General features: G+C 70.3%; 47 protein-coding genes. 20 read left to right on the top strand and 27 right to left on the bottom strand.

Annotated features, from left to right (window positions below; genetic code table 11):
* Positions 1-348: 348 nt before the first annotated feature.
* Positions 349-990, bottom strand: coding sequence for a DNA-3-methyladenine glycosylase (locus tag CU044_RS18010; protein ID WP_129769723.1), 642 nt, complete (start codon positions 988-990; stop codon positions 349-351).
* Between the two features lie 74 nt (positions 991-1,064).
* On the opposite strand from CU044_RS18010, the gene CU044_RS18005 reads away from it, so the two are divergent.
* From CU044_RS18005 to CU044_RS17995, 3 genes are all read left to right on the top strand, one after another.
* Positions 1,065-1,847 carry a sporulation protein gene (locus CU044_RS18005; RefSeq protein ID WP_129769722.1) on the top strand — a complete coding sequence of 261 codons (783 nt, stop codon included), beginning with the start codon at positions 1,065-1,067 and terminating at the stop codon, positions 1,845-1,847.
* Between the two features lie 103 nt (positions 1,848-1,950).
* Positions 1,951-2,490: a YbhB/YbcL family Raf kinase inhibitor-like protein gene (locus CU044_RS18000; RefSeq protein ID WP_129769721.1), complete on the top strand. Its 540-nt coding sequence runs from the start codon at positions 1,951-1,953 to the stop codon at positions 2,488-2,490.
* A gap of 152 nt (positions 2,491-2,642) precedes the next feature.
* Positions 2,643-3,155: an HNH endonuclease gene (locus CU044_RS17995; RefSeq protein WP_129769720.1), complete on the top strand. Its 513-nt coding sequence runs from the start codon at positions 2,643-2,645 to the stop codon at positions 3,153-3,155.
* 102 nt (positions 3,156-3,257) lie between these two features.
* Here CU044_RS17995 and CU044_RS17990 read toward each other — a convergent pair whose 3' ends face one another.
* The 4 genes from CU044_RS17990 to CU044_RS17975 all read right to left on the bottom strand — a co-directional run bounded on the left by CU044_RS17990 (position 3,258) and on the right by CU044_RS17975 (position 6,416).
* Complete coding sequence (locus CU044_RS17990; RefSeq protein WP_129769719.1) at positions 3,258-4,034, bottom strand: sulfite exporter TauE/SafE family protein; 777 nt, start codon at positions 4,032-4,034, stop codon at positions 3,258-3,260.
* A 62-nt stretch (positions 4,035-4,096) separates the two neighbouring features.
* A complete protein-coding gene (locus CU044_RS17985; RefSeq protein ID WP_129769718.1) occupies positions 4,097-5,026 on the bottom strand; it encodes an SPFH domain-containing protein in 930 nt (309 codons plus the stop codon).
* Between the two features lie 90 nt (positions 5,027-5,116).
* Positions 5,117-5,545, bottom strand: coding sequence for an NfeD family protein (locus CU044_RS17980; RefSeq protein WP_129769717.1), 429 nt, complete (start codon positions 5,543-5,545; stop codon positions 5,117-5,119).
* Positions 5,546-5,624: 79 nt separating this feature from the next.
* Positions 5,625-6,416, bottom strand: coding sequence for an ABC transporter ATP-binding protein (locus CU044_RS17975; RefSeq protein ID WP_129769716.1), 792 nt, complete (start codon positions 6,414-6,416; stop codon positions 5,625-5,627).
* A 126-nt stretch (positions 6,417-6,542) separates the two neighbouring features.
* On the opposite strand from CU044_RS17975, the gene CU044_RS17970 reads away from it, so the two are divergent.
* Complete coding sequence (locus tag CU044_RS17970; protein WP_129769715.1) at positions 6,543-7,340, top strand: hypothetical protein; 798 nt, start codon at positions 6,543-6,545, stop codon at positions 7,338-7,340.
* A 91-nt stretch (positions 7,341-7,431) separates the two neighbouring features.
* Here CU044_RS17970 and CU044_RS17965 read toward each other — a convergent pair whose 3' ends face one another.
* The 3 genes from CU044_RS17965 to CU044_RS17955 form a co-directional block, all read right to left on the bottom strand.
* Positions 7,432-7,680, bottom strand: a complete 249-nt coding sequence (locus tag CU044_RS17965) for a chaplin (RefSeq protein ID WP_129769714.1) — start codon at positions 7,678-7,680, stop codon at positions 7,432-7,434.
* A 165-nt stretch (positions 7,681-7,845) separates the two neighbouring features.
* Positions 7,846-8,496, bottom strand: a complete 651-nt coding sequence (locus CU044_RS17960; protein ID WP_129769744.1) for a response regulator transcription factor — start codon at positions 8,494-8,496, stop codon at positions 7,846-7,848.
* Between the two features lie 40 nt (positions 8,497-8,536).
* Complete coding sequence (locus tag CU044_RS17955; protein WP_129769713.1) at positions 8,537-9,682, bottom strand: GAF domain-containing sensor histidine kinase; 1,146 nt, start codon at positions 9,680-9,682, stop codon at positions 8,537-8,539.
* 205 nt (positions 9,683-9,887) lie between these two features.
* Here CU044_RS17955 and CU044_RS17950 point away from each other — a divergent pair, with 205 nt between their 5' ends.
* From CU044_RS17950 to CU044_RS17940, 3 genes are all read left to right on the top strand, one after another.
* Positions 9,888-10,583 carry an SDR family oxidoreductase gene (locus CU044_RS17950; protein WP_129769712.1) on the top strand — a complete coding sequence of 232 codons (696 nt, stop codon included), beginning with the start codon at positions 9,888-9,890 and terminating at the stop codon, positions 10,581-10,583.
* Complete coding sequence (locus CU044_RS17945; RefSeq protein ID WP_129769711.1) at positions 10,580-11,698, top strand: S-adenosylmethionine:tRNA ribosyltransferase-isomerase; 1,119 nt, start codon at positions 10,580-10,582, stop codon at positions 11,696-11,698. Before CU044_RS17950 ends, CU044_RS17945 begins: the two co-directional genes overlap by 4 nt.
* A 273-nt stretch (positions 11,699-11,971) precedes the next feature.
* Positions 11,972-12,694: a transglycosylase SLT domain-containing protein gene (locus CU044_RS17940; protein WP_129769710.1), complete on the top strand. Its 723-nt coding sequence runs from the start codon at positions 11,972-11,974 to the stop codon at positions 12,692-12,694.
* A gap of 143 nt (positions 12,695-12,837) precedes the next feature.
* On the opposite strand, the gene CU044_RS17935 is transcribed toward CU044_RS17940, so the two are convergent.
* Positions 12,838-15,504, bottom strand: coding sequence for an FHA domain-containing protein (locus CU044_RS17935; RefSeq protein WP_129769709.1), 2,667 nt, complete (start codon positions 15,502-15,504; stop codon positions 12,838-12,840).
* Between the two features lie 460 nt (positions 15,505-15,964).
* On the opposite strand from CU044_RS17935, the gene serB reads away from it, so the two are divergent.
* Positions 15,965-17,185: a phosphoserine phosphatase SerB gene (serB, locus tag CU044_RS17930; RefSeq protein WP_129769708.1), complete on the top strand. Its 1,221-nt coding sequence runs from the start codon at positions 15,965-15,967 to the stop codon at positions 17,183-17,185.
* A 140-nt stretch (positions 17,186-17,325) separates the two neighbouring features.
* Here serB and CU044_RS17925 read toward each other — a convergent pair whose 3' ends face one another.
* From CU044_RS17925 to CU044_RS17910, 4 genes are all read right to left on the bottom strand, one after another.
* Complete coding sequence (locus CU044_RS17925; RefSeq protein WP_129769707.1) at positions 17,326-17,844, bottom strand: histidine phosphatase family protein; 519 nt, start codon at positions 17,842-17,844, stop codon at positions 17,326-17,328.
* 91 nt (positions 17,845-17,935) lie between these two features.
* Positions 17,936-18,145, bottom strand: coding sequence for a hypothetical protein (locus tag CU044_RS17920; protein ID WP_129769706.1), 210 nt, complete (start codon positions 18,143-18,145; stop codon positions 17,936-17,938).
* 195 nt (positions 18,146-18,340) lie between these two features.
* The gene (locus CU044_RS40030; protein WP_129769705.1) at positions 18,341-18,457 is read right to left on the bottom strand and encodes an SGM_5486 family transporter-associated protein; all 117 of its coding nucleotides are present in this window, start codon (positions 18,455-18,457) and stop codon (positions 18,341-18,343) included.
* A gap of 4 nt (positions 18,458-18,461) precedes the next feature.
* Positions 18,462-19,847, bottom strand: coding sequence for an MFS transporter (locus CU044_RS17910; RefSeq protein ID WP_129769704.1), 1,386 nt, complete (start codon positions 19,845-19,847; stop codon positions 18,462-18,464).
* A 52-nt stretch (positions 19,848-19,899) separates the two neighbouring features.
* Here CU044_RS17910 and CU044_RS17905 point away from each other — a divergent pair, with 52 nt between their 5' ends.
* Complete coding sequence (locus CU044_RS17905; protein WP_129769703.1) at positions 19,900-20,574, top strand: FadR/GntR family transcriptional regulator; 675 nt, start codon at positions 19,900-19,902, stop codon at positions 20,572-20,574.
* 27 nt (positions 20,575-20,601) lie between these two features.
* Here the strand turns inward: CU044_RS17905 and CU044_RS17900 are convergent, their stop codons facing one another.
* The 3 genes from CU044_RS17900 to fabG all read right to left on the bottom strand — a co-directional run bounded on the left by CU044_RS17900 (position 20,602) and on the right by fabG (position 22,695).
* On the bottom strand, positions 20,602-20,967 hold the full coding sequence (locus CU044_RS17900) for a hypothetical protein (RefSeq protein WP_129769702.1): 366 nt from the start codon (positions 20,965-20,967) through the stop codon (positions 20,602-20,604).
* Between the two features lie 230 nt (positions 20,968-21,197).
* On the bottom strand, positions 21,198-21,971 hold the full coding sequence (gene fabI / locus CU044_RS17895) for an enoyl-ACP reductase FabI (protein WP_129769701.1): 774 nt from the start codon (positions 21,969-21,971) through the stop codon (positions 21,198-21,200).
* 4 nt (positions 21,972-21,975) lie between these two features.
* Complete coding sequence (gene fabG / locus CU044_RS17890; RefSeq protein WP_129769700.1) at positions 21,976-22,695, bottom strand: 3-oxoacyl-[acyl-carrier-protein] reductase; 720 nt, start codon at positions 22,693-22,695, stop codon at positions 21,976-21,978.
* 194 nt (positions 22,696-22,889) lie between these two features.
* On the opposite strand from fabG, the gene CU044_RS17885 reads away from it, so the two are divergent.
* From CU044_RS17885 to tyrS, 3 genes are all read left to right on the top strand, one after another.
* Positions 22,890-24,413, top strand: a complete 1,524-nt coding sequence (locus tag CU044_RS17885; RefSeq protein WP_129769699.1) for a TldD/PmbA family protein — start codon at positions 22,890-22,892, stop codon at positions 24,411-24,413.
* 82 nt (positions 24,414-24,495) lie between these two features.
* A complete protein-coding gene (locus CU044_RS17880; protein ID WP_129769698.1) occupies positions 24,496-25,893 on the top strand; it encodes a TldD/PmbA family protein in 1,398 nt (465 codons plus the stop codon).
* 57 nt (positions 25,894-25,950) lie between these two features.
* Positions 25,951-27,219 (top strand): tyrosine--tRNA ligase, encoded by a 1,269-nt coding sequence (tyrS, locus tag CU044_RS17875; protein WP_129769697.1) that lies wholly within the window; start codon positions 25,951-25,953, stop codon positions 27,217-27,219.
* Between the two features lie 240 nt (positions 27,220-27,459).
* On the opposite strand, the gene CU044_RS17870 is transcribed toward tyrS, so the two are convergent.
* On the bottom strand, positions 27,460-27,747 hold the full coding sequence (locus CU044_RS17870) for a GlsB/YeaQ/YmgE family stress response membrane protein (RefSeq protein WP_129769696.1): 288 nt from the start codon (positions 27,745-27,747) through the stop codon (positions 27,460-27,462).
* Positions 27,748-27,970: 223 nt separating this feature from the next.
* Here CU044_RS17870 and CU044_RS17865 point away from each other — a divergent pair, with 223 nt between their 5' ends.
* Positions 27,971-28,336 (top strand): DUF3099 domain-containing protein, encoded by a 366-nt coding sequence (locus tag CU044_RS17865; RefSeq protein ID WP_129769695.1) that lies wholly within the window; start codon positions 27,971-27,973, stop codon positions 28,334-28,336.
* 309 nt (positions 28,337-28,645) lie between these two features.
* The gene (locus CU044_RS17860) at positions 28,646-28,852 is read left to right on the top strand and encodes a hypothetical protein (RefSeq protein WP_051746168.1); all 207 of its coding nucleotides are present in this window, start codon (positions 28,646-28,648) and stop codon (positions 28,850-28,852) included.
* On the opposite strand, the gene moaA is transcribed toward CU044_RS17860, so the two are convergent.
* The 3 genes from moaA to CU044_RS17845 all read right to left on the bottom strand — a co-directional run bounded on the left by moaA (position 28,835) and on the right by CU044_RS17845 (position 32,047).
* On the bottom strand, positions 28,835-29,827 hold the full coding sequence (moaA, locus tag CU044_RS17855; RefSeq protein WP_129769694.1) for a GTP 3',8-cyclase MoaA: 993 nt from the start codon (positions 29,825-29,827) through the stop codon (positions 28,835-28,837). The genes CU044_RS17860 and moaA overlap by 18 nt on opposite strands.
* A 175-nt stretch (positions 29,828-30,002) precedes the next feature.
* The gene (locus tag CU044_RS17850; RefSeq protein WP_129769743.1) at positions 30,003-31,634 is read right to left on the bottom strand and encodes a cation acetate symporter; all 1,632 of its coding nucleotides are present in this window, start codon (positions 31,632-31,634) and stop codon (positions 30,003-30,005) included.
* A gap of 17 nt (positions 31,635-31,651) precedes the next feature.
* Positions 31,652-32,047 (bottom strand): DUF485 domain-containing protein, encoded by a 396-nt coding sequence (locus tag CU044_RS17845; RefSeq protein WP_129769693.1) that lies wholly within the window; start codon positions 32,045-32,047, stop codon positions 31,652-31,654.
* A gap of 264 nt (positions 32,048-32,311) precedes the next feature.
* Here CU044_RS17845 and CU044_RS17840 point away from each other — a divergent pair, with 264 nt between their 5' ends.
* The 5 genes from CU044_RS17840 to CU044_RS17820 all read left to right on the top strand — a co-directional run bounded on the left by CU044_RS17840 (position 32,312) and on the right by CU044_RS17820 (position 38,794).
* A complete protein-coding gene (locus tag CU044_RS17840) occupies positions 32,312-33,862 on the top strand; it encodes a S8 family serine peptidase (protein ID WP_129769692.1) in 1,551 nt (516 codons plus the stop codon).
* Positions 33,863-34,258: 396 nt separating this feature from the next.
* Positions 34,259-35,335, top strand: coding sequence for a DEDDh family exonuclease (locus tag CU044_RS17835; protein WP_129769691.1), 1,077 nt, complete (start codon positions 34,259-34,261; stop codon positions 35,333-35,335).
* 68 nt (positions 35,336-35,403) lie between these two features.
* Complete coding sequence (locus CU044_RS17830) at positions 35,404-36,207, top strand: SURF1 family protein (RefSeq protein WP_129769690.1); 804 nt, start codon at positions 35,404-35,406, stop codon at positions 36,205-36,207.
* A 42-nt stretch (positions 36,208-36,249) separates the two neighbouring features.
* Positions 36,250-38,034, top strand: a complete 1,785-nt coding sequence (locus tag CU044_RS17825; RefSeq protein ID WP_129769689.1) for a glycoside hydrolase family 15 protein — start codon at positions 36,250-36,252, stop codon at positions 38,032-38,034.
* A gap of 4 nt (positions 38,035-38,038) precedes the next feature.
* Positions 38,039-38,794 carry an SDR family oxidoreductase gene (locus tag CU044_RS17820; RefSeq protein ID WP_129769688.1) on the top strand — a complete coding sequence of 252 codons (756 nt, stop codon included), beginning with the start codon at positions 38,039-38,041 and terminating at the stop codon, positions 38,792-38,794.
* 129 nt (positions 38,795-38,923) lie between these two features.
* On the opposite strand, the gene amaP is transcribed toward CU044_RS17820, so the two are convergent.
* The 5 genes from amaP to CU044_RS17795 all read right to left on the bottom strand — a co-directional run bounded on the left by amaP (position 38,924) and on the right by CU044_RS17795 (position 41,257).
* Positions 38,924-39,502 (bottom strand): alkaline shock response membrane anchor protein AmaP, encoded by a 579-nt coding sequence (gene amaP, locus CU044_RS17815; RefSeq protein WP_129769742.1) that lies wholly within the window; start codon positions 39,500-39,502, stop codon positions 38,924-38,926.
* Between the two features lie 10 nt (positions 39,503-39,512).
* Positions 39,513-40,163, bottom strand: coding sequence for a DUF6286 domain-containing protein (locus tag CU044_RS17810; RefSeq protein WP_193563994.1), 651 nt, complete (start codon positions 40,161-40,163; stop codon positions 39,513-39,515).
* Entirely contained in the window at positions 40,160-40,516 is a 357-nt protein-coding gene (locus CU044_RS17805; RefSeq protein ID WP_129769687.1) for an Asp23/Gls24 family envelope stress response protein, read from the bottom strand. The genes CU044_RS17810 and CU044_RS17805 overlap by 4 nt, the downstream gene beginning before the upstream one ends.
* Positions 40,513-40,704 (bottom strand): hypothetical protein, encoded by a 192-nt coding sequence (locus CU044_RS17800; protein ID WP_129769686.1) that lies wholly within the window; start codon positions 40,702-40,704, stop codon positions 40,513-40,515. Before CU044_RS17800 ends, CU044_RS17805 begins: the two co-directional genes overlap by 4 nt.
* A 61-nt stretch (positions 40,705-40,765) precedes the next feature.
* Positions 40,766-41,257 (bottom strand): Asp23/Gls24 family envelope stress response protein, encoded by a 492-nt coding sequence (locus CU044_RS17795; protein WP_129769685.1) that lies wholly within the window; start codon positions 41,255-41,257, stop codon positions 40,766-40,768.
* 94 nt (positions 41,258-41,351) lie between these two features.
* On the opposite strand from CU044_RS17795, the gene CU044_RS17790 reads away from it, so the two are divergent.
* Positions 41,352-42,104: a hypothetical protein gene (locus CU044_RS17790; protein ID WP_129769684.1), complete on the top strand. Its 753-nt coding sequence runs from the start codon at positions 41,352-41,354 to the stop codon at positions 42,102-42,104.
* 111 nt (positions 42,105-42,215) lie between these two features.
* Here CU044_RS17790 and CU044_RS17785 read toward each other — a convergent pair whose 3' ends face one another.
* Together CU044_RS17785 and CU044_RS17780 are read right to left on the bottom strand one after the other, a co-directional pair.
* Entirely contained in the window at positions 42,216-43,007 is a 792-nt protein-coding gene (locus CU044_RS17785) for an enoyl-CoA hydratase/isomerase family protein (protein WP_129769683.1), read from the bottom strand.
* A gap of 131 nt (positions 43,008-43,138) precedes the next feature.
* On the bottom strand, positions 43,139-43,360 hold the full coding sequence (locus CU044_RS17780; RefSeq protein ID WP_030753304.1) for a helix-turn-helix domain-containing protein: 222 nt from the start codon (positions 43,358-43,360) through the stop codon (positions 43,139-43,141).
* Positions 43,361-43,521: the final 161 nt, after the last annotated feature.

Genomic DNA, 43,521 nt, shown 5'->3' with positions numbered 1-43,521 from the left:
TGTTGAGTTCTCAAGGAACGGACGCTTCCTTTGTACTCACCCTCTCGGGCTTTCCTCCGGGCTTTTCCCTTCGGTCTTGCGTTTCCGACTCTATCAGATTCATTCGGCGTGTTCCGCCTCAAGAATTCCGATGACCTTTGGATTGGCCTTTTGCCTTTCGGCTGTTCACTACTTTAACCGAATCCCTGCCCGGCTCATAATCGAGCCATTGAGCCCGGAATTCGGCATGCCGAAATCCCAACCCGTCAGGGTGTGATCGAAAGTAGTGGATGGCCACTTCGGGGACTGCTGAGCAGCAGGACCCGTTGAAAGCGGCTCGGGCTACGTTAGGCGGATGAACGGAACGAGTCAAGTTCGACGTTTACGTGGCGCGTGGGCGCGATAGGGGCTCACCGAGGGGTCGTCGCCGATCCAGAAGCGCCAGGGGTGAACCGCGCCGTCGCCGCCCACTCCGGTGCGCGGGCCGCTGCGGACCTGGTCAGGGGGGACCGGGGTACCGGCGAGTATCGACAGTGGCGCCTCGGGGCCGGCGCAGACGTCCGTTCCGTTCAGGGCGCGGTCGACATCGAGGGCGGTGGCCAGGCGGGCCGGGCCTTTGGCCAGTTCTCTGTCATGACGGGCCGAGAGTCGACGTTTGCGGGCCAGTTCGACGCCCACGCCGATCTCGCCGGCCCGCAGCAGGACCCCGCTCGCCATGCCCTCCGGGCCGCACACCAGGTTGAGGCAGTGCCACATCCCGTAGGTGAAGTAGACATACGCGTGACCGGGCGGGCCGAACATCACCGCGTTGCGGTCCGTACGGCCGCGGAAGGCGTGCGAGCCCGGGTCGATCGCTCCCGCGTACGCCTCCACTTCAGTCAGCCGGAGTTCAATGGGACCGTCGTCCGTGTCGCGTATCAGCGTTCGGCCCAGGAGGTCCGGCGCGACCTCGAGGACCGGCCGGTCGAAGAAGTCGCGGGGCAGCGGCCTGCGGTCGGGGCTCTCGGTCATGGCGTACGAGCCTACCGGGGAACCGATTACGGTCGAGGCGCGTATGTAGAGGTCAGGATCTAGAAGGAGTGAACATGGGGTTCAAGAAGCTGCTCGCGAGCATGGGCGCCGGTGGCGCGTCGGTCGAGACGGAGCTGACCGAGCTGAACGTCGTCCCCGGCGGGGTCGTCCAGGGCGAGGTGCGGCTCCAGGGCGGGTCCGTGAACCAGCGGATCGAAGGGCTCAACGTCGGGCTCCAGGCGCGCGTCGAGGTCGAGGGCGGCGACCAGGAGACCAAGCAGGACATCGAGTTCACCAAGCAGAACATCGGCGGTGCCTTCGAGGTGCAGGCCGGGGCCGTGCATGTGGTGCCGTTCGGTCTGGAGATCCCCTGGGAGACCCCGATCACGACGATCGACGGCCAGTCGCTGCGCGGCATGAACATCGGTGTGACCACGGAGCTGGAGATCGCGCGGGCCCTGGACTCCGGCGATCTGGACCCGATCAACGTCCACCCGCTGCCGGCGCAGCAGGCGATCCTGGACGCCTTCATCCGGCTGGGCTTCCGTTTCAAGGCCGCGGACATGGAGCGCGGCCACATCCGCGGGACGCGTCAGCGGCTGCCGTTCTACCAGGAGATCGAGTTCTTCGCGCCGGAGCAGTACCGCGGGCTGAACCAGGTCGAGCTGTCCTTCGTCGCGGACGACCGCGAGATGGACGTCATCCTGGAGATGGACAAGAAGCCGGGGCTGTTCACCGAGGGCAGCGACTCGTTCCGGGCCTTCCAGGTGGGGCTCAACGACTTCCAGGGCACCGACTGGTCCGCCTATCTCAACCAGTGGCTCTCCGAGGTCGGTGGCCGTCGTAACTGGTTCTGAGCACAGGCTCTAGGCTCGGACCCGCAGGCGGCCGAGCTGCCGAGCAGTCAGGCGGCCGAGCTGCTGAGCAGCAAGGCAGGACAGCCGATTCGGAGGTTCAGACGTGACCGAGGGCAAGAGGGCTCCGCTCCCTCATGACTTCCATCCGCAGGTGCCGTCGTTCACCGTGGTGAGCGAGGACATCGCGCCCGGGGCGACTCTCAAGGACGCCCAGGTCCATGCCGCCGGGAACACCTCACCGCAGTTGCGGTGGGAGGGCTTCCCGGCGGAGACCCGGAGCTTCGCCGTGACGTGCTTCGATCCGGACGCGCCGACGGGCAGCGGGTTCTGGCACTGGGTGGTCTTCGATATCCCGGCGTCGGTCACGGAGCTTCCCGTGGGTGCGGGCACCGGTGCGTTCGAGGGGCTTCCCCAGGGCGCGGTGCAGGCGCGCAACGACTACGGGACGCGGGACTTCGGCGGCGCGGCGCCGCCGCCCGGGGATCCGGCGCACCGGTACGTGTTCACGGTGTACGCGGTGGACAGTGAGCGGCTGGGGCCCGACGCCGACGCGTCGCCCGCGGTCGTCGGCTTCAATCTGCGGTTCCATACGCTGGCTCGTGCGCAGCTCATCGGCGAATACGCCGCTCCTGCCGCCCTTTGACCGTTTTCCTTTTGTTTACCCTGCCCTGGTCTTGGAGAGATCAGGGCAGGGCATTTTTTATTGTGTTGTCCCTCTCGGCGTGCCCGGCCAGAGTTGATCCAGGCCCGACGCCTCCCGATGGGGCTCGGGTCGGCACACGGGAGGTGGGCGGGATGCGGGACACGCTGGTACTGAATGCGAGCTTCGAGCCGCTGTCGACGGTGACGCTCAACCGTGCGGTGGTGCTGGTGCTGCAGGACAAGGCCGTTGTCGAACACGCTCATCCCGATCTCCGTGTGCGTGCCGCCGCGGTGGAGCTGCCGGTCCCCCGGGTGATCAGGCTCTGCCGGTACGTACGGGTGCCGTTCCGAAGACAGGCTCCGTGGTCGAGGCGGGGGGTGCTGGTCCGGGACCAGCATCGTTGCGCGTACTGCGGCAGGCGCGCGACGACGGTGGATCATGTGGTGCCGCGGTCCCGGGGTGGTTCGGACAGCTGGCTGAATACGGTCGCTTCCTGCGCCGAGGACAATCACCGCAAGGCCGACCGTACGCCGGAGCAGGCGGGGATGCCGTTGCTGTACCAGCCGTTCGTACCGTCCCCGGCGGACGCGATGCTGCTGTCCCTGCGGGCCGGCGAGCGTTCGGAGCTGCCGCACTGGCTGGCCGCGGTCCAGTCCGCCGCGTAACGCGTGACGCGTCAGACGTCGTACGAATACGAGCACGAGCACACGTAGGAAGCCCGTTCCCGGTCCGGGAGCGGGCTTCGTCTCGTAGGCCCGTACCGCCCGTCACCCGTACCGGCGGACCAGCAGCTGGACGATGGCGACGACCCCGACCGCGACGACCAGGGCGCGCAGCGCCACCGGGGGCAGTCTGCGGCCGACCTTGGCGCCGAGCTGGCCGCCGATGGCGGAGCCGACGGCGATGAGGACGACCGCTGTCCAGTCGAACTCGGCGACGAAGAGGAAGAAGAGCGCGGCGACGGTGTTGACGACGGCGGCGAGGACGTTCTTCACCGCGTTCAGCCGCTGCATGGTGTCGTCGAGCAGCATGCCCATCAGGGAGAGATAGATGATGCCCTGGGCCGCCGTGAAGTAGCCGCCGTAGACGCTGGCGAGCAGGATCCCGGTGTACAGGAGCGGGCCGCCGTCGGGGCTCGCGCTGGTGCCCTTCCTGGCACGGCGGGCCTGGACGGACCGGGCCAGCCGGGGCTGGAGGATGATCAGGACGAGGGCGAGGGTGACCAGGACGGGCACGATCGTCTCGAAGGCCGTCGAGGGCAGTGCGAGCAGCAGTGCGGCCCCTGCCAGCCCGCCGACGAGCGCGGCGGCGCTCAGGCGCAGTATGCGGCGCCGCTGGCCGGTGAGTTCGGCACGGTAGCCGATGGCTCCGCTGATGCAGCCGGGTATCAGGCCAAGGGCGTTGGAGACCGTGGCGGTGACCGGTGGGAGGCCCGTCGCGAGCAGGACGGGGAAGGTGATCAGCGTGCCGGAACCGACAATGGTGTTGATGGTTCCGGCGCTGACGCCCGCGACGAATACGGCGAGCATCTCCCAAGTGGTCACGGTGCGCTGCCCTCCGGCGATCGGTGCTGGATGCACCGATCATGCACGAAGGGGCCGGGCGGTCAGTCCAGCGGGGGGTCCTGCCTGCGCTCCTTGCCGGTGTCGAAGCCCGGCATGCCGCCGCCCAGGTTGCCGAAGGCGCCGCTGAGTCCCTTGAGGGCGTCGCCGATCTCGCTGGGCACGATCCAGAGCTTGTTGGCGTCGCCCTCGGCGATCTTGGGGAGCATCTGGAGGTACTGGTACGAGAGCAGCTTCTGGTCGGGGTCGCCCGCGTGGATCGACTCGAAGACCGTACGGATCGCCTGGGCCTCGCCCTCGGCGCGCAGGGCGGCGGCCTTGGCCTCACCCTCGGCGCGGAGGATCGCGGACTGCTTCTCGCCCTCGGCGGTGAGGATCTGCGACTGGCGGATGCCCTCCGCGGTGAGGATCGCGGCGCGCTTGTCACGGTCGGCGCGCATCTGCTTCTCCATCGAGTCCTGGATGGAGGTCGGCGGTTCGATCGCCTTCAGCTCGACGCGGTTGACGCGGATGCCCCACTTGCCGGTGGCCTCGTCGAGGACGCCGCGCAGGGCCGCGTTGATCTCCTCGCGGGAGGTGAGGGTCCGCTCCAGGTCCATGCCACCGATGATGTTGCGCAGGGTGGTGACGGTGAGCTGCTCGATCGCCTGGATATAGCTGGCGACTTCGTAGGTCGCGGCGCGGGCGTCGGTCACCTGGTAGTAGATGACGGTGTCGATGTTGACGACCAGGTTGTCCTGGGTGATCACCGGTTGGGGCGGGAAGGGGACGACCTGTTCACGGAGGTCGATCCGGTTGCGGATCGAGTCGATGAACGGGACGACGATGTTCAGGCCCGCGTTGAGAGTTCGCGTGTAGCGGCCGAACCGCTCCACGATGGCGGCGCTTGCCTGCGGGATGACCTGGATCGTCTTGATCAGGGCGATGAATACAAGCACCACCAGGATGACCAGGACGATGATGATTGATGGCATCGCGTTCCTCGGGCCCTTCGCTGCCGGATGTTCTGATGATCGAGTTTCTCAGACCGCGGGCGTACTTGCTTACCGTTCGGCCGGGTTGGCTCACATCACCACGGCTGTGGCTCCGTCGATCTCGACCACATCGACCTGTTGACCGGGTTCGAACGCGGCTCGCTCGTCGTAGGCGCGGGCCGACCAGACCTCACCGGCCAGCTTGATCCGGCCACCTCTGCCGTCGACCCGTTCCAGTACTTCGGCCTGACGGCCTCTCAGCGCGTCGATGCCGGTGGCCGAGCCGGGGCTCGCGCCACGCTGCCGGGCCGCGTAGGGGCGTACGACGGCGACGAGCGCGACGGACACCACGACGAATACGAGGACTTGGGCCACGACTCCGCCACCGAGCGCCGCCGTGACGGCTCCGGCGACCGCTCCGGCCGAGAACATGCCGAATTCGGGCATCGCCGTTATGACGAGCGGAATGCCCAGTCCGACGGCACCGATCAGCCACCACACCCATGCGTCGATTTCCACATGGTCATGGTAGGGGCGGGGGTCCCTGTCCCGACAGGGGTGATATCCGGTCAGCTGAGAGTAGTTGACCGGCCGGACGTCAGCCGAGGGGAAGGCCCTGGGCGGTCCAGCGGTCGCCGTTGCGCTCGACGACGAGCGGGAGGCCGAAGCAGAGCGAGAGGTTGCGCGAGGTGAGTTCGGTCTCCACGGGACCGGCGGCGAGCACCTTGCCCTGACGGATCATGAGGACATGGGTGAAGCCCGGCGCGATCTCCTCGACATGGTGGGTGACCATGATCATGGAAGGGGCGTACGGATCGCGCGCGAGGCGGCCGAGTCTGCGCACCAGGTCCTCGCGGCCACCGAGGTCCAGGCCGGCCGCGGGCTCGTCCAGGAGCAGCAGTTCGGGGTCGGTCATCATCGCGCGGGCGATCAGCGTGCGCTTGCGCTCGCCCTCGGAGAGCGTGCCGAACCTGCGGTCCAGGTACTCGGTCATGCCGAGGCGGTCGAGGAAGGCGCGGGCGCGCTGTTCGTCGACCTCGTCGTAGTCCTCGTGCCAGGTCGCGGTCATGCCGTACGCGGCGGTGAGGACGGTCTCCAGGACCGTCTGGCGCTTGGGCAGCTTCTCGGCCATGGCGATGCCGGCCATGCCGATACGGGGGCGGAGGTCGAAGACGTCGACCTTGCCGAGCCGCTCGCCGAGGATCCGTACCTTGCCCGAGGTCGGGAAGAGATAGCTGGAGGCGAGATTGAGCAGGGTGGTCTTGCCGGCGCCGTTGGGGCCGAGGATCACCCAGCGCTCCCCCTCCTTGACCGACCAGGAGACATCGTCCACCAGAGCGCGTCCGTCGCGGACCACGGATACGTCCACCAGCTCCAGTACATCGCTCATGAGCGCGTTGTCTCCCCATGCAATCGTCTTGAGGTTTCGGTTGCGCCTGTAGGCGCGGCCCCCAAGGAAAACCTACGCCACCCGTCGGGGGGTCCGGCCGTGAGGTCCGTTCCCTACGCTGGTGCCATGCTTTCGCAACCACGCTCAGGACTGCTGGCCGCATGGGGAAATGCCCTTTTGGCCGGGTTTGTATCGCCGGACGACGCCGTGATCGCCGTGGTCGGCGACGACGCCGTACACCGGGTGGAAGGGCTGCCCGGTGAGGCCGGTCCTGTCGGGCTCACGCTGGCGCTGGGCCGGCTGCGGGCGCTCGGGGTGACCGGGTACCGCATCGCGCTTCCGGCGCCCGGCCATCCGCTGGGGCTCAGCGGCCCGCCGGAGTTCAACGCCCGTGCGCTGGAGGCCGAGGAGGCGGTGATCGCGGCCGGGGCGCCGTACGGACTGGTCCCCGAGGTCTCCGCTGCGGGCCCGGACGGGGACCAGCATGTCGAGGTCCTCTGGCACTGTCTGCCGGTACGGGAGGCACCGCCGGCGGACGTGCCCTCGCTGGGCGAGGCGGAACGCGAGCTGGCGGAGGCGCTGCGCGAGGCGACCGAGGTGCTCTCGCGGCTGGATGTGGCGGCGTCCGGGCCGGTGGCGGAGGCGGCGCTCGACGCGTACCGGGCACGGTCGGAGCGGGGACGCGAGGTGCTGGCGCCCGGCTATCCGCCGCGGGCGGTACGGGTGCTCGAACTGGCGCAGCGGATCGGGCTGCTGGTCTCGCTGGCGTACGAGCACGGGCACGGCGGCGCGGTGAGCGCGTCGGAGATGGCGGCGCGGGGTGAGGCGCTGCGGCCGGTGGAGCGGTGCGCGCGGCGGGCGCTGGTGGCGTCCTACAACGCGTATGTGGAGGAGCGGGAGCGGGGTATGCCGCCCGTTTCCTGAATCCCGGGGTGCTGCGCGAAAAAGGCCGCCGAGGCCCCGGAACCCACCCGCCAGGGGGTCACCGGGCCTCGGCGGCACGTGACGCGACGCGTCAGTGGTTGACCGAGGCGTTGCCGAGCGCCGGGTTCAGCAGACCGATCACGTTCACCGTGTTGCCGGTGAGGTTCACCGGGACGTGCACCGGGACCTGGACCGCGTTGCCGGAGCCGACACCCGGGGAGTGCTGCGCCACGCCGGTGGCGTGGGCGCCGCCCTCGGTGGCGGACGCGGCTCCGGCGGAGGCACCCGCCGCGAGACCGGCGGTGACGATGACCAGGGCGGCCTTCTTGGCAACCTTCATGGGATGTTCCTTAATCGTGTGATCAACAACAGCGGCGGTAGCCGCCGCACGCCATGAAGAACGCGCGAAAGACGATCAGGATGCGCCGTGTGGGTGACATACACCCGACGGTATGAATACTCAGACCGGAGTACGATCGTCCGATTCGCCGGGCCGTGTGTGCTCTCAGCCCGCGACCCCGTGTCGCACGGCCCAGAGGGCCGCCTGCGTACGGTCCGAGAGGTCCAGCTTCATCAGAATGTTCGAGACATGTGTCTTGACGGTCTTCTCCGAGAGCACCAGCGCACGGGCGATCTCCCGGTTGGAGCGCCCGTCGGCGATCAGACCCAGCACCTCGCGCTCGCGCTCGGTGAGGGACGTCCCCCTGCCCTGGCCACCGCCCGGCTCGTCCTGGGCCAGCAGCGCGCCCGCGACCTCCGGCTGGAGCAGCACGTGCCCGGCGTGTACGGAGCGGATCGCGCCGGCCAGCGCCTCGGGATCGATGTCCTTGTATACGTAACCGGAGGCACCGGCGCGCAGCGCGGGGACCACCGTGCGCTGTTCGGTGAAGCTGGTGACGATCAGGACCCTGGCCGGATTGTCGAGTTCACGAAGCTTGCGAAGTGCCTCGATGCCGTCGGTGCCCGGCATCTTGATGTCCATCAGCACGACATCGGGGCGGAGTTCCTCGGCGCGGGCGATGCCCTCGGCGCCGTCGGACGCCTCGCCCACGACCCGGATGTCGTCCTGGATCTCCAGGAACGTCCGCAGTCCGCGCCTGACCACCTGGTGGTCGTCCACCAGCAGCACGCGGATGGCCCGCCCGTCATCCGCCACCGCCCTTCCGGCGAAGCGCTCCGCGCCGCCCTTCTCCTGTTCAGCCACCGGGCACCTCCATCTCGATCGTGGTGCCCTGGCCGGGCGCCGATATCACCCTGAGTCTGCCGCCCACACCGCTCGCCCGGTCGCGCATCGAGACCAGCCCCAGATGACGGCCGGCCCGGCGCACCGCACGGGGTTCGAAGCCCGTGCCGTTGTCGGTGATGCCGAGGACCGCGCCCTGGCCGCGGCGGGCGAGGGTGACCTCGACGCGGTCGCCGCCGGAGTGGCGCAGCGCGTTGTGCAGCGCCTCCTGAGCCACCCGCAGCAGCGCCTCCTCCTGGGCGGCGGGCAGCGCCCGTATCCCGCGGGTGTCGAAGCTGACCCGCGCGGAGTGGGCCCGGTCGAGGACCTGGATCTGGGTACGGAGCGTATTGACCAGACCGTCCTCGTCAAGGGCTGCCGGGCGCAGCTCGACGACCGCGGCGCGCAGTTCGTCCGCGGCCTCGGCGGCGAGCGCGGCGACCTGCTGGAGCTCGCCCTTGGCCCGGTCCGGATCACGGTCCACCAGGGCCGTCGCGGCCTGGGCCGTCAGCCGCAGCGAGAAGAGTTTCTGGCTGACGGCGTCGTGGAGCTCGTGCGCGAGGCGCGAGCGCTCCTCGGCGATGGTGAGTTCGCGGCTGCGCTCGTACAGGCGGGCGTTGGTGAGGGCGATCGCGGCGTGCTGGGCGAGGATCGAGAGGAGTTCCTCGTCCTCCTCGGTGAATCCGCAGCCGCCGCCCTGCCGGGGGCAGCGCTTGTTGGCGAGGAAGAGCGCGGCGATGGTCTCGTCGCCGTCCTTGACCGGCAGCCCCAGGAAGTCCGACAGGTCGGGGTGGGCGGAGGGCCAGCCCTCGAAGCGCGGGTCCTCGCGTACGTCGGCGAGCCGCTCGGCCTTCTCCTCGTGGAGCATCGCGGCGAGGATCCCGTGCTGGCGCGGCAGCGGGCCGATCGCCTTCCACTGCTCGTCGCTGACGCCGTCCACGACGAACTGGGCGAAGCCGCCGTGATCGTCCGGCACACCGAGCGCCGCGTACTCGGCGTCGAGCAGTTCGCGGGCCGAGGCGACGATCGTCTTCAGGACGTCGCGGACCTCCAGATGCCTGCTCATCGCGAGGAGTGCGGTGCTCACGGCGGCGAGGCCGGAGCGGGGTCGGTGGCTCATGGCTTCACCGTACCGGCGGGCGGGGCGGACCGTATCGGCCCCGGGATCGGCTCCGACCAGGGCTGATGGCCTAGGTCCTGTGGTGCCGGGCGTAGGACGAAGTGCCCTTGTGGGACGGTCCCGGCGCACGAGGCGCCGGGGCCGTCCCCTTTCCTACGTTGGGCTCGTCAGGCGGGAACGGGCGTCGGGAGAAGGAGCGGACATCATGCCGGTAGCGATCATCACCGGGGCTTCCAGGGGACTGGGGCGCGCGCTGGCCGACGCGCTGGCCCGGCGCGGCTGGGATCTGGTGCTCGACGCCAGGACCGCGCGCGTACTGGACGAGACGGCCACCGAGGTCAGGGCGCACGGGACGCGGGTGGCGGCGTTCGCCGGGGATGTCACGGACGCCGGGCACCGCGAGGATCTGGTGGCCGCGGCGGCGGAGCTGGGGGCGCTCGATCTGGTGGTGAGCAACGCCAGCGCGCTGGGTGCCGAGCCGCTGGTACGGCTGGACGCCCTGCCGCTCGACGGGCTGCGGTCGGCGCTGGAGACCAATGTGGTGGCGGCGCTGGGGCTGGTCCAGTTGGCGCTGCCACTGCTGCGGACCGGTACGGCGGGCGCGGTGATCACGGTGAGTTCCGACGCGGCGGCGGAAGCGTACGAGACCTGGGGCGGGTACGGCGCGTCCAAGGCGGCGCTGGACCATCTCGCCGCCGTGCTCGCGGTCGAGGAACCGGAGCTGCGGGTGTGGACGGTGGACCCGGGCGACATGGGCACGGATCTGTACGCGGCGGCCGTACCGGACGACCGGGACCCGCGCCCCGAGCCGGCGTCGGTGGTGCCCGGCTTCCTGCGGCTGCTGGAGCGGCGCCCGGCCAGCGGCCGGTACGCGGCCCCCTCACTGCTGGAGACGAGGTGAGCGTCCTGCCGGCGCTGCGGGTGCCCGAGGAGCTGTCGGCGCGGGTCCCGGCGGAGCAGCGCGGGTCGGGCAGGGACGACGTACGGCTGCTGGTCTCCCGGGGGACGAGCGTCACGCACCACACCTTCCGGGAGCTGCCGGGGCAGCTGCGGGCCGGGGACGTGCTGGTCGTCAATACGTCGGCGACGCTGCCGGCGGCCGTCAGCGGGCGGCTGGGTCCCGATCCTGGCGGGGAACGGATCGTCGTGCACTTCTCGACGCGGGGTGACGACGGCCGGTGGGCGGTCGAGCTGCGCACGCCACGGCGGGACGACGGCGCGGGGACCACGCTGCCGCGCGCCGGGGGCCCGGCGGGGGCGGTGGTCCGGCTGCCGGGCGGCGTCCACCTCGTACTGGACGAGCCGCTGGCCCCCGGGGGGTCCCGGCTGTGGTGGGCGCGGGTCTCCACCGACCACCACGGGGCGTGGGTCTCCCCCGCGGACGTGCCGGGACTGCTGCGCCGCTACGGCCGGCCGATCCGGTACGGGTACACGGAGCGGGACCAGCCGCTCTCCGCGTACCAGACGGTCTTCGCGCGCCCCTCGCCCGACGGAGCGGGCTCCGCGGAGATGCCGAGCGCGGGGCGGCCCTTCACCGCGCGGCTGGTGGCGGAGCTGAGGAGCCGGGGTGTGCGGTTCGCGCCGCTCACGCTCCATACGGGGGTGGCGTCGGCGGAGGCGCACGAGCCGCCGTACCCGGAGCGCTTCGAGGTGCCGCGGAGCACGGCCCGGCTGGTGAACGCCGCGGCGGCGGACGGGCGCCGGATCATCGCGGTCGGGACGACGGCCGTGCGGGCCCTGGAGTCCGCGGCGGGACCGGACGGGGTGGTGCGGGCGGCCTCCGGCTGGACGGATCTGGTGATCACGCCCCGGCGCGGGGTGCGGGTGGTGGACGGGCTGCTGACCGGGCTGCACGAACCGGAGGCCTCACATCTGCTGATGCTGGCGGCGATCGCCGGGCGGGCGGCTCTGACCAGGGGATACGAGGAGGCGCTGCGCGGGCTCTACCTCTGGCACGAGTTCGGGGACGTCCATCTCCTCCTGCCGGCGGAGACTGTTCACGATTCTCATTGCTGAAGCAACAATCGGTCACATCGCCGGGTGCCCGATGTGAGCCCCGGCATAGGACGCACATCACTTACGAACGTCACTAGTCGACCAAAAAGGGGCGTGTGAGCTCGACATAAACCGGACACGGGGCGCCTTTACGGCGCCCCGTTCCACTATGCCGGGTCGTACGTCACACCTTTGCCAGAGCATTTTGCGACCGCTAAGAATTGCCGACGTCGCCGCCGAGCAGGCTGGCCATCCGGCCTCCGCGACTTCCGCTACTCGAAGAGGTACGTCTCTATGTTCTCGTCACGCACCCCTGGTCTCAGTCGCCTGAACAAGACCCAGAAGGCTTCCATGGCCGGCGTCGCCGCCGCCGGAGTCGCCGCGGTCACGTTCTCACTGGTTCCCGGCACGGCTGTCGCCGCCGAGTCCCAGGCTCCCGTCCAGTCCCCCGCCACCTCCCAGGTGACGACGTCGGCGACGGACAGCATCGAGACCTCCGCCGTGAGCGCGATCATCGCCAAGCAGTTCAGCAGCCCCGACACCGCGGCCAAGGTCCAGTCCGTGGTCCAGAAGACGGCGTCGGAGAAGAAGGCCGAAGAGGCCGCGAAGAAGAAGGCCGCCGCGAAGGCCAAGGCCGACGCGGAAAAGCGCGGCGAGGAAGCCGCCAACCGCTCCACCGTCCGTAAGCCCGTCTACAAGAACAACCTGGACGGCTGGATCAAGGAGTCGCTGGCCATCATGAAGAAGCACAAGATCCCCGGCTCGTACGAGGGTCTGCACCGCAACATCATCCGTGAGTCGAGCGGTAACCCGAAGGCGATCAACCTCTGGGACATCAACGCCCGGAACGGCATCCCGTCGAAGGGCCTGCTCCAGGTCATCCCGCCGACGTTCAAGACCTACCACGTCAAGGGCACCCCGTTCGACATCTACGACCCGGTCGCCAACATCGTGGCCGCGGCCAACTACGCCGCGGACAGGTACGGCTCGATGGACAACGTCAACAGCGCCTACTGAGCCCGGACCGGGCCCGGCGCGCCGAGGCGCTCCACACCGCAGAACGCCGGAGGGCGGCACCCCGCGACAAGGGTGCCGCCCTTCGGCGTGCGCGTCCGCGGTCCGTGGCGACCGCCGGGCCCTGTCCGACAGGGCCCGGGCGGCTACTCGCGCATGACCTCCGGCTCGTGGCGGCGCAGCAGACGCGACACCGCGACACCGCAGAGGACACCGATGAGCAGCAGGACCGAGATGTCCAGGACCCACTGGCCCGCCGCGTGCTCCCACAGCGGGTCCACGTTGGTGGGGTCGTCCGTGTCCCAGGGCGCCATCAGCGTGGAAAGGCTGAGCGTGGTGCCCACGCCCGCGACGGCCCAGCGCGACGGCATCAGCCAGGCGAACTGCTCCAGGCCGGGTGAGTCGTAGACCTGGAAGAGGACGCCGGTGAAGACGATCTGGACGATCGCGAACATGACCAGCAGCGGCATCGTCTTCTCGGCGGTCTTCACCAGCGAGGAGATGACCAGGCCGAACATCATCGAGGTGAGGCCGAGGGCGATCACCACGAGGCACATCTCGACGGCGGGCGGCAGGATCAGGCCCTCGGCGGGCAGCACACGGGGCGCGAATCCGATACCGCAGATGATCACGCCCTGGAGGGCGGTGATCAGCCCGAGTGTGATGACCTTGGACATCAGGTAGGCGGAGCGGGAGAGGCCGGTGGCCCGTTCCCGTTCGTAGATCACCCGTTCCTTGATCAGCTCACGTACGGAGTTGGCCGCACCCGAGAAGCACATGCCGACCGTGAGGACCAGCATGATCGTGCCCGCCCCGCCGTTGAACCGGGCGGGCGCCTCGGGCGGGCCGAGGCCGAACTTCGCCGGGATGACGACGCTGACCACACCGAGCACGGCGGGCAGGACCACCATCAGCCCCATGAAGCCCTTGTCGGACGCGATCACCGAGACATAGCGGCGGATCAGCGTCCCCAGCTGCGATCCCCAGCTCTGCGGCTTCGGCGGGCGCATCTGCTGGGCCGTGGGCATGGGCACGGACTGCGCGGCGACGGCGTCGATGTCGGCGGCGTACATCTGGTAGTGCTGCGAGCCGCGCCAGCGGCCCGCCCAGTCGTAGTCGCGGTAGTTCTCGAACGCGGAGAACACATCGGCCCAGGTCTCGTAGCCGAAGAAGTTGAGCGCTTCCTCGGGCGGCCCGAAGTACGCCACCGAGCCGCCCGGCGCCATCACGAGCAGTTTGTCGCAGCTCGCCAGCTCGGCCACGGAGTGGGTGACGACCAGGACCGTACGGCCGTCGTCGGCGAGGCCGCGCAGCAGCTGCATGACATCGCGGTCCATCCCCGGGTCGAGGCCGGAGGTCGGCTCGTCGAGGAAGATCAGCGACGGCTTGGTGAGCAGCTCCAGGGCGACGGAGACGCGCTTGCGCTGGCCGCCGGAGAGCGAGGTGATCTTCTTGTCCTTGTGGATGTCGAGCTTCAGCTCGCCGAGGACCTCACCGATCCTGGCCTCGCGCTCGGCCTCGGCGGTGTCACCGGGGAAGCGGAGCTTGGCGGCGTACTTGAGCGCCTTCTTCACGGTCAGTTCCTTGTGCAGGATGTCGTCCTGCGGGACCAGACCGATGCGCTGGCGCAGCTCGGCGAACTGCTTGTACAGGTTGCGGTTGTCGTAGAGGACCTCGCCCTGGTCGGCGGGGCGGTAGCCGGTGAGCGCCTTGAGCAGCGTGGACTTGCCGGAGCCCGACGGGCCGATGACCGCGATCAGCGACTTCTCGGGGACGCCGAAGGAGACGTCCTTGAGGATCTGCTTGCCGCCGTCGACCGTCACCGTGAGATGACGGGCGGAGAAGGAGACCTCACCGGTGTCGACGAACTCCTCAAGGCGGTCGCCGACGAGGCGGAAGGTGGAGTGGCCGACGCCGACGATGTCGTTCGGGCCGAGCAGTACGGTGCCGGACTTGGCGATCGGCTGGCCGTTGACGAAGGTGCCGTTGTGGGATCCGAGGTCATGGATCTCGAAGCGGCCGTCGGGCGTCGCCGTGAACTCGGCGTGCAGACGGGAGACCTGGAGGTCGGAGACGACCAACTCGTTCTCCAGCGCGCGGCCGATGCGCATGACCCGGCCGAGGGAGAACTGGTGGAAGGTGGTCGGGCTGCGGTCGCCGTGCGCCGACGGGGCCCCCGCGCCCCGCTGGTGCGGTACTTGACCGTGCTGCTGGGGAGGTATGTGCCCCTGCCGCGGTGCCTGCGCCTGATGCTGATGCTGTGCGTTGTGGTGTCCCTGCTGCTGCTCCTGCTGCCGTCCTTGCGGCTGTGCCTGGTGCTGCTCCTGCTGCCGTCCTTGCGGCTGTGCCTGGTGCTGTGCCTGGTGGTGTCCTTGGTGCTGTGCCTGGTGGTGGACTTGGCCCTGGTCCTGGGGCTGTCCCTGGTACGGGGCCTGCTGCCAGGCCTGTTGCTGCCACCCCTGCTGCTGCGGCGCCTGCTGCGCCGGGACCTGCTGTTGCGCCGGGGCCTGCTGCTGCGCCGCCGCGCCGGTGAGGCTCAGCCGGGGCCCGTCGGTGGCGTTGCCGAGATGGACGGCGGAGCCGGGACCGATCTCCGTCTGCTGAATGCGATGGCCCTGCACGTACGTGCCGTTGGTACTGCCGTGGTCCTCGATGACCCAACCGCGGCTCCCCCAACTGATGGTGGCGTGCCGCCACGAGACCCTGGCGTCGTCGACAGCCAGGTCACCCTGGGGATCACGTCCGAGGGTGTATGTCCTGGACGGGTCGAGCGTCCAGGTCCTTCCGTTCAATTCCAGTACGAGTTCCGGCACTCCATGCCCCACTTGTTGTCCCCCGATTTCCCCCGTCGCAGGGAGTCTAGGGATGGCGAACATCGGGTGGAACTATTTCAGGCGCGCAGCCAGGTTTGAAAGCCGGGCCTTGTCGATACCGGCACAAGCTCGTAACAGCGCGCGAGGGGGCGCGGGAAAATCCCCCAACAGGGACAAAGCCAGTGGGACGGCCTGCCCGCGGCCGGGGCGGAGGGGCCGACAGGGCGGAGGGGAGAGAGGGGGCCGGCAAGGCGGAGGCGGGGTCGCGGCGAGGGCCGGCGGCCGGGTGGTACCGCTCCGTGACAGGTCCGGCTTCAGCCCGCGTACGTCCCGCGGCCACCGGCCGTACGTCGACTTCACGCCACCGTCACAGCCCCTCGGGCGGCCCCGTTCCGCGCGCTGTCCGGTACGCGGGACAGGCAGCGCGCATCGGCGGTCGGCCCGATACGGTGGAAGCACCATGAGCGCATCGCAGCCCCCTCGGACCGCAGACGTCCCCACCCTTCTCGTCAAGATCTTCGGGAAGGACCGCCCCGGGATCACCGCCGGGCTCTTCGACACCCTCGCCGCCTACTCCGTCGATGTGATCGACATCGAGCAGGTCGTCACCCGTGGCCGGATCGTGCTGTGCGCGCTGATCACCGCGCCGACCGCGGGCGGCACCAGCGAGGGCGCACTGCGCGCGACCGTGCACAGCTGGACGGAATCGCTCAAGCTCCAGGCCGAGATCATCTCGGGCACCGGTGACAACCGGCCGCGCGGCAGCGGCCGTTCCCATGTCACCGTGCTCGGCAACCCGCTGACCGCGGAGTCGACGGCGGTCATAGCGGCCAGCATCACCGGGACCGGCGGCAATATCGACCGGATCTTCCGGCTGGCGAAATACCCGGTCACCGCCGTGGAGTTCGCGGTGTCCGGGGTGGAGACCGAACCGCTGCGCACCGCGCTGGCCACCACCGGATCCGAGATCGGCGTCGATGTCGCCGTCGTCTCGGCCGGACTGCACCGCCGGGCCCAGCGGCTGGTGGTGATGGATGTCGACTCGACCCTGATCCAGGACGAGGTCATCGAACTCTTCGCGGCCCACGCCGGCTGCGAGGCCGAGGTCGCCGAGGTCACCTCCAGGGCGATGCTCGGGGAACTGGACTTCGAACAGTCCCTGCACGCCAGGGTGGCGCTGCTGGCCGGGCTGGACGCGTCGGTGGTGGAGAAGGTACGGGCCGAGGTCAGGCTCACCCCGGGCGCCCGCACCCTGATCCGTACGCTCAAGCGGCTCGGCTACCAAGTCGGGGTCGTCTCCGGTGGATTCACCCAGGTCACCGACGCCCTCCAGGAACAGCTCGGGCTGGATTTCGCCGCCGCCAACACACTGGAGATCGTGGACGGCAAGCTCACCGGACGCGTGGTGGGCGAGATAGTGGACCGCGCGGGCAAGGCCCGGCTGCTGCGCCGGTTCGCCGCCGAGGCGGGGGTGCCGCTGGCACAGACCGTCGCGATCGGCGACGGCGCGAACGATCTCGACATGCTGAACGCGGCGGGGCTCGGCGTGGCCTTCAACGCCAAGCCCGTCGTCCGCGAGGCCGCCCACACGGCGGTGAACGTGCCGTTCCTGGACACCGTGCTCTATCTGCTGGGCATCACCAGGGAAGAGGTCGAGGCGGCGGACGGCGAGGACGGCTGACCACGGCCGCCCCGCCCGTACATGGGAAGGCCCCGGCACGCGTACCGAGCGCGTGACCGGGGCCTTCTCCATGAACGTAACTCCATGAACGTGAACGGATGGACGTACGGCCCGGCCCGGCCGGGCCGGGCCTGGCCGGGTCAGTCGTGCGGGCTCCAGAAATCGACGAGCTTGCCCACGCCGTGCTCCACCGACTTCCAGCTGCCGTCGAAGACGATCACGGCGAAGGCCGAGGTCGCGAAGCCGGTCCGGGTCATCCGGGCGAGGGTGTCGCCCTCCCCCGCGCCCGAGAGCGCGTCGGCCAGGGCGTGCATACCCGGGTTGTGACCGACGAGTAGCAGATCGTTCACCTCGTCGGGCGTCTCGTTCAGCAGCGCGAGAAGATCACCGAGGGTGGCGTCGTAGAGCCGCTCCTCGTAACTGGTCCTGGGGCGCTGCGGCAGCTCCTGCACGGCCAGCTTCCAGGTCTCGCGGGTCCTGAGCGCGGTCGAACAGAGAGCCAGGTCGATGGCGATACCGGTCTCGGCCAGCCGACGGCCGGCCACAGCGGCATCCGCGCGGCCACGCTCGGCAAGCGGTCGTTCATGGTCGGCCACATCCGGCCAGTCGGCCTTCGCGTGCCTGAGTAGGACGATCCTGCGGGCTGTATCGACGCTCATGCATCCCAGCTTCGCATGAAACGCGCCATAGGGCGCAGGGTGTTGACGCACGGCCCCGGCACGGGTGAACACGCCCGCCGGCGGTCCCGTACTACCGGCCCAAGGTCAGATGGATGTGCTCCAGAATCCGGCTCATCGTGGGGCCGTCCGTCGCGGCATGCGCCTGGCCGGGGCCCGCCATCAGCAGGAACAGCGCGACGAAGGCGACGACGGGCAGCGCCATGGACCACCACGGCAGCCGGATCTCGACACTGTCGGAGGAGGCGGGTGAGTGGGACCGGGAGCGGGTTCGGGCCGGCATGGCCGCCTCCGTAGGTCTGCGGTTGTCGAGGTACCTCGAACCTACGGATCATGTCCCCCGGATCCCATCCGGTGACCCACCCACTCGACCCTGACCCTGACCCCCTAGGGGACGGTGGTGCTAGCCCCACCCCCATTTTTTGAGGGCTCGGTTCGCCTCCGGAAGGACCGCACCCGGAACGTCAAGCGCACCCCGTCAGGGGCTCGCGATGGAGGCGATGATTCCGATGATCACCATGATGCCGATGATCGCGCCGAAGACGAGGAGCAGCTTCCGCTGGCCGTTCTGGGGATTCGGGTCAAGGACTGGCATACGGTCAGTCTCGCATCCGCGTCTCGTCCTCTATCGTCCGGTCCCTGCCCGCCACGATGCCCGCCACCATCTGCGGCAGCAGGAACGTCGCCATCAGCGCGATCGGCAGCCCGGGGCCACCGGTGTGCTGGTACAGCACTCCCACCAGCAGCGGGCCAGGGATCGAGATCAGGTAGCCGGTGCTCTGGGCGAAGGCGGAGAGCCGTACGACGCCCGCGCCGGTCCTGGAGCGCATGCCGATCATGGTGAGGGCCAGCGGGAAGGAGCAGTTCGAGATTCCCAGCAGTACGGCCCAGACCCAGGCGCCCTCGGCCGGGGCGAAGTACAGGCCCGCGTAGGCGCTCAGTCCGCAGAGCCCCAGGGCGATGACGATCGGGCCCTGGTTCTTCATACGCGCGGCCGTCCGTGGGATCACGAAGGCCAGTGGCACCCCCATCACCATGATCACGGCGAGCAGCAGCCCGGCCGTGCCCGCCGAGATCCCCGCGTCGCGGAAGATCTGCGGCATCCAGCCCATGGTGATGTACGCGCCGGTGGCCTGGAGGCCGAAGAAACAGGCGAGCGCCCAGGCGGTACGGCTGCGCCCGAGGCTCAGCCCCGAAGCCGAAGCCGAAGTCTGGGCCTGCGCCTGGGCCGGGACAGTGGCCGCGTGCGACGGCGAAGACGACGGCGACGGCGACGCGAAGGCGCCCCGCTCGCGTACGAGACCGAGCCAGGGCAGCACCGCGAGGGCCGCGAGCACGGCCCACACGCCGAGCCCCGTCCGCCAACTACCGCCCAGCGCCTCGGTCATGGGGACGGTCACGGCCGCCGCGAGCGCGGTGCCGAGCGCGAGCGCCATCGAGTACAGCCCGGTCATCGTGCCGACACGGTCGGGGAAGTAGCGCTTGACGATCACGGGCATCAGGACGTTGCTGACGGCGATCCCCATGAGCGCGACCGCGCTCGCCGCGAGGAAGCCGGCCGTACCGTCTGCGAAGGGGCGGATCAGCAGCCCCGCCGTGATCGCCACCATGCCCGCGCAGACGACCGTGCCGGGGCCGAAGCGCCGGGCCAGCCGGGGCGCCGCGAAACCGAAGACCGCGAAGCAGAACGGTGGTACGGAGGTGAGGACACCCGCGACGCTGCCGCTCATGTGCAGCCCGTCCCGTACCTCTTCGAGCAGCGCGCCGAGGCTGGTGATGGCGGGGCGGAGATTGAGGGCGGCGAGGACGAGCCCGGCGACGAGAAGCCGCGTGAACCAGACCCCGGTCCGTGGACCTGGGGCGTCGGCGGACGCGGTCACGGACGGGGTCGGGCTCAGGGACTTCGTGAGCGCCGGTGACCCGGGTGTCTGTGGTGGCGGTGGCGGCTGTATCCGCTGTATCTGTGTCTGCGGCTCGTCGGACATGGAGCCATCATAGAATCATGGGATGATTGGTTGTCCACAGACGAGGAGCACCATGCCGCTGAACTCCCCCCGCCGCTCCGCGCTCTCCGACCAAGTGATCACCGAGCTGCGGAATCAGATCACCTCGGGCGAATGGCCGGTGGGCTCGCGTATCCCTACCGAACCGGAGCTGGTCGAGCTGCTCGGTGTGGCCCGTAACACCGTCCGCGAGGCGGTGCGCGCGCTCGCCCACAACGGGCTGCTGGACATCCGGCAGGGTTCGGGCACGTATGTCGTCGCGACCAGCGAGCTGGCGGGGGTGATGCACCGCAGGTTCGCGACCGCCGATCCGCGGCATGTCGTCGAGCTGCGCTCCACGCTGGAGTCGTCGGCCGCGCGGATGGCGGCCGAGCGGCGTACGGAACGGGATCTGCGCCAGCTGGACACCCTGCTCGCCCGGCGCGAGGAGGCATGGGCCTCGGGCGACGCGGAGGTCTTCGTCATGGCCGACGCGAGCCTGCACATGGCGGTCGTCGCGGCCTCGCACAACGATGTGCTGACCGCGGTCTACGCGGATCTGGGCCATCTGCTGCGCGACCAGCTCCGCGACAACGTGGGGCGGGAGCTGCGGCCGGAGAACCATATGGACCACGCGCGGCTGGTGGCGGCGATCCGGGCGGGCGACGTGGAGACGGCGGGGACGGAGGCAGCCAGCCATGGCCTCGGCTGCCTGGGGGAACGGGTCTGAGCCACCGCGCCCGGTGCTCGCGGCCCCTCAGGGCCGCTCATGGGTGATCCATACCTCGCGTATCTCCTTCCAGCACCGGTCCGTCAGCTCGGCGTATCCGGCCGGTCCGACCTCCACGGGCGCACTGTCGGCGTCGATGTCCCACCAGCGCGCGCACTCCACGTGCAGCCGGATCCGGTCGGCCTCGGGATACGGGTTGTGGCAGGACGCGGTGGCCCGCGAGCCCTCTATCGTCGTACGGCAGGAGGCGTGGAAGCGGTCGGAGTCACCGCGCTTCGCGACGGCCCCGGCGCTCGGCGCGCCGGTCAGGGAGACCGCGAGTCCCGTCGTGAGCAGAGCGGCTGTCGTGAGCGCTGTCGTGAGCGCTGTCGTACGGCGACGCTGCGGGCGCATGCGCACACACCTCCTCGCCCCCTCCCCCACGGTGACCGGATGACCCCGGTCCGCTCAGTGTGCGGTGCATCGCCGGTCTTTTCGACTCGGGCGGACGCGGCGGGCACATCCCGGCTTGTCACACACGGAGCCGCGCCCGTCACGCACTGGCCGCACCCGTCACACACGGAAGCCGCGCGCCGTCTCCTGGACGGTCACGCGGCTTCCGGGGTACGCGAACGGTACGGGCGTCAGGCGCCCATCATGTGCACGCCACCGTCGACATGGACGATCTCGCCCGTGGTCTTCGGGAAGAAGTCCGACAGCAGACCGACGACCCCGCGTCCGGCCGGCTCCGGGTCCGAGAGGTCCCAGCCGATCGGGGCCCGGTGGTTCCACACGTCCGCGAGCTCCTCGAAGCCCGGGATGGACTTGGCGGCCATCGACTTGATGGGACCGGCCGAGATCAGGTTGCAGCGGACGTTCCGCGCGCCGAGATCACGGGCGAGGTAGCGGTTGGTGGATTCGAGCGCCGCCTTGGCGACCCCCATCCAGTCGTACTTGGGCCAGGCCACCTGCGCGTCGAAGGTCAGCCCGACGACCGAGCCGCCGCGCCCCATCAGCGGCAGACAGGCCATCGTCAGCGACTTCAGCGAGTACGCCGAGACCTGCACCGCGGTGCCGACGTCCTCCCAGGTGCCCTCCAGGAAGTTGAAGGCGCCCTGCGGACCGAAGGCGATCGAGTGCACGATGCCGTCGAGCCCGGCGCCGCCCTCGCCCTGGATCTCCCGGACCCGGTCCGCCAGCCCGTCCAGGTGCTCCTGGTTGGTGACGTCCAGCTCGATGACCGGGGCGGGCTTGGGCAGCCGCTTCGCGATGCGCTCGACGAGCGTGAGCCTGCCGAAGCCGGTGAGGATGACCTCCGCGCCCTCCTCCTGCGCCACCTTGGCGGCGTGGAAGGCGATGGAGGACTCGGTGAGAACACCCGTGACGAGAATGCGCTTGCCGGCGAGGATTCCACTCATGTGATCAGTGACCCATGCCCAATCCGCCGTCAACGGGAATGACGGCTCCAGTGATGTACGAGGCGTCGTCGGAGGCGAGAAACCGCACCGTGGCGGCGATCTCCTCCGGCTGCGCATAGCGGCCGAGCGGTACCTGCGAGACGATGCCCGCGCGCTGCTCGTCGGTGAGCACCTTCGTCATATCGGTGTCGACGAAGCCGGGCGCGACGACATTGAAGGTGATGTTCCGCGAGCCCAGTTCGCGGGCGAGGGAGCGGGCGAAACCGACCAGACCGGCCTTGGAGGCCGCGTAGTTGGCCTGCCCCGCCGAGCCGAGCAGCCCGACCACCGAGGAGATCAGGACGACCCGGCCCTTCTTGGCGCGCAGCATGGCGCGGTTGGCGCGCTTGACGACCCGGAAGGTGCCGGTGAGGTTGGTGTCGAGCACGGAGGCGAAGTCCTCCTCGGACATCCGCATCAGCAACTGGTCTTTGGTGATACCGGCGTTGGCCACCAGCACCTCCACGGGACCGTGCTTCTCCTCGATCTCCTTGTAGGCCTGCTCCACCTGCTCGCTGTCGGTGATGTCGCAGCGGACCGCCAGGCAGCCCAGCTCCGTCAGGGCCCGCGGCGGCTCGCCGGACCGGTATGTGATGGCGACCTTGTCACCGTTTTCCGTGAAGGCGCGGGCGATGGCGAGGCCGATGCCCCGGTTTCCTCCGGTAACGAGAACCGAGCGGCTCAACGGATCAGCCTTTCCCTAGCGGTCTTCCAGCTGTCTGGTACGTCGAAAACCTATCGGTACCGTGCCTCTCGCGGAGAATCGACCCCTGACAGCGCCTCGGTGACGACCCTGTTGGATCCCTACAGAAAGTGGTGGGCAAGGGCCCGCCGACGCGACATGATCAGGTCGACCAGTCTCGACGACAGGAGACATCAGTGCCTCATTCCATCGACGAAGCCTTCACGGCGCTGCCACTGCGGGCGCTCGCCGACGCCGCGCTCGCCAGGGCCCGTGCGCTCGGCGCCGATCATGCCGACTTCCGCTTCGAGCGGGTGCGCGGCGCGGCCCTGCGGCTGCGGGACGGCAAGCCCGCCGGCTCGTCGGACACCACCGATCTCGGCTACGCGGTCCGGGTGGTGCACGGAGGCGCCTGGGGCTTCGCGTCCGGGGTCGATCTCTCCATGGACGCGGCGGCGCGGGTCGCGGGACAGGCCGTGGCGATGGCGAAGCTGTCCGCGAAAGTGATCGCCGCGGCGGGGTCCGACGAGCGGGTCGAGCTGGCCGAGGAGCCGGTGCACGCCGAGAAGACATGGGTGTCGGCGTACGAGATCGACCCGTTCGAGGTGCCCGACGAGGAGAAGACCGGGCTCCTCGCGGAGTGGAGCGGGCGGCTGCTGCGGGCCGACGGCGTCGCGCATGTGGACGCCTCGCTGCTCACCGTCCATGAGAACAAGTTCTACGCGGACACCGCGGGCACGGTCACCACCCAGCAGCGCGTCAGGCTCCATCCGCAGCTCACCGCGGTGGCGGTGGACGGCGAGAGCGGCGAGTTCGACTCGATGCGCACGATCGCCCCTCCCGTCGGCCGGGGCTGGGAGTACCTCACCGGGACCGGCTGGGACTGGGACGCCGAGCTGGAGAGCATCCCCGGCCTGCTCGCCGAGAAGATGCGGGCGCCGAGCGTCGAGGCGGGCACGTACGACCTGGTCGTCGACCCGTCCAACCTGTGGCTGACGATTCACGAGTCGATCGGCCACGCCACCGAGCTGGACCGGGCGCTGGGCTACGAGGCGGCGTACGCCGGGACCTCGTTCGCCACGTTCGACCAGCTGGGGAAGTTGGCGTACGGCTCCTCGGTGATGAACGTGACGGGCGACAGGACCGCGGAGCACGGTCTCGCCACCATCGGGTACGACGACGAGGGCGTCGAGGCGCAGTCGTGGGACCTGGTCAAGGACGGCACGCTCGTCGGCTACCAGCTGGACCGCAGGATCGCGAAGCTCACCGGCCTCGGCCGCTCCAACGGCTGCGCGTACGCGGACTCGCCGGGCCATGTGCCCGTCCAGCGCATGGCGAACGTGTCACTGCGGCCGGATCCGGGCGGGCTGAGCACGGAGGATCTGATCGGCGGGGTGGAGCGCGGGATCTATGTGGTCGGCGACCGGTCGTGGTCGATCGACATGCAGCGCTACAACTTCCAGTTCACGGCGCAGCGCTTCTTCCGTATCGAGAACGGCAAGCTGGCGGGCCAGCTGCGCGATGTCGCGTACCAGGCGACGACCACGGACTTCTGGGGCTCGATGGAGGCGGTCGGCGGACCGCGGACCTATGTGCTGGGCGGCGCCTTCAACTGCGGCAAGGCCCAGCCGGGGCAGGTGGCGGCGGTCTCCCACGGCTGCCCCTCCGCCCTGTTCCGCGGCGTCAACGTTCTCAACACCACGCAGGAGGCCGGACGATGAGCGCCACGACCGTTGTCGGCCGGGGGTCCGGGGGTCGCCTCCCGGGACAGCACAGTCTCAACACCACGCAGGAGGCCGGACGATGACCACCAGCTCTGTCAGCAAGCCGCACGAGATCGTCGAGCGTGCCCTCGAACTGTCCACCGCCGACGGCTGCGTGGTCATCGCCGACGAGCAGTCCTCGGCCAATCTGCGCTGGGCGGGCAACGCGCTGACGACCAACGGGGTCACCCGGGGCCGGACGCTCACCGTCATCGCGACCGTCGACGGCTCGCAGGGCACCGCGTCCGGTGTCGTGTCGCGCTCCGCCGTCACCGCCGCTGATCTGGAGCCGCTCGTACGGGCCGCCGAGGCCGCCGCGCGCGCGGCCGGGCCCGCCGAGGACGCGCGGCCCCTGGTCGACGGGGGTCAGGTGTCCGGGGACTTCACCGACGCGCCCGCCGAGACCACCTCCGCCGTCTTCGCGGACTTCGCGCCCGCGCTCGGTGAGTCGTTCGCCCGTGCCCGGGCCGGCGGCCGTGAGCTGTACGGGTTCGCCAACCATGAGCTGACCTCGACCTATCTCGGTACGTCCACGGGCGTACGACTGCGCCACGACCAGCCGAGCGGGACGCTGGAGCTGAACGCCAAGTCGCCCGACCGCACCCGCTCGGCCTGGGCCGGCCGGTCCACCCGCGACTTCAAGGACGTGGACCCGGCCTCCCTCGACACCGAGCTGGCGCGGCGGCTGGCCTGGGCGGAGCGGAAGATCGAGCTGCCCGCGGGCCGGTACGAGACGCTGCTGCCGCCGACCGCCGTGGCCGATCTGGTGATCTACCAGCTGTGGTCCTCGTCCGCCCGTGACGCGGCGGAGGGCCGTACGGTCTTCTCCCGTCCCGGCGGCGGCACCCGCGTCGGCGAGAAGCTCTCCGAGCTGCCGCTGACCCTGCGCAGCGATCCGCACGAGCCGGGCCTGGAGTCCGCGCCGTTCGTGATCGCGCACTCCTCCGGGGACGACGCCTCCGTCTTCGACAACGGTCTGCCGCTGACGGCGACGGACTGGGTGCGGGACGGCGAGCTGGCGCATCTGATCACCACCCGGCACAGCGCCGGGCTGACCGGCCTGCCGGTCGCACCCGGCATCGGCAATCTGGTGCTGGAGGGCGGGGGCGAGCGTTCGCTGGAGGAGATGGTCGCGGACACCGGGCGCGGGCTGCTGCTGACCTGTCTCTGGTACATCCGCGAGGTGGATCCGGCGACACTGCTGCTCACCGGGCTGACCAGGGACGGCGTCTATCTCGTCGAGAACGGCGAGGTCGTCGGCGAGGTGAACAACTTCCGGTTCAACGAGTCGCCGGTCGATCTGCTGTCGCGGGCGTCGGAGGCCGGGCGTACGGAGAAGACGCTGCCGCGCGAATGGAGCGACTGGTTCACCCGGGCCGCGACGCCCGCCCTGCGTATCCCCGATTTCAATATGAGCTCGGTCAGCCGGGGTGTATGACCCCCATACACTGGCCGGTGATACCTACCAGTGAACCGTTCGAGGAGAGAGACGACCGTGACGGACATCGTCGACGAGCTGAAGTGGCGCGGGCTGTTCGCCCAGTCCACTGACGAGGACGCTTTGCGCAAGGCGCTCGCGGACGGTCCCGTCACGTTCTATTGCGGCTTCGATCCCACAGCGCCCAGTCTGCATGTCGGACACCTCGTGCAGGTGCTGACCGTACGCAGGCTCCAGCGGGCGGGGCACCGGCCGCTGGCGCTGGTGGGCGGGGCCACCGGTCAGATCGGTGATCCCCGGCCGACCGCCGAGCGGACGCTGAACGACCCGGAGACGGTCGCCGGCTGGGTGCGGCGGCTGCGGTCCCAGATCGAGCCGTTCCTGGACTTCGAGGGTCCGAACGCGGCGACCATGGTCAACAACCTGGACTGGACCGCGTCGCTGTCCGCGATCGAGTTCCTGCGGGACATCGGCAAGCACTTCCGGGTGAACAAGATGCTCACGAAGGACTCCATCGCCCGTCGGCTGGAGTCCGACGAGGGCATCAGTTACACCGAGTTCAGCTACCAGCTGCTCCAGAGCATGGACTTCCTGGAGCTGTACCGCCGCTACGGCTGTGTCCTCCAGCAGGGCGGCAGCGACCAGTGGGGCAATCTGACCGCCGGTCTCGATCTGATCCACCGCCTGGAGCCGGGCGCCACCGTGCACGCGCTGGCGACGCCGCTGATGACGAAGGCGGACGGAACCAAGTTCGGCAAGACCGAGGGCGGGGCGGTCTGGCTCGACCCGGAGATGACCACGCCGTACGCGTTCTACCAGTTCTGGCTCAACGTGGACGACCGTGACATCTCCGCGTACAGCCGCATCCTGAGCTTCAGGAGCCAGGCGGAGCTGGAGGAGCTGGAGCGGGCGACCGCGGAGCGTCCGCAGGCCCGTGCGGCCCAGCGGGCGCTGGCGGAGGAGCTGACGACGCTCGTCCACGGCGCCGACCAGTGCGCGGCGGTCGTCGCGGCGTCCCGGGCGCTGTTCGGGCAGGGTGAGCTGGCGGAGCTCGACGAGGCGACGCTGAGCGCGGCGCTCTCCGAGCTGCCGCGCGCCGAGGTCGCCGAGCCGGCGTCGGTGGTCGATCTGTTCGCCGAGACGGGTCTGGCGCCGAGCAAGTCGGCGGCTCGCCGTACGGTCAAGGAGGGCGGGGCCTACGTGAACAACGTCAAGGTCTCCGACGCGGATGCCGTACCCGACCGTGCGGAGCTGCTGCACGGCCGCTGGCTGGTGCTCCGCAGGGGCAAGAGGAATCTGGCGGCGGTGGAGGTCACCGCCGGCTGACCCCGGGTCCCGGCCGGCTGCCCCAGGGTCTCGCCGTACGGCCCCGGGTCCGTACGGCCCTGACCCGGGTCCCGGCCGGCTGGCCCCGGTTCCGTACGGCTCGCTCGTGGAGCGTGTACGGCTGTGGCGTACGGCTCTCCTCGTCCACGGCCGACGGCTGCGGCCGGGCATGCGCACGCGTGCCCGGCCGTGACCGTCCCGCCCTGTCCCCGTCCCGCCCGGCCCGGGGCGGCGCCCGGTTCAGACTCTCTGCCGGCTGCCCCGCTTGTTGCCGCGGATCGCGTTCCAGAGCATGTTGCCGAAGAAGACGACGACGATGGCCCCGATCAGCTGGAGCACATGGCGGGTCCAGTCCACTCCCTTGGTGTGCGCGACACCGATCCAGCCCGCGACCGCGTTGCCGAGGAAGCTGCCCAGGATGCCGCACAGGATCGTCAGCCACAGGGGGATGTGCTGCTTGCCCGGGATGATGGCCCGCGCGAGCAGGCCGAGCACCAGGCCCACGATGATGACCCACAGCCAGTTCATGGTCGCCTCCTCACACGGCGCGGTATGCGCGTGATCGCCAGTCTGGGGCGGTCCGCCATTTGGCGCATGTCGGACACCGCCGTACGTGGCGGGAAGGCGGCGTCGCGGACAGGATGGGACTGCCCCCGCTCTCGTGGCCGCCGGGGTCCCGGCGTACCGTTGTCCACGTCCGGTCCGGGGAGAGTTCCGGCGAACGTCCGGCACAGAATCGGGTGGTGGGAACGTGGTGCGGAAGCAGGGCGGCACGGAGGTCTTCCGGATCACGGGAGCCCGGCAGGGACTCGCCGAGGACGTACGCGGCCGGCAGCGCCGGTATGTGATCTCGATGTCCGTACGGACGCTCGCGGTCATCGCGACCGTGGCGCTGTGGAACGTGGAACGGCCGGTCGCGATCGTGACGCTCGCTCTGGGGGTGCTGCTGCCCTACGTGGCCGTGGTGATCGCCAACGGGGGCCGGGAGAACGTCACTTCACTGCCCTCGGCCCATATCGCCCCGCCGGCCCATAGAATGATCGCGCCCCCTGTGGAACCTGCCGTGGCGGAAACCGGCCCCACGGCCGCCGAAGGGGACCGGCCAAGCGGTCCGTAACACTCCGCAAAGCTCAAGAAAAGCTCAGATCAATCGTGAAGTTCCGGTGCACGGCACCCCGTTGCCCGTGACATACTTTAAAGGCGCTCCGCATCCCCCGTCGGAGCGACGGACCGACGCCGGGCAGCTCCCCCCGTGGCTGCCCGGCGTCGCCATTTCCGGTGACGGACTGTGTCTTAGGGTGGTCAGGTGAACTTCCCCGGCTCCCCCGATTCGCCTGGCTCCCCCGATTCGCCCAGCCTCCCCGGCGCTCCCGGCTTTCCCGGTCTCCCCGGCTCTCCGGAGAGCTCCGCCGGTGACACGGCCCCGATCTGTTCCGCCAAGGGCTGCCGCGCGCCCGCCGTCTGGGTCCTCGCCTGGAACAATCCCAAGCTGCACACGCCCGAGCGCCGCAAGACCTGGCTGGCCTGCGACGAACACCGCGAGCACCTCTCCTCGTTCCTGGGGATGCGCGGTTTTCTGAAGGACGTGGTGGAACTGACCGAGTGGGAGCGGAACTCAGCCACCGATCGCTGACATCGGCCGGTCGGGCTGGAGGAACGCCGCCGGGTCATCCAGACCGGAGCCGGCCTTCTTGCCCCACATCGCCGTCTTCCAGAGCGCGGCGATCTCCTCGTCGGGCGCGTCGGAGCGCAGCGCGCCCCGCAGGTCCGTCTCCTCCTGGGCGAACAGGCAGGTACGGATCTGTCCGTCGGCGGTCAGCCGCGTGCGGTCGCAGGACTGGCAGAACGGGCGGGTGACGGACGCGATCACGCCCACGCGGTGCGTGCCGCCGTCCACCACCCAGCGCTCGGCGGGCGCCGTGCCCCGCAGGGAGTCGTCCTCCTCGGTGAGCGCGAAGCGTGTGCGCAGCGATGCGAGGATGTCACTGGCCGTTATCATGCCGTCGCGCTTCCAGCCGTGCTGGGCGTCGAGCGGCATCTGCTCGATGAAGCGCAGCTCGTAGCCGTGCTCCACGGCCCAGGCCAGCAGATCGGGGGCCTCGTCGCCGTTCAGCCCCGGCATCAGGACGGTGTTGACCTTGACCGGGGTCAGCCCCGCATCGTGGGCCGCGCGCAGACCGTCCAGCACGTCCTGGTGCCGGTCACGGCGGGTGAGGGCCTTGAAGACGTCGGGGCGCAGCGTGTCGAGCGAGACATTGACCCGGTCGAGACCGGCCGCCCGCAGCGCGGCGGCCGTCCGCTTGAGCCCGATTCCATTGGTGGTCAGGGACATCCGCGGGCGCGGCTCCAGCGCCGCGCAGCGCTCGACGATCCCGACGAGACCGGGCCTGAGCAGCGGTTCACCGCCGGTGAAGCGGACTTCCGTGATTCCCAGGAGCGTCACGGCGATACGGACCAGCCGGACGATCTCGTCGTCGCTGAGCAGATCCGATTTGGTGAGCCACTGAAGGCCCTCTTCCGGCATGCAGTACGTACACCTGAGATTGCACCGGTCCGTGAGCGAGACGCGCAGGTCAGTGGCGATGCGACCAAAGGTGTCGACAAGCACTCCGGGCCACCTCCCTGTTCGGTTCCGACACGTTGAGCCTACGTCAGACGACTGACATCGCCAGGGCCCGTATGTCACGAGGAGCGGCAAGGCCGCATCGTAGGACTCTACGATGCGGCCGCGATTCTGTATACCGTGTACAGAATCCGCTGTGCTCTCGGAGGTCGGTGCGAGGTCAGTGCGCCGCCGTGCCGGTCAGGGACTTGACCTCCAGCTCGGCGTACTTGCCCTTGTCCGGCTCCTCCTTCGACAGCACGGTGCCCAGCCAGCCGAGCAGGAAGCCCAGCGGGATCGAGATCAGCCCCGGGTTCTCCAGCGGGAAGAAGTGGAAGTCGACACCGGGGAACATCGAGGTCGGCTTGCCGGAGACGACCGGTGAGAACAGCACCAGCAGTACGGACGAGGCCAGACCGCCGTAGATCGACCACAGGGCGCCCTGGGTGGTGAACCGCTTCCAGAACAGGCTGTAGAGGATCGTCGGCAGATTGGCCGAGGCGGCGACCGCGAAGGCGAGCGCCACCAGCCCGGCCACGTTCAGATCGCGGGCGAGGGCGCCGAGCGCGATCGAGACGATGCCGATGGCGACGGTCGCCCAGCGGGCCGCGCGGACCTCCTCCTTCTCGGTCGCCTCCCCCTTGCGGATGACGTTGGCGTAGATGTCGTGCGCGAACGACGACGAGGACGCCAGGGTCAGTCCCGCGACGACCGCGAGGATGGTGGCGAAGGCGACCGCGGAGATCACGGCGAGCAGGATCGCGCCCCCGGTGGAGTCGGCGCCGCCGCCGATCTCCAGGGCGGCCAGCGGCGCCGCCGTATTGCCCGCCTTGTTGGAGGCGATGATGTCGCCGGGCTTGAGCAGGGCGGCCGCGCCGAAGCCGAGCACGATGGTCATCAGATAGAAGGCGCCGATGATGCCGATGGCCCAGATGACCGACTTGCGGGCGGCCTTGGCGGTCGGCACCGTGTAGAAGCGGATCAGGATGTGCGGCAGCCCCGCCGTACCGAGGACGAGCGCGATGCCCAGCGAGATGAAGTCCAGCTTGGAGGTCTCGGTGGCGCCGTACTTCAGACCGGGCTCCAGGAAGGCCGCGCCCTTGCCGCTGTTGCTCGCCGCCGTGCCCAGCAGGTCGGAGAGGTTGAAGTTGAACTTCCACAGGATCAGGAAGGTGATCAGCAGGGTGCCCGCGATGAGCAGCACGGCCTTCACCATCTGGACCCAGGTGGTGCCCTTCATCCCGCCGATCGTGACGTACACGATCATCAGCAGGCCGACCAGCGCCACGATGGCGATCTTCCCGGCGTCGCTGGTGATCCCGAGCAGCAGGGAGACCAGCACGCCCGCGCCGGCCATCTGCGCCAGCAGGTAGAAGATCGAGACCACGATGGTGGAGGTGCCCGCGGCGGTACGGACCGGCCGCTGGCGCATGCGGTACGCGAGGACGTCTCCCATCGTGTACCGGCCGGAGTTGCGCAGCGGCTCGGCGACGAGCAGCAGCGCGACCAGCCAGGCGACCAGGAATCCGATGGAGTAGAGGAAGCCGTCGTATCCGAAGAGCGCGATGGCGCCGGCGATACCGAGGAAGGACGCGGCGGACATGTAGTCGCCGGAGACCGCGAGACCGTTCTGGAAGCCGGTGAACTGGCGGCCGCCCGCGTAGAAGTCGGAGGCGCTCTTGGTCTGGCGGCCGGCCCAGACGGTGATGACGAGCGTCGCCACGACGAAGAGGCCGAAGAGGGTGATGATCAGCGGCCGGTGCTCGCTGGCGTCCGTGGCGGCGGCGAGCTGCTGCTGGACCGGGTGACTCATGAGGGGGAGCGACTGGCTCATGCGTCGGCCTCCATGCGCGACTTGATGACGTCCGCCTTCGGGTCGAGCTTGCGCGACGCGTGCCGCGCGTAGAACCAGGCGATGAGGAAGGTGGTGACGAACTGCGCGAGGCCGAGGACCAGGGCCACGTTGATGTTGCCGACGACCTTGGTGCCCATGAAGCCGCCCGCGTAGTTGGACAGCAGGACGTACAGCAGGTACCAGGCGATGAAGGCGACGGTCAGCGGGAAGGCGAAGGAGCGGTACGTACGGCGCAGTTCGCCGAATTCCGCGCTCTCCTGCACCTCGACGAACTGCGCCGTCGTGGGCTGCGCCGTCGTGGGCCGGTCCGGCGTTGACTGGGCGGGGCTGGTGTCCGTACCGCCCTGGGGCGGCGGTGCATCGGAAGCCACGGAATCTCCTCGTGACGCGGGTGCGGTGGGGTGGGGCATCAGGGAAACCTCACAGGGGGTGCGGATGTGCTGGTCCCCCTGACAACGGCACGGAGGGCATGGCGACGCGGTTCAACACCGGGCTTTTTCTTCCAGTTTCTTCCAAAAATGATTCGGGAAGTGATTGATGGCCGGGGATCATCAGCGATAACTTCACTGGTCATGTACCCGTCCACGCGCACGCCTGCGTGCGGACGGTTCTTTCACGGATGATGTGGAGAACCCATGACTCATCTGAGATCCAGACGGCGGCGCATGCTCGCTCTGCCCGCAGGTCTGGCGCTCACCGTCTCGCTCGGCTTCCTGCCGACCGGTACGGCCACGGCCGCGACGGCGGCGGGCAGTGTCCCCGCCGCCGCGGTCGCGACGGACGGCCCGAAGCTGTCGTACGTCGTCAACACCAGCGGCGGACGTTCCACGGTCTCGTCGGTCAAGAAGGCGATCGCCAAGGCGGGCGGCGCGATCGTGACCTCCTATGACCAGATAGGCGTCATAGTCGTCACCTCGCAGAACCCCGAGTTCGCGAGGACCGTCCGCAAGGTCAGGGGCGTCGACTCGGCCGGTGCCACCCGCACCGCGCCGATGGCCGCGCAGTCCACGACGGACATCGGCGCCCCGAAGGTGCTGTCCGACGAGGAGGTCGCCGCCGCCACGGCGAAGGCCGCGGCGAACAAGGCCGCCGACCAGGACCCGCTGGAGCCGTTGCAGTGGGACCTGCCCGCCATCAAGGCGGACAAGGCACACGAGAAGTCGCTCGGCAGCAGGAACGTCACTGTCGCCGTCATCGACACGGGTGTCGACGACACCCACCCGGACATCGCGCCGAACTTCGACCGCGCGGCCTCGGTCAACTGTGTCGGCGGCAAGCCGGACACGACCGACGGCGCCTGGCGGCCGGGTACGGGCGAGAGCCCGCACGGCACGCATGTCGCCGGTGAGATAGCCGCGGCCAAGAACGGCGTCGGCGTCACCGGTGTCGCGCCGGGCGTGAAGGTCTCCGGCATCAAGGTGTCCACGCCGGCCGGGTTCTTCTACACCGAGGCCGTCGTCTGCGGCTTCGTCTGGGCCGCCGAGCACGGCGTCGACGTGACGAACAACAGCTATTACACCGACCCGTGGTACTTCAACTGCAAGAACGACCCGGACCAGAAGGCTCTGGTCGAGGCGGTCTCGCGGGCCACCCGGTACGCGGAGAAGAAGGGCGCGGTCAACGTCGCCGCGGCGGGCAACGAGAACTACGATCTCGCGTCCGACTCGATCACCGACCCGTCCAGCCCGAACGACACCACTCCGGGCGACCGGGTCATCGACCCGTCCGAGTGCCTCGACATCCCCACCCAGCTGCCGGGTGTGGTGACCGTCGCGTCCACCGGCGCCAAGGGTCTGAAGTCCTCGTTCTCCAACTACGGTCTCGGTGTCGTCGACATCGCGGCCCCGGGCGGCGACTCCACGAGGTACCAGACCCCGGCCCCGCCGGCCGTCAGCGGCCTGATCCTCGGCCCGCTGCCGGGCGGGCAGTACGGCTACATGGCCGGTACGTCGATGGCCTCCCCGCATGTCGCGGGCGTCGCGGCGCTGCTGAAGTCGACCCACCCGTACGCCTCGCCGCTGGTGATCAAGACGCTCCTGTCGCTCCAGGCCGATGACACCGCCTGCCCGACGCCGTACGACATCGACGGTGACGGAGAGGTCGACGCCGTCTGCGAGGGCGGCAAGCGCTACAACGGCTTCTACGGGGCGGGTCTTGTCGACGCCCTGGCGGCGGTGAGCAAGTAACCGCTGGGTGCACCCGGTGCCCTGAGCACCGATCACCGTAACGCCGTACCGAGCGCGGGCCGTCCTCCGGGGCGGCCCGCGTCCGTACGCCCGGCGGGAAGGCCGGAGGGCGCGGCCGGGGTTCGGGGAGGGCGGAACGGGCCCGGTGAGCACGGACGTTGTGATGGCACGTCCCGGCGGTACGGACCGGGTCGGGCCGCGTCCCGAGGCGGCGGAGCGCGGCGTGGCACCGCGGTACGCGGACTTCGTGACGGCGCCTTCCCGCTCCCGGCCGGATCATCCGGCGTGAGACCCCCATCGCCGTAAGGGCCTTGACGGAGCGACGGCCCGGACCCCGGCCGTGGCCGGTCCTGGCCTACCGGGCTGTGGGAGTGTCAGTCGCGGCCCGTATTCTCTGTGACCATGCTCGACGACCACACGACCGCAGCGACATGGCCGGCCGCCTACCCCGACGGGTACGCGGTCGTCGACGTCGAGACCACCGGACTCGCCCGCGACGACCGGATAGTGTCCGCAGCCGTCTACCGCCTGGACGCCCGGGGCAATGTCGAGGACCACTGGTACACGCTCGTCAACCCGGAGCGGGACCCGGGGCCCGTGTGGATCCATGGACTGACGACCGACGTCCTGGAGAGCGCCCCGCTCTTTCCCGAGATCGCCGGTGAGCTGGCCGCACGGCTCGACGGGCGGGTGCTCGTGGCGCACAACGCGATCTTCGACTGGTCGATGATCGCCCGGGAGTACGCGCGCGCGGAGCGGACCGCGCCCACCCGGCAGCGGCTGTGCACCATCGCGCTCTCCAAGGAGCTGGCCCTGCCGCTGCCCAATCACAAGCTGGAGTCGCTCGCCGCGCACTTCGGTGTCGTACAGCAGCGCGCGCACCACGCACTGGACGACGCGCGCGTGCTGGCCGAGGCGTTCCGCCCGAGTCTGCACGCGGCCGCCAGGGACGGCGTACGGCTGCCGCTGCTGGAGTGCCGGCCGCTCACCGAGTGGTCGGACACCCCGGCGCTGCCCCGGGTCGGCTATCAGTCCTCGTACCGGCAGACGAGCTGGCGGCCCTCGCGCAAGCGGCCCCCGTGCCCGTATCCGAACCCGGGCCGGTACGTGCCGGGCGAGCCGCTGGTGCAGGGGATGCGGGTGGCGTTCTCCGGGGACACCTCCGTCGACCGCGAGCTGCTGGAGGACCGGGCCGTGGAGGCGGGGCTGCATGTCGCGACGAGCGTGTCCCGGCTGACCAGCCTGCTGGTGACCAACGACCCGGGGTCCTCGACGTCCAAGACGGTCAAGGCCACGTCGTACGGAACGCCGGTCATCGACGAGGCCGCGTTCACCCAGCTGCTGCGGGATGTGACCCCGGCGCCCTCCTCCCCCGTCCCGGCGCCCGCCGTCTCCGTCCCGGCGCCCGCCTCGCCCGTCCCGTCCATCCCCTCGTCCACTTCCGTCCCCGCTTCCACGGCCTCGGACGGGTGACAGTGCGCGGCGGCGCACACCCACCCCCCGTCGGATCCGCCGGGCGCCCGCCGGGTAACGTCGAAGGCGTGTACCGCTTCCTGTTGTCCCGGCAGTGGGTGATCCTCACCCTCCTCGCCCTCGCCCTCATCCCCGCGATGATCGAGCTGGGCTTCTGGCAGTACCACCGCCATGAGCACAAGGTCGCCCAGAACGCCCTGATCTCGGGCAACCTCGACGCGAAGCCCGTCCCGGTCACCGATCTGACGGCCCCCGGGCACACCGTCCCGCGCTCCGACTACTGGCGCCGTGTCACCGCCACCGGCACGTTCGACCCCGCGCACGAGGTCGTCGTACGCCGCAGGACCTCCATCGACGACCGGGTCGGCTTCCACGTGCTGACCCCGTTCGTCCTGAAGGACGGCCGCGCGGTCATCGTGAACCGCGGCTGGATCCCCTTCGGCGACGACCAGCGGGCCTTCCCCGACATCCCGGCGGCGCCCAAGGGCGAGGTCACCATCACCGGCCGGCTGAAGGCGGACGAGACGTCGGCGAGCAGCGGGATCAAGGACCTGCGGGATCTTCCGCCCCGCCAGGTCATGCTGATCAGCAGCGCGCAGCAGCGGGAACAGCTGGGCCGTACCGTCCTCGGCGGCTACGTCGAACAGATCTCCCCCGTACCGGCCGGCGGCAGCCCCGAGCAGATCCCGAACCCCGACGACAGCTCGATCGGGCCCCATATGGCGTACGCGGTGCAGTGGTGGCTGTTCGTGGCCGCCGTCCCCGTCGGCTGGGTCATTCTCGTACGGCGTGAGCTCCGCGACCGCGCGGCGGCGAAGGCCGAGCGGAGCGCCGCCGACGCGGAATCCGCGCAGGAACCCGCGGCCGTCTGACACCGCTGCTTAACGCCCGCGCGGTACGGGAACAGCCCTGGCGTGACCCAACACATCGAGGACTACGCACTTATCGGCGATCTCCAGACCGCCGCCCTGGTCGGCCGGAACGGCTCCATCGACTGGCTGTGCCTTCCTCGCTTCGACTCGGCGGCCTGCTTCTCCGCGCTGCTCGGTGGCGAGGAGAACGGCCACTGGCGGCTCGCCCCCACCGGTGCGCGTACGTGTGCGCGGCGCGCCTACGTGGGTGACTCGCTGGTGCTGGAATCCGTGTGGGAGACCCGTACCGGCACGGTCAAGGTCACCGATTTCATGCCGCAGCGCGACAGGGCGCCCGAGATCATGCGGATCGTGGAGGGTGTCAGCGGCTCGGTGGACATGAGTGCCACGATCCGGCTGCGCTTCGACTTCGGCTCGGTGGTGCCCTGGGTGCGGCGGGAGGGGGCCCACCATGTGGCGATCGCCGGCCCCGACTCCGTCTGGCTGCGCAGCGAGCCCTCGGTCAAGACATGGGGTCAGCACTACAGCACACGGTCGTCGTTCACCGTCGGCGCGGGCGAGAAGGTGGCGTTCGTGCTCACCTGGCACCCGTCGCACAAGCCGCGCCCGCCGCGCGTCGATCCGCACGTGGCGCTGGCGCGCAGTCTGGAGGACTGGGAGAGCTGGGCGCGGCGGTGCAGCTACCACGGTCCGCACCGCACGGCCGTCATGCGCTCCCTGATCACGCTCAAGGCGCTCACGTACGGCCCGACCGGCGGGATCGTCGCCGCCCCCACCACCTCCCTGCCGGAGGAGCTGGGCGGCGTACGCAACTGGGACTACCGCTACTGCTGGCTGCGTGACTCCACGCTGGTCCTGGGGGCGCTGCTGTCGGTCGGCTATCTGGAGGAGGCGGCGGCCTGGCGCGACTGGCTGCTGCGGGCGGTCGCGGGTGATCCGGCCGACCTCCAGATCATGTACGGACTCGGCGGTGAGCGGCGGCTGCCGGAGAACGAACTGCCGTGGCTGCGGGGGTACGCGAACTCCGCGCCCGTCCGCACCGGCAACAACGCGGTCGACCAGCTCCAGCTGGATGTGTACGGCGAGGTGATGGACTCGCTCAATGTGGCGCGGACGGCGGGTCTCCCCGCGCAGCCGCACGCCTGGAACCTCCAGCTCAGCCTGCTGGGCTTCCTGGAGTCGAAGTGGCGCGAGCCGGACGAGGGCCTGTGGGAGGTGCGCGGGCCGCGCCAGCACTTCGTGCACTCCAAGGTGATGGCGTGGGTCGCCGCCGACCGTGCCGTACGGACGCTGGAGGACAACCCGTCGCTCAGCGGGGACGTCGGGCGCTGGCGCGCGATGCGGGACGAAGTGCACCGGGAAGTGTGCGAACGGGGCTTCGACCCGGAGCGGAACACCTTCACGCAGTCGTACGGCTCCGCCGACCTGGACGCGGCGACGCTGCTGATCCCCCGGGTCGGCTTCCTGCCGCCGGACGATCCGCGGGTCGTCGGCACGGTCGACGCGGTACGGGCCGAGCTGGGGCACGGCGGGCTGCTGCGCCGGTACAGCTCGACGGGGCCCTCGGTGGACGGGCTGCCGGGCGGTGAGGGAACGTTCCTGGTCTGCTCGTTCTGGCTGGTCGACGCGCTGCATATGACGGGGCGTACGGAGGAGGCGACGGAGCTGTTCGAGCGGCTCCTCGCCCTGCGCAACGACGTCGGGCTGCTGGCGGAGGAGTACGACCCGGTGGCGCGGCGGCAACTCGGCAACTACCCGCAGGCGTTCAGCCATATCGGACTGGTGGTGACCGCGTTGACCCTCGCCGGGGCGGACACGGCAGGATAGGGCCATGGATCTCGGACTGAAAGACCGCGTATACGTTGTCACCGGCGGATCGCGAGGGCTGGGCCGCGCGGCGGCGGAGGCGCTCGCCGCGGACGGGGCGAAGGTCGTCATCTCGGGCCGCGACGAGAAGCGCGTCACCGAGGCCGCCGCGGAGATCGGTCCCGGCGCGTACGGAGTGGCCGCCGACAACGCCGATCCGGCGGTGGCGGGACAGCTGATCGCCACGGCCAGGGAGCGGTTCGGCCGCTTCGACGGCGTCCTGGTCAGCGTCGGCGGCCCCGCGCCGGGGTCCGCCGCGGACAACACGGACGAGCAGTGGCGGACGGCGTTCGAGTCCGTCTTCCTGGGCGCGGTACGCGTCGCCCGCGAGGCGGCGGCCGAGCTGGGTGAGGGCGGGGTCATCGGACTCGTGCTCTCCTCGTCGGTCCACGAGCCGGTCCCGGGCCTCACCATCTCCAACGGTCTGCGGCCGGGCCTGGCCGGCTTCGCCAAGTCCCTGGCGAACGAGGTCGGCCCGCGCGGGATCCGGGTGGTGGGCCTGCTGCCGGCGCGTATCGACACGGACCGGGTCCGCGAACTCGACGCGCTGTCGGGCGACCCGGAGGCGGCGCGGGCGGCGAGCGAGTCCCGGATTCCGCTGCGGCGGTACGGGAGGCCGGAGGAGTTCGGGAAGACGGCGGCGTTCCTGCTGTCGCCGGCGGCGTCGTATCTGACAGGGGTGATGCTGCCGGTGGACGGCGGGACGCGGCACGGGTTCTGACGCGTACGTCCGGGCTCGGGTCCGACGCGTACGTCCGGTCCGGGCTCGGGACGGGCTCGTCCAGGTCCTGTCCCGGTCCCGTTCGGCCGCGGCTCACGGGCGTCCCGTTCGGCCGCGGCGCACGGGCCGTCAGCTCACCCTCTCCGCCCCGTGCCTCACCGCCCGCAACCGCACCTCCGCCGGCAGTTCCCTCAGCCCCGCCGACCGCCGCGCACGTTCCAGCGCCTCCGCCGTCAGCAGGTTCAGTGTCCCGCCCGGCGACGCGTGGGGCTCCATGAGGAGGCGTACGCGCGCGGACGGGGCGGTGCGGCGGCCCGTGAGGCGTACGCGGGCGCGGGCCACGCCGTCCAGGGCCTCCGCGTCGTCCTCGACGGCGCTCTCCAGCGCCCGCCCACGCAGCGACGCGCCCTCACCGTCGCCGCTGTCGACCAGCACCTCCGCCATCCGGGCCCGGCGCAGCTGGGCGAAGAACCACCACAGGGCCAGCACGACCAGCACCGCCAGGGCCGCGATGACGACCGGCCACCACCAGCCCTGATCGCGCCAGCGCTCGCGGTCGGCACGGCTCAGCAGCACATCGCGCTGCCCGCTGTACGGCCACCAGGAGGGCACCGCCCAGTCCAGCCCGCGCGCCAGCACCGCGCCGCCGGCGCAGAGCAGCGCCAGACCGAGCAGAGCCAGCAGTACGCGGTTGACGACCCGGATCATCGCCCTCACCTCACCTCTTCTTGACGGGCCTGCGGACACGCATCGTCAGCGCGGGCGACCGGTCGAGGCCCAGTTCGCGGATGCCCGCGCGGAGCGCCCTGTCCAGGTCGTCCCGTACGTCGTCGAGTTCACGGAAGTGGGAGAGGGCCCGCACCTTCACCTTGGAGCGGCCCACCCGTACCCGCGCGGACCGCATGCCCGAGACCTCCATGGCCCGGTCGCGCAGCGTCAGCGCGGCGGCGTCGCGGTCGATGCCGGCCCGTACCAGCGGGGAGTGGCGGCGCATGGGCAGCAGTCCGCGCAGGCCGGGGGTGAGGGCGAGCACGAGGAGCCACAGTCCGAGCGCCATCGCGACACAGGCGGCGACCAGCACCCAGGTCTCGTCGAGCGGCTGCCTGGCCAGCTGGTCGGCGAGTGCACGGCGCCAGTACATCGCGCGTTGACCGGCCCGTACCGCCACGATGTCGTACAGCGGCAGTCCCGCCGCGCCGAGAACGACCAGCGCGGCCAGCGCCGCGGGGATCCGGCGCGTGGACCAGAAACGTCCGGCCCGCCGGCCGTCGTCGTCCGACAGCGTGGGCCTGGGCTCGTACCGCGTGTCGGGGTCCGACGGGTCCTGTTCCCGTACGCCGCCCGCCCCCTCGGGCGCGGGTTCGTTCATCGGAGCCTCCCCTGCGCCGCGAGTCCCGACCGGTCGGAGTGCAGCCGGTCCACCCGCACCTCCACCTCCGGCACGTCCATGTCCGCCAACGCCTTGATCCGCTGGACGACGCTGAGACGCACGGCGCCGCACTGCCGGCCGATGTCGGTCGGATACTCCAGCTCGACACCGATCCGGACGCGCGCGCTGTCGTGGCGCACCGTGACGGTGGCGTGCGGCGCGGACCCGCCTTCCGGTACGCCGTCCAGCGCCTCCCGGGCCGCCTGTGCGGCGATCTTCGCGATGACCCGGTCGGCGATCGTGGTCGCTCCGCGCTCGCCGGCCGCCACCCGTTCCACGGCCACGCGCGTCACCGCCGCCGGTCGTCGCGGTCGCGACTGCGGAAGAGGTCGCCGGGTTCGAGATCGCCGTCCAGGAAGCGCCCGGCCACGAACCCGATCACACCCAGCGCGGCCACCAGCACAAAGGCTCCGAAGCCGCCGAAGTACCCGGCGAATCCAAGCGCCATACCGGCCAACAGGCCGACCATCGCCATGCTCATGTGCCGCTCCTCTTCCACTGCGCTGCCGGTCGCGTACGGTGCCTCACGCCGCGTACGGACGTCACTGAAGCCGTGTGTCCGACTCGTCGTCATCTTCCTCGTCGGGCAGCTTCACGTCACTGACCGCGATGTTGACCTCGACGACCTCAAGTCCCGTCATCCGCTCGACCGCCGCGATGACGTTCTCCCGTACGACGGCGGCGACTTCGGTGATCGAGACTCCGTAGTCGACGACGATCTCCAGGTCGAGCGCCGTCTGTACCTCGCCGACCTCGGCCTTCACGCCGCGGCTGACGGACCTGGTGCTGCCGGGGACCCGGTCGCGCACGGCGCCGAACGTGCGGGACATCCCGCTGCCCAGGGCGTGCACACCGAGGACGTCGCGTGCCGCGAGCCCGGCGATCTTCTCCACCACGCCGTCGGCGATGGTGGTACGGCCGCGGGAGGCGGGCGGGCCGCCGCCGCGCTTGGTGACGGGGCTGCTTCCCCCCTCGTCGGCCGACGGCTTCCTGCCTGACGGCGCGGACTGGTTACGGGGTGCGGTGTCTGACATCGCCATTCGTTCCTTCCCGGGCGGTGGTGGACTCCGCTGCCCACACTAGGTGCGCTTGCCTCATCCCGCCGCGTGGATACGGCAGGCTGGAGGAATGACGACTGCGTACAACCCCGATGGGCTCGGCACCGGCGGATGGACGGCCGCGGTACGACAACAACTCGGCCTGGGCAGGCTGCTGCCGCTCGGCGGGCCACGGGACGGCGCGTGGCTGTCGGAGCGCGCGGCGGCGGACGAACTGCGCCTGGCCGCGACGGAGGTGACGGGTGCCGTGCTGGGCCGACTGCGGCTCTCCCTGGCCGATCCGGAAGGAGCCGGCCGGCCCGCCGTGCCGCCCCCGCCCAGCGCGCTGCCGCCCGGTCCGCTGCGCATCGACGGGGAGTTCGCCGCGGGTCCCGCCGAACCGCTGCCCGCCGTGGCGGAGCGGCTGCGCGAGGTGCTGTTCGCCGGTGCGACGAAGCGGCTGGGGCTACGGGTCGCGGAAGTCGATCTGCGTGTGACGGCCCTGCTCGGTCCCTCCGGGAAATCCGCGGCGGGACCGCCGGCCGGGACCGCGGCGCCCGCTGGGCCGGACGGGGGACGGCCGGACGCGGTACGGGCCGCCGCCCCTGAGGGTGAGCCGGAGTCGCTGGCGTCGGCGGTCCCGGGCGTCGCGTATCCGACCAGGACGCTGGGCGGCGCGGCGGTCATCACCGCGGGGCATGTACGGGTGGAGCTGGCGACGGCTGCCGGGCACCGCCCGCTGGAGGTGGCGCGGGCGGTTCGGGCGCGACTCGCGGCGGCGCTGCCGGGCGCGCCGTCGGTGGCCGTACTGGTCACGGCGGTGGGTGTGGGTCGCGAAGGCTGAGACAACGGCGTGACGGGCCCCCGCGAGGGCGCGTGGGCACGTGGGCAGGGCCGGGAGTCCGCGCGGACGGGCGCGTGGGTCTCCGCGCGGACGGGCCCGTGCGTCGGTCCGTCAGTCGGCGAGGCCCGCCAGGTCCCGGAGCCGGCGCCCCTGCGCGGCGCGCTCGGCGGCACGCTGGGACTCGAAGGTACGGCCGGACGCGCCCTGAAGGAGCGCCTTCGTCTCGATCAGCGCGTCCCGCGGCGCGGCCAGCAGCGCGCCCGCCAGATCGCTTGCCGCCGCGTCGAGTTCGTCGGCGGGCACCACCAGATTGGCGAGCCCCGTACGCTCCGCTTCCTCGGCCTGTACGAAGCGGCCCGTGGCGCAGATCTCCAACGCGCGGGCGTAGCCGACCAGTCCGACCAGTGGATGGGTGCCGGTGAGGTCGGGGACCAGGCCGAGACTCGTCTCGCGCATGGCGAACTGCACGTCGGACGCGACGACTCGCAGGTCACAGGCGAGAGCCAGTTGGAAGCCGGCCCCGATCGCATGCCCCTGAACGGCCGCGATCGACACGATGTCGGGACGGCGCAGCCAGCCGAACCCCTCCTGGTACCCGGCGATGGCCGCGTCGAGGTCCTCGTCGGATTCCCGCGCGAGATCCAGGAAGGACGGCTCGCCGTCGAACCCCTCGGGGGTGAACGCCTGCCGGTCGAGCCCCGCGGAGAAGGACTTGCCCTCGCCCCGCAGTACGACGACCCGCACGGTGCCGGGCAGTGACCTCCCGGCTTCCGTCAACGCCCGCCACAGAGCGGGAGACTGGGCGTTGCGCTTCGCCGGGTTGGTCAGTGCGACCGTGGCAACCGCGTCCTCGATGGTGAGCCGTACGCCGTCCTTGTCGAGTACTGATTCGAGCGAAGTCATGGGGCGCCTCCGGTTCGGGCAGTCAGGAAAACCAAAGCTAAGTGACTGCACAGTAACCACCTGGGCGATCGTACGATCGCCTCGGGTGGCCACCATCCGAACCGGTGGCCAGGAGGAGTCGCGCTCGGTCGTCAGGCCGATGCGGCCTTCTTGCCTCGCGTCGCTCCGCCGCGTCCCCGCAGCGTGACTCCGGACTCGCTGAGCATCCGGTGGACGAATCCGTAGGAGCGGCCTGTTTCCTCGGCCAGCGCCCGGATGCTCGCACCGTTGTCGTATTTCTTCTTCAGGTCTGCCGCGAGCTTGTCGCGCGCGGCGCCGGTTACCCGGCTGCCCTTCTTCAGAGTCTCGGCCACCCGTGCCTCCTCATGGGAAGTGCGCTCTGGACTTCTCATGATCACCCCTCGCGGGCTTCCTGGCCACCCATTCGGCAAGGTCCGCACGACAAGCTTTGCCCTGCTCCAGGGTTCGAGCACGACCGGAATCGCGTATTCCCTACGCGGTCACCGGGACCTTT

It is taken from the genome of Streptomyces sp. L-9-10 (assembly GCF_004151105.1).
Taxonomy (GTDB): domain Bacteria; phylum Actinomycetota; class Actinomycetes; order Streptomycetales; family Streptomycetaceae; genus Streptomyces.
This window is presented reverse-complemented; position numbering and strand designations above follow the sequence as displayed.

What these genes read in the sequence shown, in the direction of transcription:
- CU044_RS18010 (WP_129769723.1), bottom strand. Translation starts at nt 990, where the DNA reads ATGACCGAGAGCCCCGACCGCAGGCCGCTGCCCCGCGACTTCTTCGAC.
- CU044_RS18005 (WP_129769722.1), top strand. Translation starts at nt 1,065, where the DNA reads ATGGGGTTCAAGAAGCTGCTCGCGAGCATGGGCGCCGGTGGCGCGTCG.
- CU044_RS17995 (WP_129769720.1), top strand. Translation starts at nt 2,643, where the DNA reads ATGCGGGACACGCTGGTACTGAATGCGAGCTTCGAGCCGCTGTCGACG.
- CU044_RS17985 (WP_129769718.1), bottom strand. Translation starts at nt 5,026, where the DNA reads ATGCCATCAATCATCATCGTCCTGGTCATCCTGGTGGTGCTTGTATTC.
- CU044_RS17975 (WP_129769716.1), bottom strand. Translation starts at nt 6,416, where the DNA reads ATGAGCGATGTACTGGAGCTGGTGGACGTATCCGTGGTCCGCGACGGA.
- CU044_RS17970 (WP_129769715.1), top strand. Translation starts at nt 6,543, where the DNA reads ATGCTTTCGCAACCACGCTCAGGACTGCTGGCCGCATGGGGAAATGCC.
- CU044_RS17965 (WP_129769714.1), bottom strand. Translation starts at nt 7,680, where the DNA reads ATGAAGGTTGCCAAGAAGGCCGCCCTGGTCATCGTCACCGCCGGTCTC.
- CU044_RS17955 (WP_129769713.1), bottom strand. Translation starts at nt 9,682, where the DNA reads ATGAGCCACCGACCCCGCTCCGGCCTCGCCGCCGTGAGCACCGCACTC.
- CU044_RS17950 (WP_129769712.1), top strand. Translation starts at nt 9,888, where the DNA reads ATGCCGGTAGCGATCATCACCGGGGCTTCCAGGGGACTGGGGCGCGCG.
- CU044_RS17940 (WP_129769710.1), top strand. Translation starts at nt 11,972, where the DNA reads ATGTTCTCGTCACGCACCCCTGGTCTCAGTCGCCTGAACAAGACCCAG.
- serB (WP_129769708.1), top strand. Translation starts at nt 15,965, where the DNA reads ATGAGCGCATCGCAGCCCCCTCGGACCGCAGACGTCCCCACCCTTCTC.
- CU044_RS17925 (WP_129769707.1), bottom strand. Translation starts at nt 17,844, where the DNA reads ATGAGCGTCGATACAGCCCGCAGGATCGTCCTACTCAGGCACGCGAAG.
- CU044_RS17920 (WP_129769706.1), bottom strand. Translation starts at nt 18,145, where the DNA reads ATGCCGGCCCGAACCCGCTCCCGGTCCCACTCACCCGCCTCCTCCGAC.
- CU044_RS40030 (WP_129769705.1), bottom strand. Translation starts at nt 18,457, where the DNA reads ATGCCAGTCCTTGACCCGAATCCCCAGAACGGCCAGCGGAAGCTGCTC.
- CU044_RS17910 (WP_129769704.1), bottom strand. Translation starts at nt 19,847, where the DNA reads ATGTCCGACGAGCCGCAGACACAGATACAGCGGATACAGCCGCCACCG.
- CU044_RS17905 (WP_129769703.1), top strand. Translation starts at nt 19,900, where the DNA reads ATGCCGCTGAACTCCCCCCGCCGCTCCGCGCTCTCCGACCAAGTGATC.
- CU044_RS17900 (WP_129769702.1), bottom strand. Translation starts at nt 20,967, where the DNA reads ATGCGCCCGCAGCGTCGCCGTACGACAGCGCTCACGACAGCGCTCACG.
- fabI (WP_129769701.1), bottom strand. Translation starts at nt 21,971, where the DNA reads ATGAGTGGAATCCTCGCCGGCAAGCGCATTCTCGTCACGGGTGTTCTC.
- CU044_RS17880 (WP_129769698.1), top strand. Translation starts at nt 24,496, where the DNA reads ATGACCACCAGCTCTGTCAGCAAGCCGCACGAGATCGTCGAGCGTGCC.
- CU044_RS17870 (WP_129769696.1), bottom strand. Translation starts at nt 27,747, where the DNA reads ATGAACTGGCTGTGGGTCATCATCGTGGGCCTGGTGCTCGGCCTGCTC.
- CU044_RS17850 (WP_129769743.1), bottom strand. Translation starts at nt 31,634, where the DNA reads ATGAGTCACCCGGTCCAGCAGCAGCTCGCCGCCGCCACGGACGCCAGC.
- CU044_RS17840 (WP_129769692.1), top strand. Translation starts at nt 32,312, where the DNA reads ATGACTCATCTGAGATCCAGACGGCGGCGCATGCTCGCTCTGCCCGCA.
- CU044_RS17820 (WP_129769688.1), top strand. Translation starts at nt 38,039, where the DNA reads ATGGATCTCGGACTGAAAGACCGCGTATACGTTGTCACCGGCGGATCG.
- amaP (WP_129769742.1), bottom strand. Translation starts at nt 39,502, where the DNA reads ATGATCCGGGTCGTCAACCGCGTACTGCTGGCTCTGCTCGGTCTGGCG.
- CU044_RS17810 (WP_193563994.1), bottom strand. Translation starts at nt 40,163, where the DNA reads ATGAACGAACCCGCGCCCGAGGGGGCGGGCGGCGTACGGGAACAGGAC.
- CU044_RS17800 (WP_129769686.1), bottom strand. Translation starts at nt 40,704, where the DNA reads ATGAGCATGGCGATGGTCGGCCTGTTGGCCGGTATGGCGCTTGGATTC.
- CU044_RS17795 (WP_129769685.1), bottom strand. Translation starts at nt 41,257, where the DNA reads ATGTCAGACACCGCACCCCGTAACCAGTCCGCGCCGTCAGGCAGGAAG.
- CU044_RS17790 (WP_129769684.1), top strand. Translation starts at nt 41,352, where the DNA reads ATGACGACTGCGTACAACCCCGATGGGCTCGGCACCGGCGGATGGACG.
- CU044_RS17785 (WP_129769683.1), bottom strand. Translation starts at nt 43,007, where the DNA reads ATGACTTCGCTCGAATCAGTACTCGACAAGGACGGCGTACGGCTCACC.